Below are 57,671 nucleotides of genomic sequence, written 5' to 3' on the forward strand. Positions count from 1 at the left end.
GGTGCACGGCAAGACCTGTCGTCGCTGCGGCTCCTCCAGTCCGGAGCGGCCCACCTGCCCGACGCGGTGGCGGGCCGGATCGGGCCGGACCTGGGCTGCGACCTCCAGCAGGTGTACGGGATGTCGGAGGGCCTGCTCTGCCTCACCCGGCCGGACGACCCGGCCGAGGTCGTCCGGCACACCCAGGGACGGCCCGTCTCACCCGACGATGAACTGCTCGTCGTGGACCCTGCGGGCGAACCAGTGCCGCCCGGCGAACTCGGCACCCTGCTCACCCGCGGGCCTTACACGACCAGGGGCTACTACCGGGCGGACGAGCTGAACCAGCAGGCGTTCGTCGGTGACGGCTGGTACCGCACGGGAGACGTCGTCCGGCTGCGCCCGGACGGGAACCTGGTGGTCGAGGGCCGGGACAAGGACGTCGTCAACCGGGGCGGCGAGAAGATCGCCGCGGCGGAGGTCGAGATGTTCGCGCACCGGCTCGACGGCGTCCGCCAGGCCGCGGCGGTCGCGATGCCGGACCGCGACCTCGGCGAGCAGGTCTGCCTGTACCTCGTGCTCCGGCCGGGCAGGGCCGTGGAACTCGCGGACGTCCGCGCGGCGATGGAGCGCGCCGGCCTGGCGTCGTTCAAGCTGCCCGCCCGGCTGGTCGTGGTGGACGAACTGCCGGTGACCGCCGTCGGCAAGCCCGACAAGCGGGCGCTGCGGGCCGACCTGCGCCAGCGGTCGACGGCCTGACCGGCACCGCGCCCACAACAGGCTCCGAACAACACAGCCCCCGACAACACAGCCCGGACAACACAGCCCGAACAGCGCGGATGCCCTGTCCCCACGAAGGGACAGGGCATCCGGCGGACGCCTCGTCAGTCCCGGCCGCGCAGGCTGAACTGGTCGGCGTCCCGGCCACGGGGAAAGCGGGTCCGGAAGTCCAGCATCCCGACCCACGTCGGCTTGAGCGCGATGCGGACCATCTGCACGCCGGGGTGGTCGACCTCGGACAGCCGCGAACCGCCGAACTCCTGCCCGCCGTACCGGTAGTTCGCCGCCGCGAAGTCGCCGGTGACCCCCTCGATCTCGGTCATCTCCACTTTCCCGCGCAGCAGCAGGATCTCCGGCGGGAACGCGTTCCGGTCGATGGTGACCGCGACGTCCGGCCGCGCCTGGAGGTCCTTGATCTTGTACGCGCCCCGGAACGACGAGAAGACGAACTCGCTGCCGTTCCAGTTGAACATCACGGTGACGACCCGCGGCGTGCCGTCGCCCGCCACGTACGCCACGCGGGCCATTTCCTTGGAGTGCAGCAGGCGCTGGGCGACATCGGTGTCCAGCAGGCGGAGGTCGCCCTGGGGGATCGCTGTCATCTGACCGTCCTTCGACTGTGATGGCGGAACAGGTTCGACCGTGCCGCGACCCGGCACGGCCAGTTCGAGGTGCGTGTGGTCGCCGACCACCAACCGCTGGCGGGCCCGGCCCGCGGTCCGCCGGACGCGCGCGCCGACGACGGCGGACCGGCCGATCAGGGAGTCCCGGATGCCGGCGATCCCGGAGATGGCGGCCCCGTCGAGCACGATGGAGTCGTCGACGCCGGCGCCCCGCAGCACGCAGTCGCGGCCGACCGAGGCGTACGGCCCGAGCCGGGTGTTCTCCACCAGCGTCCGCGCGCCGACGATCGCCGGCCCTTCGATCCGCGAGCCCACCACGCGGGCGCCCGGCTCGATGACGACCTGGCCGACGACCTCGCTCGCGGCGTCCACCTCGCCCGCGATCCGGCGGCGCAGCCTGCCGAGCAGCTCGCGGTTGCACTCCAGGATGTCCTCGACGCGCCCGGCGTCCCGCCAGTACCCCTTGTACTCACTGGCCGTCACCGCTGCGCCGTGCGAGATCAGCCATTGCACGGCATCGGTGATCTCCAGCTCGCCGCGCTTGCCCGGAGTGATGGCGGCGACCGCCTCGTGGATGGCCTTGGTGAAGAAGTAGACCCCCATCATGGCCAGGTCGCTCGGCGGCCGTTCGGGCTTCTCGACCACCCGCCGGACGCCGTTCGCGCCGTCCAGCTCGACCACCCCGAACGCCCTGGGGTCGGCCACCCGCTGCACGACGAGCTGCGCGGCGGGCCGCCGGACGCGGAACTCCTCGGCCACTTCCGCGCAGCCGTCCGGCAGCAGGTTGTCGCCGAGGTACATCACGAAATCGTCGTCCCCGAGGAACGGCCGGGCCAGCCGGACACAATGCGCGAGACCGAGCGGCGCGTGCTGGCGCAGGTAGGTGATGGGCGTCCGGAACCGCGAGCCGTCGCCGATCGCCGCGGCGATCTCCGCCTCGTGGTCGCCCACCACGAGGCCTATCCCGGTCACCCCGAGCTTTCGGACGTCCTCGATCACGTATTCCAGCACCGGCTTGTTGGCGACCGGGACGAGCTGCTTGGGCGTCGAATACGTCAACGGCCGGAGCCGGGTTCCGATCCCGCCCGCCAGTATCAGGGCTTTCATGTGTCGAACCGCCTTCGATCCGCCGTGCCGGGCATTTGCCGAACCATCCGATTCGGTCGCGACCAGGTGGCTCCGGCGCGCGGTGTGCGCGCTTCTCACGCGTCCCATCGTGCGACCCGCCGCGCGCCGCCGGCATCCTTGAGAATGTTGTGATCCGGCTCCCGCCGGCCCCTCCGGCGGCCACTCGGGTGATTCGCCGCGAACGCTGTCCGTGACCTCAAGCCCACCCGAAGGGACCTGGCACGGGAACCTCCCGCGTGTATCATCCGCGCCCCGACCGACCCGCCGCCCGCGCGTACGCAAATAGTCGACCGGCCCGGCCAAGTCAATGACAGAGATTGCGTTGTCGGAGCAACATCCTCACGGTGCCACCTTCTCCGCAGCGGCTAGCTTCAAAAGGGTGCTGCTTTACCGGCAGCCCCGAGCACAAGTGCCGGACGGAGGTCGGGAATCGATGTGAACTGCCACTGATGCCGAGCACCACCGGAAAAACAGGGTCGACCCGGCAGGCGTCCACGTCCAACATGGGGGATTTACCAGCAATGAATCGACAAGCGGAAGAGAGCATCAAGCGCGTCATCGAGAACATCTACCGCAACATCGGTGAGCGCATCACGATCGACGACATGGCGCGGACCGCGAGCTTCAGCAAGTACCACTTCACGCGGGTGTTCAAGAACGCCACCGGCATCTCCCCCGGCAGGTTCCTCTCGGCGGTGCGGCTGGAGCAGGCGAAGAAGCTGCTGCTCACCACGTCGCTGTCGGTCACCGAGATCACCTACATCGTCGGCTACAACAGCGCGGGCACGTTCAGCGCGCGGTTCAAGAGCAGCGTCGGGCTGTCACCCACGGCTTACCGCGACACGGGCGGCTTCGCACCCGACATCCCCGACGACCTCCGGCGGTCCGGCCGGCGGACGGCGGTCATCCGCGGCGAGGTGCTCCCGGCCGGGGCCGACCCGGAGGCGGGGCCGGTGTTCATCGGCGTCTTCCCCGACACCCTCCCCCAGGGCACGCCGGCCAAGTGCGCGGTGCTGCGCCGGCCGGGGCCGTTCGAACTGGAGAACGTCCCGCAGGGCCGCTGGTACCTCCTCGCGCAGTGCGTCCAACCGGGCGACGAGGCCCGGATGGACGGCCGCCCGCCGACCGTGGCGGCGCTTGGTCCGATCGAGATCCGCTCCGGCGAGATGGCCAAGCCGATGACCCTGCGGCTCAGGTCGATGCAGGTGATGGACCCGCCGGTGTTGATCGCGCTGCTGGACGCCCGCCGGACCGCGCTGCGCCTGCTGGGGCGGTCCGACGCGCACGACGGGCCGGAGTGGCCGGCTCCGGTCCGTTCCGCGATCAGGCGGGGTGCCTATGGTGACGGCAGGCATTGGCCGGAAACGGGCTAGCCGGCTCGAAGCCGCCCGCGGACACCGCCGCCGTCCGCAGGCGGCGGATGTCCAGCAGCGCGAGCAGCACGGGAGGATCGAGGGTGCGCTTGGCCTGGAGCCGCAACTCCACGGGCGACACGCAACTGCCGGGGTGCACGGTCATGCTGCCGTGCGAGGCCACGAACAGCCCGGCGTCGGAAGGGCTGCGGATCACCTCGTTGCGATCCGCGGCCACGGAGTGCGCGAGCACGTACCAGGCGCCCGGCGGCACGTTCTCCAGCACGAACGGTCCGGGCCGTTCGAGCACGGCGCAGGTGGTCGGCCGCCCCTGCGGCACCCGGTCGCGGAACAACCCCACGAAGACGAGTCCGCACTCGCCGTCCGCGGGCGCGCTGACCCGGCCGCGGATCGTGGCGTACCGCAGGCCGGGCGGTCGAGGTCGGTCCGGCGGCACCTCGGCCAGGTAGCCGCCGAGCTGCCGGTACGCGCTGGGCGACATGCCGACGCTGTCGGTGAACCGGGAGCTGAACTTCCCGACGCTGGAGTAGCCGACCTGGTGACTGATCTCGGTGACCGTCAGGGACGTCGAGATGAGCAGCCGCTTGGCCTCCTCCAGCCGCATGGCCAGCAGGAACCGCCCCGGCGAGACGCCGGTGACGCGCTGGAAGACCCGCGTGAAGTGGAACTTGCTGAACGTCGCGATCCGGGCCATGTCATCGATGGTGATCTGGTCGCCGAGCCGCCCGCGCAGCGACTCGATGACCCTGATCACCGCTTGCTCGACATCGTCCCCCATCGAACCCTCCCCAGGTCTGCGCGCCCGGCGTCCCGGCGCCCGCGCGGCTCGCCGTCCGCGCGGGCGCCGGGACGCCCGCGAAGTGGAAACACCCGGTGCCGAGCACACCTTCGGCGAAGTTCTCACCGCTACCCGCACCCTCGCGGGTCCGACCCCGCCCGGCCGAATCGGCCCGCGGGTCGGACAAATCCCCAGTGCGAATCGTGCGGCATCCCCCAGGAATAACCGACACGTACTCAGAACAACCTCTCACCCGGATTTTTCCGAGCGCCACCGATAATTGTGCTCCGGCCCCGACGAGGCCAACGTACCACCGGCCACATCCAATGCGCAACGCGTGAAATGAGCATTTCCGGCGTACCTTCGGGGGTTCCCGCCGGGACCGTTCGGCAGGACGAAGCCGCAGGTAGGCGGATTGCGCGGAGTAGCCGCGCCGGTTAACCCGGCGGCACCCGGCACGCGTCCGCCGCCGCCTCCACCGCCCGCACCACCGCGTGCGCCTCCCGATCGGACAGGTGTGGATTGAGGGGTAGGCTGAGGACTTCCCCGGCGAGCCGTTCGGCCACCGGAAAAGCACCCGGCCGCCACCCCCGGTCCCGGAAAGCGGGCGAGCGGTGCGGCGGCACCGGGTAGTGGATCAGCGTGCCGATCCCGGCCTCCGCGAGGTGTCGCTGGAGCGCGTCCCGCAGCGGGTGGCGGACCACGTAGAGGTGCCAGACCGGCTCCGCCCACTCCGGCACGTGCGGCAGCACCAGGCCGGCCGCCTCGGCGAGCCCGGCGGTGTACGTCGCCGCCGACGCGCGCCGGCGGGCGTTCCACTCGTCCAGGTGGCGCAGCCGGACCCGGAGCTGGCCGGCCTGCAGCTCGTCCAGCCGGGAGTTGGTGCCCAGCACCTCGTGGTGGTACTTGACCCGCGACCCGTAGTTGCGCAGCAGCCGCACCTTCGCGGCGATCGCGGCGTCGTCGGTCGTGACCACGCCGGCGTTGCCCCAGGCGCCCAGGTTCTTCACCGGGTTCAGGCTGAACGCGGCGGCGGTGGACAGCCCGCCCGCCCGGCGGCCCTCGTACCGCGCCCCGTGCGCCTGCGCCGCGTCCTCGACCACCGGGAGCTGGTAACGGGCGGCGAGCTTGCCGATGGCGTCCATGTCGGCCGGCTGGCCGTACAGGTGGACGGGCACGATCGCCGCCGTGCGCGGGCCGATCGCCGCCTCCACGCCGGCCGGGTCGATGGTGGACGTGCGCTCGTCCGGCTCGACCGGCACCGGCCGCGCCCCGACCGCCACGACCGCCATCCAGGTGGCGATGAACGTGTTCGACGGGACGATCACCTCGTCACCCGGCCCCACGTCCAGCGACCGCAGGGTGAGCGTCAGCGCGTCCAGCCCGCTGCCCACCCCGACGCAGTGCCCGACGCCGCTGTACTCGGCGAACTCGGCCTCGAACCGCTCCAGCTCGGGCCCCAGGACGTACCACCCGGAGGCCGCCACCCGCTGGTAGGCGGCGTCGAGTTCGGCACGCAGCTCGGCGTAGCCGTGCCGCAGGTCCAAGAACGGCACCTTCACCAGTCATCACCCCGCGCCTCGCGTAGGAATCCGTCGTAATCACGGCAGTAGTCGTCCTCGTCGTAGCTGTGCGACGCGAGCACCAGGCAGATCGAGTCGGCGGAGAAGTTCCGCATCTCCCGCCAGACCATCGGGCCGAGGTAGAGCGCGCGGTCCGGCCCGGCGAGCCGGTACTCGGCCCGCCGCCTGCCGTCGTCCACCAGCACCTCGAACCGCCCGGCCAGCGCCACCACGAGCTGCTCCAGGCTCCGGTGCGCGTGCGCGCCCCGGGCCGCGCCCAACTGGTGGCCGTACATGAAATACACCCGTCGGACGACGAATCCGATCTCCTTGCCGGATTCGATCACGCCGAGGCTGCCCCGCAGGTCGGTGAATTGCGGCAGGACGACCATCCGGTAACCGCCCGCTGTCTTCGGCTTCATGGCGATCCAGGGACAGTCGGCATCTCGCCTCCTGCTCGGCTTACGACAACGATGAGAAAAACATCGTCAGCCGCGGGCCGATCCGACGCATCTCCCGGAATGCCCTGGCCGGCCGCCACAGGGGCGCATTCCGGGAGATGCCGGGCGGCTGCGCCGGGACCAATGCTGGCGACGACCTCCCGCGTCGGGCCGCGACGCGATCGGGAACGGAACGAGCGTCGGGTCGCGGCGGGATCAGGACCGGAACCGGCGTCGGAACGCGACGCCCGATCCGGGCCGGAACCGCCCCAGAAGAGAGGCAGTGGCATGAGGGTCCTGTTCGCTCCGCTGCCCAGCCGAAGCCACGCGTTTCCGCTGGTGCCGTTGGCCTGGGCGTTCCAGGCGGCCGGTCACGACGTGGTGTTCCTCGCCGGCGAGGAAGCCGTCGAAGTGCGCAACGCCGGGGTGGCCGTGGTCGACCCCATTCCCGGTTCCACGATGGCCCGACACCTGCCGGCCGCGTTGAAAGCCATGCCCGACCTGTTCGGCCCGGCGTCGCACCTGAGCGCGGCCGAACTCGTGGAGCGCCGGAAGGTGGTCGTGGGCATGTGGGACCACCACGTGGACGGCTTCGTGGCCGCCGCGGCACGGCTTGCGCCCGATCTGGTCGTGTGCGACGCCATGTTCAACGCCGGCCTGGTCGCCGCCGCCGTCGTGGGCGTGCCGGCCGTCGTCCACGGATCGGGCCCCAAGCGGTACACCCCCGAATTCCTGCGGGAGCACGCCCCGGCCGCGTTCGAGCGGCACCGGGTGGAGCTGCCCGAGGCGACCGCGCTGATCGACGTCGCCCCGGCCGGCCTGATGGAGAGCGGTCCGTCGACCTGGCGGATGCGGTTCATCCCGTACAACGGCGAGGCGGTGCTGCCGCCGTGGTCGCTGGAACCGCCGGCCAGGCCGAGGATCGCCGTCACGCTGGGCACGATGACGACCCGCACCGTGGGCACCGACCGGTTCTCCCGCGTCATCGAGGCCGCCCGCGAGGTGGACGCCGAGTTCGCGCTGACCGTGGACGAGGAGACCGCCGCCCGGATCGGGCCGCTGCCCGACAACATCCGGCCCACCGGCTGGATCGCGCTGAACCGGCTGCTGCGCACCTGCACGGCGGTCATCCACCACGGCGGCAGCGGCACCATGCTGACCGCCTGTGCCGCCGGGGTGCCGCAGCTCGTCATGCCGGTGGGCTTCGGCGGCGAGTTCGACGCGCGCGCCATCGCCGCGTACGGCTGCGGGCTGAACCGGCGGCCCGAGGATGTCGACGCCGACACGATCGCGACGCTGGCGTTCGACACCGGTCTGCAGGACGCGGCGCGCGAGCTGCGGCGGGAGGTCGAGCTGATGCCGACCCCGGCCGAACTCGTCGCCGACATCACCGAATTCGCCCGGTGAATCCGGGCGCCGACCAGGGAGGCGGCCCATGCCGAGAATAGTCGACAACGACGACGGCTCCACCAGTTTCATCCTCGACTCGACCGAGATCCGGGACTTCGTGGAGCGCCAGGCGCCGGAGTTCAAGAAGTTCGTGGAATTCGTGGAAGGACCGCGATTCCGGCAGGCCCGGCACTTCATCAAATCCGTCCTGCGCTGACCGGCGCGTGACCCGAAGGGGAGCACAGGTGCGTTCGACGACCGGGTCTCCGGGTGCCCAGAAGAGCCAGTCCCCCGCTATCCACGGTATCCGGGGACTGGCCGCGATGGCGCTGCTGACCGTGCACGTGGCGATGTTCTCGGGTCTGTTCGGGACGAAGGCGACCGGGGTGACGGTGCCGCCGAGCAATTTCCTCGGCGCGTTCTTCGTCAGCGGGCTCCCGTCGTTCATCGGGGTGTTCTTCGTGCTTCCCGCGCTGTTCCTGTACCTGCCGATCGCCAAAGCCGTGATTTCCGGCGACCGGCTGCCGCCACAGCGCAACCAGCTCATCCGCCGGCTGTGCCGGCTGCTGCCCGCGTACTACGCGATGTTCCTCGTGGTGCTGGTGGCGCTGCACCGGGAGGCCGTCGATGGCGTCTGGTACGTGCTCCGGCCGCTGCTCCTGCTCCAGGTCTACCTGCCGAGCCCGTTCCACCCGAACCTGCTGCCGGGCCTGGAGATCACCTGGACCGTGCCGACGATGGTCCAGTGGTACCTGGTGCTGCCGCTGATCGCGTGGGCGGTGCACCGGTTCGCCCGGCGCGGCGCCACGCCCGCCGCCCGCGCCCGCCGGCTGATGCTGCCGGTGCCGGTGCTGATCGCGGTCGGCATCGGCTGGCTGTTCTTCGTCAAGGCCCACGACTGGGACAACCGGATCGTGTTCTGGTGGCCGCAGGGCTTCGCGCCCGCGATCGGCGTCGGCATGGGGCTGGCCATCATGCTGGCCCTGGCGCGGGTGTCGCCCGCCGACACCCCCCGGCTGCTGCGGCTGGCGGCCACCCGCCCGCACCTGTGCTGGCTCGGCGCGGTGACCGTCTACCTGGTGAACTGCGCACGGCCGTTCAGCGTGATCGGGATGGACGCCATCTACTCGGTGGCGGGCCTCCTGGTGACGTATGTGATGGTGATGTCGTTCGGCCTGCTCGCGACGCTGCCGTTGGTGTCGCCGGGGGCGCGGCGGGTCAGGCTGGTCGACGCCGTGCTGACCAACGGGCCGGTGGTGCACCTCGGGCGCATCTCCTACGGCGTGTACCTGTGGCACTTCGCGGTGATGCACTTCTACCTCCAGCACGAAGCGATCTTCGACGGCGGCGTGCGGCCGATCCGCGAGCTGTACGGCAAGGCCGGTTTCGTGGAGCTGTGGACCGTCACGGCCGCCGGCACGGTCGCCATCGCCTCTATCAGCTACTACCTGCTGGAACGTCCGATCACGACGTGGTCCAACCGGCGTTTCCGAGATGACACAACGACTTCCCGCCGGCCTCAGGCCCCGATCGCACCCACCGTCGATATGTCCACAGTGGACTGGGACGTCGAGCGGGCGACTTCCGCGGTGGCGGGCGCCGTCGCGGACCGCGACACGATCCGGACGAACCTCACCGAGCTGGAACACAGCCCCGGCCGCCAGTTGCTCGCGCAGGCCGAACTGACCGGCCTCACCGGACGGCGCCGGCAAGCCGTGTCCACCGACCTGGTCGACCTGTGGGAGCTGTTCCGCGCCTACTCGGCGGTGGTGGACGAGGCGGCGCGCCTGCTCGCCGGCCGGCGGGACCTCGCCGCCCTCGCCGCCCTGCTCACCGGCCCGTCGGTGCTCGTCACCGCCGAACCGACCCCGCTGCACCGGCGGAAGATCACCGAAGACGGGCACACCCGGCTCACCGTGGCCGCGGCCGTGGAGCGGATGAACCGGCAGTTCCAGGAGACGGCGGAACTGGTGGCCATCGCCGAGACCGTCTGGCACGAGACGTCCGGCCGGCTCACCGACCTGCGCGCCGACCTGGCCCGCGCCAACGCCCACGCGCCCGGCGACGCCGCGCTGGCCGAGGCGCTCGCCGCCGCCGACGCCGACCTGCACCGCCTGGCGGGCACGGTCAGCACCGACCCGCTGGCGCTGTGGCGGCACGGCCGCGCCGACACCGCCGAGCTGGACCGGCTCCGGCAGACCGTCACCGCGCTGCTCGACCGCATCGCGACGCCCAACGGGGCGACCCCGAAATCCGACTGACCGACAGAGGAGACACCCGTGACGCTCCAGGTGAAACGCACCGGCGTGACCACGTTCCAGGGGCAGCCCGTCACGCTGCTCGGCGACCAGGTGGCGGCCGGCGACCCGGCGCCCGACTTCACCGTGCTGGCCAACGACTTCTCCCCCGTGACGCTCGCCGGCACCGGGTCCGGCGTGCGGATCTTCTCGGTGGTGCCGTCGCTGGAGACCGAGGTGTGCGACACGCAGACCCGCCGCTTCACCACCGAGGCCGCCGCGCTGGCCGGCGTCACGGTGTGGACGGTCTCCGCCGACCTGCCGTTCGCGCAGCGGCGGTGGTGCGGGGCGAGCGGCCTGGCCGACGTCAAGACCGTGTCCGACCACCACGACCTGTCCTTCGGCCGGGCCTACGGCGTCGCCGTGGCCGAACTCCGGCTGCTGGCCCGCGCGGTATTCGTGGTCGACGCCGCCGACCGGATCGCGCACGTCGAGTACGTGCCCGAAATCGTCCACCACCCCGACTACGCCGCCGCGCTCGACGCGGCGAAAAGGGCGGGCTCCTGACTTCGACCTCCTCGCGCGGAATCGGGCCGACCGCCGGCCGTGAGTGGCCAATGCGCGGCTGAGGTAGCATGCTGACGCGTGCGAAGCCACCACGGACGCGTAGCGCAGGTCTGAAAATGAGCAAGCCCGACCTCAACGATCTGTTGCGGGAACACGCGCCGAATGCGCTGGCCGCGCTGATGCGGCGGTACGACGACTTCGACGCCTGCGAAGACGCCGTGCAGGAGGCGTTGCTGGCAGCGGCCGTCCAATGGCCGGTGGAGAGCGTCCCGGACAACCCGACCGGCTGGCTGACCATGGTGGCGTCCCGGCGGTGGACCGACCTGTGGCGCAACGACGTCGCGCGCCGCCGCCGCGAGGAGGTCGCCGCCTCGCTGGCCGTGGTCGACCCCGAGCCGCCGCCGTCCGAGGACGACACGCTCACCCTGCTGTTCCTGTGCTGCCACCCGGCGCTGAACCGGTCGTCCCAGGTGGCGCTGACGCTGCGGGCGGTCGGCGGGCTCACCACGGCCGAAATCGCCCGCGCGCTGCTGGTCTCGGACACCACCGTGGGGCAGCGGATCAGCCGGGCCAAGCAGCGGATCAAGGCCAGCGGCGCGAAGTTCCGGATGCCCTCGCCCGAGGATCGGCCCGCGCGCCTCGCCGCCGTGATGGAGGTGCTGTACTTCATCTTCAACGAGGGCTACACGGCCAGCTCCGGCCCCGCGCTGAACCGGGTGGACCTCACCGCCGAAGCCATCCGGCTGACCCGCCAGCTACACGACCGGCTGCCCGCGGACGGCGAGGTCGCGGGGCTGCTCGCGCTGATGCTGCTCACCGACGCGCGCCGCCCCGCCCGGGTCGGCCCGGACGGCGCGCTGATCCCGCTGGCCGAACAGGACCGCGGCCGGTGGGACGGCGACGCCATCGCCGAGGGCGTCGCCCTGCTCACCAGGACGCTCGCCACGTCGTCCCTCGGGCCGTACCAGCTCCAGGCCGCGATCGCGGCCGTGCACGACGAGGCGCGCCGCGCCGAGGACACCGACTGGCGCGAGATCCTGGGGCTCTACAGCCTGCTCGACAACCTCGCGCCCGGCCCGATGGTGACGCTCAACCGCATCGTCGCCATCGCCATGGTCCACGGCCCACGCGTCGGCCTGGACCACCTGGACGCCGCCGTGGCCGATCCCGCGCTCGCCGGGCACTACCGCACGCACGCCGTGCGGGCGCACCTGCTCGACCTGCTCGGCGACGCCGAGGCCGCGCGCGAGCACTACGAGCTGGCCGCCCGCCAGACGCTCAGCATCCCCGAACAGGAGTACCTCTTCGCGCGGGCGGCCCGGATCGCGGGACCGGACACGACGTGACGCGTCAGGATCAGCCTTCGCCGGTCGGCCGGACGTCGACCAGGCCGCTCGCGGCCTCCGGGATCTTGCCCGCGATCTCCACCGCCCGGTCCATGTCCGCGCAGTCCACCAGGAAGATGCCCGCCAGGTGCTCCTTCGCCTCGGCGAACGGCCCGTCGGCGGTGGTCACCTTGCCGTCCTTCGCGGTGACGGTCTTGGCCTGCGACGGGTCGGCCAGCATCTCCGTCATCACCAGCTCACCGGACTTGGTCAGCTCGTCGTAGAACGCGGCGTACTGCTGCAGGCCCGCCTCGCGCTCCTCGTCGGTCATGCTCTCCCAGCTACTGAGGGCTTCCTGGTTGTGGTAGATCTGGATCAGGAACTTCACGCTGCCTCCACGTCGTGAGCGGGTTGCTCTCCCACCAGGATGTCGAAGCCGGATCGCCCGTTTCGACAGGGTCCGGGAAACTTCCACCCGATGAGGTGCCCGCACCCCTCTCCGGCCGAACCGCCGCCACCGACACCTCCCGATCGGCGGCAGGCGGCACGGCGGATTCTTCATCCCACGGCCGAGGCGCGTGGTCACGCAATACCAAAGATGCCGTGTGAATACCCCGCCGGAAGAATTCCGGTCGACAGGCGGTGGCGCGTTGCCGCGTCCCGCCGTTTCTTCAGGGAGGTATGGGTGACCACTGTCCAGACACCGCCTCGCGAAGGCCTCGAACAACGCGCGGCCGAACTCGTCCCGTTGCTCCGGAAGAACGCGCTGTGGTCGGAGGAGAACCGCCGGCTGCACCCGGAGACCGTCGAGGCGCTGGCCGACGCGGGGATCTTCCGGATGAGGATTCCCGCCCGCTACGGCGGCTACGAATGCGACACCCGCACGCTGACCCGCGTGGCCGCCGAGCTGGGGCGCGGTGACGCCTCCGTCGGGTGGACCGCCTCGGTCTGGTGGATCCCCGGCTGGATGGTCGGCATGTTCCCCGACGAGGTGCAGGACGAGGTCTACGCGACGCCCGACGTCCGGGTGTGCGGCACGCTGAGCCCCAGCGCCACGGCGGTCGCCACGGACGGCGGGTACGTCGTCAACGGCAAGTGGGGCTTCATCAGCGGCGCGCACCACAGCCACTGGCAGGAGATCCTGGCCGTCGCGCCGGGCCCGGACGGCGAGCCGGAGCCGATCATGGCCCTGGTCCCGATGTCCGACCTGCGGATGGTGGACGACTGGCACACGTCCGGGCTGCGCGGCTCGGGCAGCGTGAGCACCGTCGCCGAGGACCTCTTCGTGCCGCGGGAACGGGTGCTGACCATGGGCGCGATCATGACGCAGCAGTACGCCTCCGTGCTCAACGCCACCATCCCGATGTACCGGCTCCCGCTGATGCCGGTCACCGCCGCGTCCTCGGTCGGCAACGTCATCGGCATCGCCAAAGGCGCCCTGGAGGCCTTCTTGGAGCGCCTGCCCGGCCGGAAGATCACCTACACCGACTACACCAGCCAGCGCGACGCCCCGGTCACCCACCTCCAGGTCGCCGAGGCGGCGCTGAAGATCGACGAAGCGGAGTTCCACGGCCACCGGATCGCCGAGCTGGCGGACGCCAAGGCCGCCGCCGCCGCGCCGTGGACGACGGAGGAGCGTGCGCTCTCACGGGTCTCCATGGGCGTCGTGTGCAAGCGGGCGACGGAAGCGGTGGACATCCTCAACTCGGCGAGCGGCGGCACGTCGATCTACTCGCACGTGCCGATCCAGCGGATCACCCGCGACCTGCACGCCCTGACCCAGCACGCGCTGGCGACCCCGCACGTCTCGTTCGAGACCTACGGCCGGGTGCTGTGCGGCCTCGCGCCCAACACCACCTACTTCTGAGCGGGTTCGCCAGGGCGGGAAGGGTACCGATGCACGACTACCTGATCATTGGCGCGGGCTCGGCGGGGTGCGTGCTCGCGGCACGGCTGACCGAGGACCCGGACGTCACGGTGTGCCTGGTGGAGGCGGGTCCGGCCGACACGCACCCGAACATCCACACGCCGGCCGCGTTCGCCCGGCTGTTCCGGACCCGCCTGGACTGGGACTACGACACCCACGACGAGCCGTTCCTGAACCGCCGGCGGGTGTTCCTGCCGCGCGGCCGGGTGCTGGGCGGCAGCGGTTCGATGAACGCGATGGCCTACACCCGGGGCAACCCGCTCGACTACGACGAATGGGGACAGCCGGGCTGGGCCTACGACGAGCTGCTGCCCTACTTCCGGCGCTCCGAGGACAACGAGCGCGGGGCGTCCCGCTACCACGGCGTGGGCGGCCCGCTGTCGGTGTCCGACAACCGGTCCCGCAACCCCATGTCCCAGGCGTTCATCGCCGGGGCCGTGCAGGCGGGCTTCCCGGCCAACGACGACTTCAACGGCCCGGAGCAGGACGGTTTCGGCTTCTACCAGGTCACCCAGCGCGACGGCAGGCGGTGCAGCACGTCGACCGCGTTCCTGCGGCCGGCGCTGGACCGGCCCAACCTGACCGTGCTGACGAACGTCCAGGCGCACCGCGTGCTGATCGAGAACGGCCGCGCGGTCGGCGTCACGGGGCAGCGGCTGGACGAGGAGATCACCCTCCGGGCCGGCCGCGAGGTCGTGCTGGCCTGCGGCGTCTACAACACCCCGCAACTGCTGATGCTCTCCGGCGTCGGCCCGGCGGACACGTTGACGAAGCTCGGCATCCCCGTCGTGACCGACCACCCCCACGTCGGGCGGAACCTCCAGGATCACCCGATGGTGCCGATGATCTTCACGCACTCGCACCCGATCAGCCTGCTCGCGGCCGGCGATCCGGAGAACGTGCGGCAGTTCACCGAGGAGGGGCGGGGGATGCTGACCTCCAACGGACCGGAGGCGGGCGGCTTCGCGCGCAGCCGGGACGGCCTGCCCGCGCCCGACCTGTGCTTCTTCGCCGCGCCGGGGATGCTCGCCGACAGCGGTCTGGGCACTCCGACGCACCACGCGATCTCCTTCGGGGGCGCGGTGTTGACGACGCGGAGCAGCGGCAGCGTCACGCTCGCGTCGGCCGATCCGACGGCGAAGCCGAAGATCCTGCACAACTACTACGCCGACGAGTCCGATCTGGACGTCGCGGTGGCGGGTCTGCGGATCGGGCTGGAGATCGCGCGGCAGCCCGCGCTGAAGCCGTACGTGGAGGAGGTGTACCGGGCGCCCGACTCGGAGTCGGACGCGGACCTGCGGGCCTACGCCCGTGCCGACACGCAGTCCATCTTCCACCCGACGAGCACGTGCGCGATGGGCGCGGTGGTCGACGCGGACCTGCGGGTGCTCGGTGTGGACGGCCTGCGGGTGGTGGACGTCTCGGTCATGCCGAGCGTCGGCCGCGGCATCCCGAACGCCTCCGCGATCGTGATCGCCGAGAAGGCCGCGGACCTCCTGCGCGGCGTGCCGGCGCCGCTGCCGGACAACGCCGCGGCCGCGCCGCTGACGGACAAGGCCGTGCCCGCGGTGTGAGACCAGGACGTGAAAAAGACCGGTGCGGATTCGGCCGCACCGGTCTTTTCACATCCCACGATCACGCCAGGGTGTCGACCTTCCGCAGGTCTTCCTCGGCCCGCGACAGCATCTCCTTGCCCCGGATCAGGTCCGCGGCCTTCTCCGCGATGGCGATGGTGGCGGCGTTCGGGTTACCCCGCACCAAGGTCGGCATGACGGACGCGTCGACCACCCGCAGCGCGTCGACCCCGAGGACGCGCAGCTCGGCGTCCACCACCTCGCCCATCGCGCACGTCCCCGCCGGGTGGAAGATCGAGTGGGCGTAGAGCCGGATGAACTCGCGCAGGTCCCGGTCCGACTCGGACGCGGGCGGCTCGAACTGGGCCTCGTTGTACGGGGCCAGGGCCCGCTGCCGGGCGATCTCCAGGCCGATGCGGGTCGCCTCCACGGCGTCGTCCAGGTCGGACTCCTCCGCGAAGTAGTCGTGCTTGATCATCGGCTTGGCGGTCGGCTCGCTGGACACCAGGGTCACGCTGCCCCGGCTGCGCGGGGTCAGCATGGACGGGCCGAACGAGATCGCGTGCCGGTCCGGCGGTTGCAGGCCGCTGTCGGCGAACATCACCGGCGCGGCGAGGAACTCCACGTCCGGCGCGGACAGCCCCGCCTTGGTGCGCACGAAACCGCCGACCTCCGGTCCGTTCGCGGTCAACGGCCCGCGCCCCTCGGCGGCGTACCGCTCGACGTTCTCGGGCCGGTTCGCGGTGAGCAGGCTGACCGGCTGGGAGTGCGTGAACACCAGCGGCACCAGGGCGTGGTCCTGGAGGTTCCGGCCGACCCCCGGCTGGTCCAGCACGACGTCGATGCCGTGGGTGGCCAGCTCCTCCGCCGGCCCGATGCCGGACAGCAGCAGCAGTTGTGGCGAGTTGTACGCGCCGGCGCACAGGACCACCTCGCGTGCCGCGCGGATCGTCACGGGCTCCTCGAAGCGGGTTCCCGTGACGCCGGCCGCCCGCCCGTGCTCGACCAGCACCCGGTGGGCCTGGAAGTGCGTCTCGACGGTGAGGTTGGGCCGATCCAGTGCGGGGCCGAGGAAAGCGGTCGACGTGCTGCACCGCCTGCCGTCCCGCTGGGTCACCTGGAACGCGCCGAAGCCGTCCTGTTCCGCGCCGTTGAAGTCGTCGTTGCGCCGGTAACCCGCCTGCGTCGCCGCTTCGACGAACGCCGCGGTCGACGGGTTCTCCGAACGGCCCTCCGACACGGCGAGCGGTCCGCCCACGCCGTGGTGGGCGGACGCGCCGCGCTCGTTGTCCTCGGAGAGCTTGAAGTAGGGCAGCAGGTCGTCGTAGCCCCAGCCGGGCTGGCGCCACCCGTCGAAGTCGACCCGGTTGCCCCGGATGTAGACCATGGTGTTGATGGAGCCCGACCCGCCGAGCACCCGGCCACGCGGCAGGTAGACCCGACGGCGGCCGAGGTGCGGTTCCTCGTGGGTGGAGTAGTCCCAGTCCAGGTGCGTGCGGAACATCCGGAAGGCCCCGACGGGCAGGTGGATGGTGTCGGCGGTGTCCGGCGGGCCCGCCTCCAGCAGGCACACCGTGACGTCGGGGTCCTCGGACAATCGTGCGGCGAGCACGCAGCCCGCGGTTCCAGCGCCGATGATGACGTAGTCGTACACCAGCTCCTCCTTGTCGATGTGGCCGGTCGATGTGGGCCGTCATTACGGGCCGGTTCGGGCTCCGCGGGCAGGTGCGGCGGGTCAGCCGCGCATCGGGCTGGTCTGGTGCGAGGCGATCCGCCAGTCGCCGTCGCGCTTGACGATCACCCACATGCAGCGGAACGTGTCGGCGGGCTCGGGGGTGTCCGCGCCGTCCCGGACGATCCCGCCCTCGGTGATGGCGATCGCGACCGAGTCGTTCACGAGCGTCACCTCGCGCGGGACTTCGGCCAGCCGGGTGCCCCGGAACCCGCCGCGGAACGCCTCGGCGTGGTAGTCCCGGATCTCTCGCCGGTTCTTCAGCTCGATGTGGCCGGACAGCATGCTGCCGTTGTCGAGGAACACCCCGGCGAGGGCGTCCGGGTCGTTCTCCTCCCAGGCCGCCCGGAAGCGGAGCGCGGCGGTGAGCGCCGCGCCCTTCTCCCCGTTGGAGAACTCCCCGTAGTAGGTCGCCCACTTCTTGGCGCTCACGACGAGCGATTCGGCCTTCTCGGCCACGACGCCTCCCTGTCAGATCCTTTGTGGACGGTGCTGCCGACGCGACTCACCAGCGCAGGGTCGCGCCTTCACCGCGCGGGCTGTTCTGGTACCCGGCGAGCTTCCACTTGCCGTCCTGCTTGACGGCGACCCAGGTGGAGCGGACCGCCAGCTCGGGCGCGATCTCGGTCTCGCCGGGCGCGAGGATGCCGCCGTGCGTGCGCAGCAGGGCCACGTCGTCGGTGACGAACCGCACGTCGACCGGACGACCGGTCACGCCGGTGCCCTTGAACGGGCCCGCGTACGCGGCGGACATGAACGAGCGGATCTCGTCCTGCCCCTGCTTGTAGACGTCACCGGGCAGGATCAGGATCCCGTCGTCGGTGAACACGTCCGCGACGCCGGCGGCGTCGTTGCGGGCCCAGGCCGCCACCAGTTCCAGCGGCACGCTCAACGCTTCTTTCTCTTTCGCACTGGTGAACTCGCCGTAGTAGGCGTCCAGTTGCGAAGCGGTCGTGGTCATGCCAGGACTCCCTTTTCGTCCGTTGCCGTGATCGGTTCCCGTTCGTCCGCCGGGGTCTCCCGCGGGCGCAGTTCGTCGGCGACGTGCCCGCCGAGGGCCGCCACGGTGGGCTTGCTCCAGAGGATGTTCGGCGGCAGGTCGAGGCCGTAGCGGCGTTGCAGCCGCACCCGGAGCGCCACGGTCATCACCGAGTCGACGCCGAGTTCCACCAGGGGGCGCTTGAGTTCGACGTCGGACGCCGCCAGGTTCAGCTCCGCCGCGACCTGTTCGCGGATGTCGGCGGTCACCAGCTCCTGCTGCTCGGCCTCGCTCAAGCCCGCCCAGTCGAGCGCGAAACCGGTCGCGCCCTCCTCCTCGACGGCGTTCAGCTCCCGGTACATCGGCACCCTCGGCGCGCCGGCGGGCAGCGGGCGCACCCGCATGATCGCCTTGTAGGGACCGGCGAAGCGGTCGGCGAACGACCACGCCCGGAACGCCTCGGAGAACGAGATCGCGTCCAGGCCGCGGGAGTTGGCCTCCAGCATGGTGCCCGCGATGGTCTCCGACATGCCCATGCCGCGCCACGCCGTCCACGCGAGGCTCACCGTGTCCGTGCGCCCGCCCGCCTGCCGGTGCGCGGCCAGCACGTCCAGGAACGAGTTGGCCGCCGCGTAACTGGTCTGGCCGGTCAGCCGCGCGAACTGGCCGCACGACGAGAAGAACACGAAGAAGTCCAGCGAGCCGGGCGGGAACAGGCGGTGCAGCACCATCGCGCCGGCCACCTTCGGCCACAGCACCTCGTGCAGACCGTCCCGGTCCACCTTGTCCACCATGGCGTCCCGCACCACGCCGGCGGCGTGGATGATGCCGCGCACGGCGGGCAGCCCGTGGGTCGACGGCGCGACCGCCCTGGCGAGCGCGTCGGCGTCGCCGGTGTCGAGCGCCAGCACGCGGACCGTCGCGCCGCGCGCCTCCAACGCCAGCACGCCCTCGATCTGCCGCCGGGTCCGGGTGTCCCGCACCGCGTCCCACTCGGCGCGCGGCGGCAGGCCGCGCCGACCGGCCAGCAGCAGCCGGCGGGCGCCGCGGTCCACCAGCCACTGGCTCACCGCGAGGCCGAGCGCGCCCAGCCCACCGGTGATCAGGTAGCTGCCGGCCGGGTCGCACCGCAGCGTCGTCCCGTCCTCCGGTCGCTCGATCGGGCTCAGCCTCGGCACGGCGGCCTGCCGTCCGGTAAGCGAGATGACGTCCTCGACGCCCGCGGCGTGCCGCAGAAGCGGGAGCAGCGCCTGGCCGGTGCCGTCCCCGAACCGGTCGACGTCCACGACGCCGCCCCACAGCTCGGGGTGCTCGCCCGCGATGATCCGCGAGGTGCCCCACAGCGCGGCGTGGGCCAGCGAAGCCTCGTCCTCGGCGGTCCGCACGCCCTGCGTGAGGCACCACAGCCGGAGGCCGTCGTCCCGCACGTGCGTCAGGCGCTGGACGGTGCGGACCAGCGTCCACGCCGCGCTCTCGGCCGCCTGCTCCGCGGGCTCGCCAGGCCCGGCCGGCTCGGGCGCGACCAGCACCGCGTCGACCCCGGCCAGCGACTCCGGTCGCAGGTCCTCCGGCGACAGCAGGCGTTCGCTCGCCAGCCCCAGGCCGGTGAACTGCTCGTGCAGCCGGCCCGCGACGCTTCCGTCGCCGACGACGACCAGCCGCCGCACGGAGCGGTCGCCGTCCGACACCGGGAACGGGTGCCAGACCGTCTCGTGCACCAGGTCCCGGGCCGCCGCGACGGCTCCCGGCTCGTCCTGCAACGACGCGAACCGCAGTCCGCGCACCTCGCACACGACCCGTCCGGTCTCGTCCGAGACCGTCACGTCCACGGTGTCCTCGGGCGACTGGGGCGACCGCCGCGAGTGCACGGCGATCCTGGCCGGCGGCTCACCGCGGAACACGACCGAGCCGATGTGGGTGGACATCCACAGGCGGCGGGCGTCCTCCGGGGTCACCACGACGGCGCTGATGGTGAGCGCGCCGTCGATCACGTGCGCCCAGCTCGCGGCGTGCCGCGCGGGTGCCGGCTCGATCGTCATCACGGCGAGCTGCTCGCGCTCGTTGCGCCTCAGTTCTTCGATGTCCCACGGGAACGCGTAGCCGCCGACGCCCTGCCGGCGGAACATGCCGTCCACGGCGGACCAGTCCATCAGCTCCGCGCACCGCTCGCGGACGGCCGCGATGTCGGTGTGCCGCTCGGTCGGCTCCAGGGTCCGGTCGACGGTCGCCCCGCAGTGGGTCAGCCACTCCTGGTCCTCGTCGCCGGCCGGGCCGTCCGCGATCCGGGTGGACAGGTGCACCGTGTTCCCGGAGTGCACGATCTGCACCACGCGCGGCGGGGTGACGGCGACCGGGGTGCGCAGGAAGAGGTCGTGCAGACCGGGCTGGTCGCCGTTGCGCGCGGCGGCGGCCACGAACGTGTTGATCAGCACGGCGGCCGGGGTGATCTCGACGCCGACCACCTCGTGGCTCAGCGGGTAGGGGCGGCAGGACAGGTCCAGGCGGGTCTGCCACACCTGCCGGGCGGGCGCGCCGCTCACCGTCAGGTAGCCGCCGAGCAACGTGTGCCGGTCTGGGTCGTGGCCGCCGCCGAACCCGGCGTCGGCCGCGTGCTCGGGGAAGATCCAGTACGGCCGGTGCTGCCAGGCCGCCGCGGGCAGGTCGGCCAGCGAGCCGCCCGCGTGCTGCCGCGGCCAGTCGACCGCCGCGCCGCCGCAGTACAGCTTGCCGAGGCTGCCCAGGAGGGTCGCCACCTCGTCGGAGTCCCGGCGGGTGCTCGGGACGGCCGTGCCGTCCTCCACGCCCAGGTGCTCGAAGGCCTCCATGATGGAGTGGATCACCACGGGGTGTGGCGACAGCTCCACGAACAGCCGGTGGCCGTCCGCGACGGCCGCTTCCACCGCCTGCGCGAACCGGACGGGCTGCCGGAGGTTGGTCGTCCAGTAGTCGGTGTCCCTCGGCGCGGTCGTCCGGGGGTCGGCCAATGCCGTGCTGTACAAGGGGATCTGCGGCGCGCGGGGGTCCAGTTCGGCCGCTGCGGCGGCGACGTCGGCCGTCACGTCGTCCACGTGATGGCTGTGGAACGCGATGTTCGTGTCGACCCGCCGGACGTCGATGCCGTCCGCCCGCCACTGCTCCGCGAGGCGTTCGACGGCCTCCCGGTCGCCGGACACGACGGTGGAGCCGGGGCTCGCCGCGATGGCGGGCACGACACCCGGGTCACCGGCCAGCCGGTCCGCGCAGTCCTGCCAGGGCAGGCCGACCATCGCCATGGCGCCCGGCCCTTCCGCGCGTCGCAACGCCTTCGCCCGGCGGCACGCGAACCGGGCGGCCTGCCGGACGTCGAGGCTGCCCGCGACGACCGCCGCGGCGATCTCGCCGACCGAGTGCCCGATGACCGCGCCCGGCGTGACGCCGCGCCGCCGCCACACCGCCGCCAGACCCACCTGCATGGCGAACGTCATCGCCTGGATCTGCGCCGCGGTCCACGGTCCGCCCTCGGCGATCGCCTCGCGCGGCGTCCAGCCGAGTTCCGCGCGGAACACGTCCGCCAGCGAGTCGATCGCCTCCGCGAACGCGGGATCTTCGCGCAGCAGTTGCCGACCCATGCCGGGCCACTGCGCGCCGTGGCCGGAGAACACCCACACGACCTCGGACGCCTGCCCGGACGCCGCGCGGCCGTCGACCACACCGGGCACGCGCCGTTCCTCGGCCAGCGCGGACAGCCCGGCGGCCAGTTCGGCGGTCGTGGCTGCGGTGATCGCGGCCCGCTGCGCGAGGTGCGAACGGCGTCGGGCGAGCGTGTGCCCGACGGAGGCCAGTGGGACGTCCGGGTGGTCGCGCAGCCACTCCGCCGTCTTGCCCGCCAACGCCCGCAAACCGGGCTCGGACATGGCCGACAGCGGGAACACCGCGGCGTCCGACACCTCGTCGTCCACCGTCGAGGCGAGGTCGGCGGGTGCTTCCTGGAGGACCAGGTGCGCGATCGTGCCGCCGACGCCGTAGCTGGAGACACCGGCGCGGCGCGGGGTTCCGTTCGAGCGCCACGGCGACCGCTCCCCCACCAGGCGCAGGCCGGAGGTCTCCCAGTCGACGCCGGGGTGCGGTTCGGAGTGCAGGCTGGGCGGGATCTCGCCGTGCCACAGCGCGAGCACCGCCTTGATCACCCCGGCGATGCCCGAACCGCCCTCCACGTGGCCGATGTTCGGTTTCAGCGAGCCGATCAGGCACGGCTCGCCCGGCGGGCGTCCCGCGCCGAACACCTTGGCCAGCGCCTGCGCCTCTTCCCGGTCGCCGACCGGCGTGCCGGTGCCGTGCGCCTCGACGTAGCCGACCGTCCGGGGCTCGATGCCGGCGCGGTCGTAGACCTGCCGGAGCATGTGCTCCTGGGCTTCGCTGTTGGGCGCCATCATGCCGTCGGACCGGCCGTCCTGGAACACGCCGCTGCCGACGACGAGCGCGAGGACCGGATCGCCGTCCCGGCGGGCGTCGGCCAGCTTCTTGAGCACGACCACGCCCGCGCCCTCGCCCCGCCCGTAGCCGTCGGCGGCCTTGTCGAACGCCTTGCTCCGGCCGTCCGGGGAAGTCGCGCCGGCCGCGTCCAGCGCGACGAACAACGCCGGGGTGGCCATGATGTTGACGCCGCCGACGATGGCGACCGGCGTCTCGCCGAGCCGGATGCTCTGGCACGCCAGGTGCAGCGCGGTCAGCGAGCCGGCGCACGCCGTGTCGACGGCCATGCTCGGGCCGCGCAGGTCCAGGAAGTACGAGATCCGGTTGGCGATGCCGTAGTAGGTGGTCCCGTTGACCGCGTACGCGCCGGTCAGCGGGATGTCCTCCAGCAGGCGGCGGCCGTAGTCGTTGGAGTTCGCGGCGGCGAACACGGCGGCTTCCGTGCCGCGCAGCGCCAGCGGCGGGACACCGGCGCGCACCAGGGCCTCCCACGCCAGTTCCAGCAGGATGCGCTGCTGGGGGTCCAGGAAGTCCGCCTCACGCGGGGAGATGCCGAAGAAGTCGGCGTCGAACCCCTCGATGTCGTCCAGGAAAGACCCCAGCCGGGTCGTGTTCCGCATGATCGCGGTCGCCTGCGGGCTGCTCGCCGCATACGGTTCCCAACGCCGGTCGGGCATGTCGCGCACCGAACTGCCGCCGTTCACCAGGAACGACCACAACCGGTCCGGCGAGTCGAGGTCGGGAGAAAACCGACAGCTCATCCCGATTACCGCAACCGCGTCGGCGATTTCGATATCCTGACTCAAGTCGAGCCCCTTCCTCCACAGCGCCGGGACCTCGCGGTGTGCCACTGCTCGGGCTGCCGCCGTCGTGTTTCGTCCGTCATCGGCCGCACACATCGTGGCCGGCGGCGGAACTGCGCGTCATCTCGTGGAGTGCGGTCCGCCGGAAAGCGGGCGGCGCCGGTCCCGCAATCACGGAGAAGCACCTCACGGGCGATACCGGTGACGCTGTCCGGGTGGGGTGCGATCCGGCGGTTTCGGCGGCAGAGGTGAGGGTTTGACAATGACCGTGACACCGGCTTCGAGCGGTTCACTGGAATATGGTGCCGAAGACTCGACCGAGGTGATCAGGACACTGCTCGCGGTGACCGCCGCCCGCGAGGGCGACGTGTCGGGCGCGATCGACGACCTGGGCATGGCGCGCACCGCGCGGGTCGCGCTCGGCGAGATCCTGTTCCGGGCCGACCTGGACGACCTCGGCGGCTCGTACGACGAAGCCAACGTGACCCTGGTGCTCACCCACGGCCGGCGGGAGCTGCCGGTCACCATCGCGGTGGGCCCCGACGGCGTCGCCGTGCACGAGCACGTCCGGCAGGCGAAGACCTCCGACGGCGTGCCGTCCCCGGTGGTGACCCAGGACCTGGGCGAGGTGTGCCTGGCGTTGTTCGGGCCCGCCGAGCTGGTCACCGCGACCACCCGGACGATCCGCTGGCCGGGACCGGAGTTCGTCTGCCCGTCACCCCGGCGGCCGAGCCTGCCGACGGTCTTCTTCGCCGTGGTGCAGCGCCTGGTCCAGGTGCTCGACCGGCAGGAGCCGGCGCACCTCGCGGAGCTGGCCGTCCGGTACGGCACCGACAAGTGGGGCGCGATGCACCAGTACCCCCAGCCCTACGAGCGGCACCTCGCGCCGCTCCGCCACCACCGGCTGTCCGTGCTGGAGATCGGCGTCGGCGGCTTCCTCGACCCGTCCCGCGCGGGCGCGTCGCTGCGCATGTGGAAGCGCTACTTCCCGCGCGCCCTGGTCTACGGCGTGGACATCCTGGACAAGCGGGCGGCGGACGCGCCCCGCCTGACCACCATCCGCGCGGACCAGTCCGACGTCGCGAAGATGACCGAGGTGGCCGAGCGGTTCGGGCCGTTCGACGTGGTGGTGGACGACGGCAGCCACATCAGCGACCACATCATCACCACGTTCCGGACGCTGTTCCCGCACGTGCGCGCGGACGGGCTCTACATCGTCGAAGACCTCCAGGCGTGCTACTGGCCCGAGGGCTTCCAGGGCAGCGACGCGGACCTCAACGACCCGGCCTACACGGTGGGCTTCCTGAAGACCCTGCTGGACGGCCTGCACCACCAGGACTTCCTGCGCCCCGACGCGCGGCAGCCGCAGCCGACGGACGCGCACATCAGCTCCGTGCACGTGTACCGGAACCTGGCGGTGATCGAGAAGGGCCCGAACACCGAGGACAGCCCGGTGGCCGACCTGTTCCGGGCGCGGCGGAACGGCCGGAAGTGACGGTCAGCCGTGCTCGGCGAGCGATTCGAGCACGGCAGCCGTTTCCATCGGCGTGGGCAGCCCGGCGATCTCCTCCGCCACCGCCGCAGCGCCTGCGCCGAACGTCAGGTCGTCCAAGACCCGCCCGCAGTACTCGGCCACCCGCTCCGGCGTCGCCTCGTCCGGGAGCAGCACCAGCCCCGCGCCGGACCGCCCGATCGCGGCGGCGTTCTCGAACTGGTCGTCCACCTTCGGCAGCACGACCTGCGGGCAGCCGGCGGCCAGCGCGGTCAGCGAGCTGCCGTTGCCGCCGTGGTGGACCAGCAGCCGGCAGCCGCCCAGCGTCTCGAACAGCGGCACGCGGCCGGCGTGGCGGACCTGCGGCGGCAGCGCGGGCAGCCGGGCGGCGAGGTCGTCGTCCACCGCCAGCACCAGTTCGTGCCCCAACCCGGCCAGGCTCTCGACCACGTCCAGCACCAGCCCCGGCGCCGCGAGGTGCGGCACGACGGTGCCCAGCGTCAGGCAGATCCGGGTGCCGACCGCCGGTTCGAGCATCCAGTCCGCCACCCGCGCGATCCCGTTGTACGGCACGTGCCGCAGGGACAGGTGGCCGGCGGCGTGCGGCAGTCGCAGGCTCGGCGGCCAGAGGTTGACCACGGCGGCGGGCTTCGGCAGCTCGGCGAGCCCCAGCCGGCGCAGGCCGTCCCGGAGGTCGTCCTCCACCTCGGCCCGGTACTCGCCCAGCTCCGGGACGCCCCAGTGCAGCTCGACGTGCGGGACGCCGTGCACCGCCGCCGCGATCGGCCCGGCGAGTTCGGCCCGTTCGGCGACCACGACGTCCGGCCGCCAGGACCGCACGACGCGGAGGGTGCCCGCCAGGCTGTTCGACACCATCCGCGCGAACGACCCGCTGCTGGCGTAACGCGTGTCCGCGAGTCCGGGGGCCGACAGCTCGTGCAGCCCGATCCCCGGGCCGTTGGCCGTGGCCGGCAGGCCGGCGTGCGCCACGGTGGTGACGAAGTTGTCCGGCGCCGCCACCAGCACCTCGTGGCCCATCGACCGCCACGCGGCGGCCAGCGGCACCATCGGGTAGAAGTGTCCGTGTAGCGGCGACGTCGTGAACAATGCCCGCATGACCGGCTCCGATGCGCTGAAGTATTAGTCGGCTCCGGGCCGGGGACAACCGCGCCGGCGGCGCACGATGAATACTCCGGCCCGACCCGGTCGCGCATTGACATCAGCCACCCTACCGGTCCGGGGAATTTCCGGTATTGCGCCAGGGCGCATTTACGGAGATGCGTCCCGCGCCGCCACCGCCGGACCATGGGTGGCACGCTGAGCGACGGAGGCGCAATACGATGAGGATCCTGGTGACCGGCGGCGCGGGTTTCATCGGTTCGGAGTTCGTGCGAGCCACGTTGGGCGGGCGGCTGCCGGACTCGGCGGGCAGCCGGGTCACGGTCCTGGACAAACTGACCTATTCCGGGAATCGGGCCAATCTCGCGCCGGTCGCGGACCTGCCGTCCTTCACCTTCATACGCGGCGACACCTGTGACGCCGCCCTGGTGGACGAGGTGGTCGCCGGGCACGACGCGATCGTGCACTTCGCCGCCGAGACGCACGTCGACCGGTCCATCGTCTCGTCCGGGGAATTCGTCACGACCAACATCCTGGGCACCCAGGTGCTGCTGGCGGCGGCGCTGCGGCACGGCGTCCGGCGCTTCGTCCACGTGTCCACCGACGAGGTGTACGGGTCGATCGACGAGGGCTCGTGGACCGAGGACACGGCGCTCGCGCCCAACGTCCCGTACGCGGCCACGAAGGCGGGCTCGGACCTGCTCGCGCTGTCCTACCACCACACCTTCGGCCTCGACGTCGTGGTCACCAGGTGCACCAACAACTACGGCCACTACCAGTTCCCGGAGAAGCTGATCCCGCTGTTCGTGACGAACCTGCTGGACGGGCGGCGGCTGCCGCTCTACGGCGACGGCGGCAACCGGCGGGACTGGCTGCACGTGTCCGACCACTGCCGGGCCATCCAACTGGTCCTCAAGGCGGGCCGGGCGGGCGAGGTCTACCACATCGGTGGCGGCACGGAGTTGGACAACACCGAGCTGACCGGACGGCTGCTGGCCGCGTTCCGCGCCGGCTGGCACGTGGTCGACCACGTGCCGGACCGGCAGGGCCACGACCGGCGGTACTCGCTGGACATCTCGAAGATCGAACGCGAGCTGGGCTACGCGCCGCGGATCGGGTTCGACGAGGGACTGGCCGCGACCATCGACTGGTACCGGAGCCACCGCGACTGGTGGGAGCCGCTGCTGACCCGTGCCGCGATCCCGTCGCCCGCCGGCGTCCCGGCCGCGGCGGAACCGAACTCGACGCCGACAGCATAGGGGTACTGATGCAGGACATTGAACGGGTCGACCGGTGCCGGGTGTGCGGCCGGGACGACTGGCTCGACATCATCTCCTTCGGGTCGGCGCCGCTGGCGAACGGCCTGCTCGACCCGGCGGCGGACGACGCCGACGAGCAGGCGTACCCGCTGGACGTCGCGCTGTGCCGGGAGTGCGGGCTGATGTCCTTGCGCCACATCGTGAACCCGGAGAAGCTGTTCCGCTACTTCGTCTGGGTGTCGTCGGACTCCGCGCTGATGACCCGGCACCGGCAGCGCGTGTTCGGCTGGTGCGCCGAGAAGTCCGGCATGGCGGCGGGCGACCTGGTGGTCGAGATGGGCAGCAACGTCGGCACCCAGCTCGCGCTGTTCCAGGAACGCGGCCTGCGCACCGTGGGTGTGGACCCGGCACGCAACCTCGCGCGGATCGCGAACGACCGGGGCGTCGAGACCGTCGCCGACTTCTTCGGCCCGGAGGTCACCGCGTCGATCCGGGAGACGCACGGCGCGGCGAAGCTCGTCATGGGACACCAGTGCTTCGCGCACATCGACGACGTGCACAACGTGCTGGACGGCGTCGACCGGGTGCTCGCGCCGGACGGCACGCTGGTCATCGAGGTGCCGTACGTGCTGGACCTGTTGGACGAGAACCAGTTCGACACGATCTACCACGAGCACCTGTCGTACTACTCGCTGACCACGTTGAGCCGGCTTTTCGCCTCGCACGGCCTGCCGGTGGTGGACGTGGAGCGGGCCGACGTGCACGGCGGCTCGATCGTCGTGTTCGCGGCCCGGGAGGGCAGCGGGCGGCGGCCTTCGGCGAGGGTCGCGGACCTGCTCGCCCTGGAGGAGCGGCGCGGCCTCACCACCGCGCGCCCGTACCTGGAGTTCGCCGACCGGACCCGGCGGACCATCGACGCGATCGGCGACGTGGTCCGCGGGCTGGCGGCCGAGGGCAAGCGGATCGCGGGCTACGGCGCGCCGTCCAAGGGCAGCACGCTCCTCCAGATGTGCGGGCTGACCCCGGCGGAAGTCCAGTTCTGCAGCGACACCACGTCGTTCAAGCAGGGCAAGCTGCTGCCGGGCAGCCGCATCCCGATCCGGTCGCCCGAGCAGGCCCGCGCGCAGGCGCCGGACTACTACCTGCTGCTGGCGTGGAACTACGCCGAGGAGATCATCGCCAAGGAACAGGCTTTCCTGGACGCCGGCGGCCGGTTCATCGTGCCGATCCCCCAGCCGCGCATCGTGGACAGCGCGCTCACGGCGTCCGCCTGAACCGGGCCCACGTAGTCGCCGGCCGGGCCGATCCGCTTCGCTGAGCGGATCGGCCCGGCCGTTTTGTTGGATCGGATCGATTCGGCAAGCGGTCCGGCTACCTCAATGAACGGACCGGCCCGGCCGGTTCCTGGCCAGCCACCACACTTTCGCGACCAGGCGGGGACGCCACAGCGCGCGGATCGGGTCGATCAGGCCGGTGACCCGCATCAGCGCCCGCGTGACCTCCGGGTCCTTGGTCGCGGCGTACTGGACCCGGCTCAGGTAGGCGTTGTGCACCCGCACCCGCAGCGGACGGGAGCCCACGACACCGGGGAAGTCCAAGTCACCGCTGGAAGACAGCCGCCAAGGCCCGGACACCGCGCGGGCGAACGCCGCGCGCGGGTCGAGAGTGTCGGGGTCCGGGTTGCCGCGCAGCAGCGACCGCAGCGCCATCGCCTGCGTCGCCGCGACCGTCATGCCCTGGCCGTACACGGGATTGAGGCAGCTCACCGCGTCGCCCAGCACCACCAGGCGCTTCGGGAATCGCGCCAACCGCTCGTAGTGCCGCCACACCGCCGACGGGAACTTGAACGACACCGCATCCGTGACGGGATCGGCGTCCCGCACGGCGTCGTGGATGTCCGGCACCGGCAACGAGCGGGTGTAGGCCAGGAACCCGTCCGCGTCGGTGGGAGGGTGGTCGCCGACCATCCCGGTCAGCGACAGCAGGCAGTGGCCCGACGCGGCCTGACCGAAGAACGCGCCACGCGGGTGCGCGGGCGACGCGATGGTGTTGATGGCCATCGGGCCGTCGAAAGTCTCCGGCGACCGGCGGAACATCCTGGTGGTGTAGGCAAGGCGGATCTTCACCCGCTCCTCTTCGGGCCGTTCGTACCCCAGCTCGGCCAGCCACACGGGCAGGCGCGAGCCACGCCCGGACGCGTCCACGACGAGATCGGCGTCGAGAGGTTCGGTCGCGCCCACAACGGCATCGGCGTCACGCCGCTGTTCCGGCGCATCCACCACTCTTGGGCGCAGCCGCACGCCGATGACCGTGCGTCGATCCGAGGTCGTGAGCGGTCCGAGGACTTCCGTGCAGTCCCGGTAGACGACGTTCGGCAACGCCGCCACCCGCGCCCGCAGCAGCCCTTCCAGCAGTGGGCGGTTGCCGGCGATGGACAGCAGGCCGGTGTCGGCGGGACGGGTGCGCCGGCCGTGGAAATACCAGTGCATCGCACCGAAATCCCGCACCGACAGGCCCGCCGCCCGCGCTTCCTCCAGCAGACCGGGAAACAGCTCCGACATGACGAGATAGCCGCGCGCGTGCAGACCGTGCGCGTGCACGGCATGGGACGCGCCGACACGCGGCTTGTCCACTCCCACCACTTTGTCCCGGTCCACGACCACGACTTCGCGGTAGGACTCGGCAAGCACTCGCGCCGCGAGCGTCCCGGCGATGCTGCCACCGATCACGACCGCGCGATCACCGACGAAATCCTGCGTTGTCCGCACCTTCCGGTCCCCCATCGCACGCGTCTACCGGGCGACACCGACGAACAGACCGCGCCCGAAGAACCCGCCCTCCAGGTATTCCACGGAAAGCCCCGCCCTGGTGAACGCCTTTTCGTAGCCGGCTCGGTCGAACAGGGTCATCTGGAAGTTCTCCACGAAGTGCTCGATGCCGTTCCCCGGGTCGGCCACGGCGTACAACACGTCCACCCGCGAGGTGTCGCCGACCCGCCGCGAATGCGAGACCCGCGCGATGGCCCGGTCGCCGACGCGCACGGCGTCGGTCGCGACATAACCGTCCAGGAACGTGTCGGCGAACCACCACGGCTCGACCACGACGACCCCGCCGGGCGTGAGGTGGTGGGCGAAACTCCGCAGCGTGGCGTCGAGTTCGTCCTGGTCCCGCACGTGGCCGATGGAGCTGAACAGGCAGATGACCGCGTCGAACCGGCTCGCCAGCCGGAAATCACGCATGTCGTCCTGGTGCAGGACGAGTTCGGGGAACGCCTCCTCGGCGACCGCGAGCATGTCCTTCGACAGGTCGATGCCCTCCACCCGGTCCAGCAGCTCGCTGAAGACGCTGAGGTGGTTCCCCGGCCCGCAGGCCACGTCGAGCAGTGACGTCACGTCCGTCTTCCGCTGCCGGAGCAACGCCAACAGGTCGCGGACCTCGGCCCGGTAATCCCGGCCGCGGGCGTGCTCGTAGAACTGGACATAGATCTCCGCGAACTCTTTCGAGTACGTCACAGTCGCTCCCGTCCGCCGGTGCGTGGCCAACGCCCGATGCTCACACCCCGGCGCGGCGGGCAGCATCCTTGAAATTGCCCGCCGACCTCGGGAATCGCAATCCGGGAGACGTCCGGGCCGGTGACGTGGCGATCCGGCGGCTGCACAATCGGGGAGATGCGGCCGGCCGGCGGACCGGGGGAAATTGATCCCTGCCCCCGACCCAGCGACGACAAGGATCGGCCAGTGGTCACCAGCTCGAATCCCTCGGACGGTGTTTCCGCCCCGCGCCTGAACGACCTCCCGGCGCTGACCGGCATGCGGTACATCGCCGCGCTGCTCGTCTTCATCACGCACCTGGCCGTGCCGTTCATGAGCTTCGACCCGGCCGCGGTGCCACCCGTGCCGCCGTTCCGCGACGAGGGCGTCATGAACGGCGTGTACATCTTCATCACCGGCACCGGCATGGCGATGCCGTTCTTCTTCATGCTGAGCGGGTTCGTGCTCACCTGGTCGGCCGGCCGCAAGCTGCGGGCGCGGGGGTTCTGGCGCCGGCGCCTGGTCCGGATCTTCCCCAACCACGCCGTCACGTGGGTCCTGACGATGGTCCTGTACGCGGCGGTGTTCACGCCGGCGGCGGGCCTGACGCACCTGTTCCTGGTGAACACGTGGAGCACGAACCCGAGCTACTGGCTCGGGGCGAACTCCCAGGCGTGGTCGCTGTGCGCCGAGCTGTTGTTCTACCTGTTCTTCCCGCTGCTGCTGGTCTGGGTGCGGAGGATCGCGGACGACCGGCTGTGGTGGTGGGCCGGGGCGATGGTCGCCGGGATGCTCGCGGTGTGCCTGGTGGCCGTCTACCTGATGCCCGAGGGGTCGCTGCTCCAGTTCTGGTTCGTGTACTTCTTCCCGCCGTCCCGGCTGTTCGAGTCGGTGCTGGGCATGCTCATCGCACGCATCGTGCAGAGCGGGCGGTGGCCGAAGATCGGCTTCACCCCGGTGGTGGCCCTGCTGGTGGTCACCTACCTCGGCATGGTCTTCACCCCGATGCCGTACAACCTGACGCTGGTCCCGGCGATCCCGCTGGCACTGCTGATCGGCACCTTCGCGGCGGCGAACGTGCGGGGCAGGCGGACCGTGATGGGAACCAAGCCGATGGTGTGGCTGGGCAACCTGAGCTACGGCTTCTACATGATCCAGGGCGTGGTGCTGTACTGGCTGCGGCCCCGGATACTCGGGACGCAGCAGTTCGACGTGCCGACCGGGATCGCGCTGTTCGTCGGCTTCATCGCGCTGAACACCTTCCTCGGCTGGGTGCTGATGAAGACCGTGGAGCAGCCGATGATGCGCCGCTGGAGCCGGTCCCGAAAGGCGCCCGCGAGGATTCCCGACAACGGCCACTCCGCCGGCGGTCCGCAGCCCACCGAGCGCGGCAGCAGCCAGCCCGCCGACCGCCCGACCGCTGCCCGCGTGGACCAGCCGGCGAAGGATCTCGGCGCGCCCTGACCCATCGGTTCCCGTTCAGCACAAGGAGATCCCGTGCGCATCCTGTTCACGCCGCTCGGCGTGCACACCCACGCCCTCAGCATGGTCCCCTTCGCCTGGGCGTGCCGGGCGGCCGGGCACCAGGTCCGGTTCGCCGCGCAGCCCCGCGCCGCCGACACCCTCGTCCGCGCCGGCCTGTCCGTGGCGGTCGTCGGGCAGTCCTACGACTTCCAGCACAACGTCCTGCGCTTCATGCGATCCCTGACGGGGCAGGGCGACCAAGCCGACGACCCCGCGCCGTACGGGCCGTGGACCGAGTCCGCCGAAGTCATCGCGCCGGAACTGATCCGGTTCGCCCGGGACTGGCGGCCGGACCTGGTGGTCACCGACCCGATGTTCTACGCCGGCCCGCTCGTCGCCGAAGTGCTCGGCGTGCCGCTGCTGCGCCTGCTCTGGGGGCCGGACTGGATCATGCCCGGCTGCGGCATGGGCGGCTTCGCCGAGGACGGGGGGCAACCCGCGCCGTGGCCGGACGAACTCGTGGCGCTGTACGAGTCGCACGGCGCGCGGACGGCGGTGGACTTCGCGGCGGCCACGCTCGACCCGTTCCCGCCGAGCCTGCAACTGCCCGGCCTGGCGAACCGGGTCACCATGCGATCGGTGCCTTACAACGGTTCCGACGTCCTGCCCGACTGGACGGCCGAACCGCCCGCACGGCCCCGGATCTGCCTCACCTGGGGCACGTCGACCAGCCTGTACCTCGGCGAGCAGCACTTCCTGCTGCCCCAGTTGCTGTCCTACCTGGACGGGCTGGACGTGGAGGTCGTCCTGGCGATCACGAAGGCCGACCGCGCACGGATGGGCGACCTCCCACCGCACGTGCGGGTCGCCGAGAACCTCCCGCTCGACCTGTTCCTGCCGTCCTGCGCGGTGATCGTGAACCAAGGCGGGTCCGCCGTCATCGCCTCCGCCGCGACCCACGCCGTGCCGCAGGTCGTGATCCCGCTCTTCGCCGACCAGCCGACCAACTCACGACTCCTGGCGGCGACCGGCGCGGGCATCCAGCTCGACGTGTCCACAATGGACGGCGAGCAGGTGCGCACGGCGGTCACCGCCGCGATCCACGACGATGAGCCACGCGCAGCGGCCCGCCGTCTGCAAGCGGAGATCAACTCGCTCCCGACCCCCGCCGAGACCGCCGACAGCCTGGACGAGATCATCGCCAAGGGCAGCCGGTAGGGGTCAGCGCCGGGCCAGCGACCCGATCTCATCGAGGAGTTCGGCCTGGCGCAGACTCTCGTCATCGAAAGCCGTCCCGTTCCGCACCGCGGCGACGAAAGCCGCGACCGAGTTGGCGACCTGGTCATCGGGCGGCAGCGGAATGCGTTCCCCACCGCAGTGCACGATCGGCACGAGGTCGGCGGGCGGGCTGTAGGCGCGGTCGACCGTGATGCTTCCCTCGGTGCCACGCAGTTCGTACGACGACTCGTAGGCGTGGTCCAGTCCGAACGTAAGCTGCGCCACCACTCCGGACTGGGTGCGCAGCAACGCCGCGCCCAGCGTGTCGACCGGTGTTCCGCTGAGCACGGCTCCGCACACGGTCAGCTTCCCAGCGAGAAAGTACTGGGCCGTCCGGACCGGGTACAGCGCGATGTCCCAGAGCGCCCCTCCGCCGAGACGCGGGTTGTAGCGGATGTCGTCCTCGGGCAGGCGCGGGATCGTGTAGGTCGCGTGGATCGAGCGCAGCTCACCGATCCGTCCTTCCGCCAGCAGCCGGCGCACGGCCCGCTGCTGACCGTGGTGGACGAACATGACGTTCTCCACCAACGCGAGTCCGGAACGCCGGGCCAGCTCGACCAACGCCCTCGTGTGGCCCAGATCCGTGGTCAGCGGCTTCTCCGCCAGCACGTGTTTGCCCGCCCGCAACGCGGCTTCGACCCACTCACCGTGCAGCGCGGCGGGAACCGGCGCGTACACGGCGTCGATGTCCTCGCGTTCCACCAGGCCCGCGTAGCCGAGGACCGGCAGGCACTCGAACTCGCGCGCCACCGCCTTCGCCTTGTCCGCGTCCCGACTGGCCACCGCGACCACCTCCACGTCCGGTGACGCCACCATGGCGGGCAGCATCCTGCGGCGGGCGATGGCCGCGCACCCCAACACCCCGATGCGGATCCTCACCGGCACCCGTCCCTTCCTCGACGTGACGCCTGACCACTCTCACGCCGCCGGGTGGACGCCGCCACTCCCCCCGTGCCGAACCGCGATCGCATTCGGAGAGATGCCCGACCATGATCGACGTGCCGATGATGGACGCCTCGTGGCCGTGCGGAAGGGGCGTCGGAGATGTGCGGAATCGTCGGCTGGCTGGACTTCGGGCGCGACCTGGTCGGCGAAGCCCCGGTCGTCCGGGCCATGACGGACACCATGGCGTGCCGGGGCCCCGACGACGAGGGGACGTGGGCCGACACGCACATCGCGCTGGGCCACCGCCGCCTCGCGGTGATCGACCTCGCGGGCGGCCGGCAGCCCATGGCCGCCGACGAGGACGGCCGCACGCTCGCCGTCCTGAGCTACAGCGGCGAGATCTACAACTTCCGGGAGCTGCGCGCCGAGCTGGAGTCACGGGGCCACCGGTTCCGGACCCGGAGTGACACGGAAGTCGTGCTGCGCTCCTACCTGGAGTGGGGCGAGGACGTCGTCCACCGGCTGAACGGCATGTACGCGTTCGCGCTCTGGGACGCCGTGCGCGGTGAGCTGCTGCTGGTCCGCGACCGGCTGGGCATCAAGCCGCTGTACTACTACCCGCTGCCGGACGGCGTGCTGTTCGGGTCCGAGCCGAAGGCGATCCTGGCCAACCCGCTCGCCGAGGGCGTGGTCGACGCGGACGGCCTCCGCGAGCTGATGGCCATGGTGAAGACGCCGGGGCACGCCGTCCTGCGCGGCATGACCGAGCTGCGTCCCGGCCACCTCCTGCGCATCGGCCGGGACGGCCTGTCCACCCGCCGGTACTGGGCGCTGGAGGCCCGTGAGCACACCGACGACCTGGACACCACCGTGCGCACGGTCCGGGAGCTGCTGGACGACATCGTGACACGGCAACTGGTCTCCGACGTGCCGCTGTGCGCGCTGCTGTCGGGCGGGCTGGACTCCAGCGCCATCACCGCGCTCGCCGCGCGGTCGCAGCCGATCCGCTCGTTCACGGTCGACTTCGCCGGCTACGCCGAGAACTTCCAGCCGAACCTCGTCGCGGGCACCACGGACCTGCCCTTCGCGCACGACCTGGCGGCGCACGCCGGCACCGACCACACCGACATCGTGCTCGACATCGCGGAACTGGCCGCGCCCGACGCCCGGACGGCCGTGCAGCGGGCGCGGGACATCCCGAACGAGGCCGGCGATTTCGACACATCGCTGTACCTGCTGTTCCAGGCGATCCGCGAGCACTCGACGGTGGCGCTGTCCGGCGAGGGCTCGGACGAGGTCTTCGGCGGCTACAAGTGGTCGTTCGACCCGGCGGCGGTGGCGGCGGACACGTTCCCGTGGCTGACGTTCCTGTCCCAGGCGGACGCCGTGTCCCGGCTGTTCGACCCCGAACTGGTCGCCCACCTCGATCTGCCGTCCTACCGGGCGCAGCGGTACCGCGAGGCGCTGGCGGAGGTCCCGCGACTGGCCGGCGAGACCGGCTCGCAGCGGCGGATGCGGGAGATCGACCACCTGCACCTGACGCGCCACCTCCAGACGCTGCTGGACCGCAAGGACCGGCTGAGCATGGCCGTGGGCCTGGAAGTGCGCGTGCCGTTCTGCGACCACCGGCTGGTGGAGTACGTGTTCAACGTGCCGTGGTCGATGAAGGTGTTCGACGGCCACGAGAAGAGCCTGCTGCGCGCGGCGGTGCGGGACGTCCTGCCGCGCTCGATCGCGGAACGCCGGAAGTCGATCTACCCGTCGACCCTGGACCCGGCGTACGAGCAGGCGGTGCGCGACGAGCTGAGGTCGGTGCTCGACCAGGGCGACGCCCCCGTCCGGCCGCTGCTGGACGTGGCCGCGACCAGGCGGTGGCTGGACACCCCGATCGGCACGATGTCCAACCCGTGGTTCCGGATGAGCCTGGAAGCGGCGATCCAGCTCAACGCGTGGCTGACGCGCTACGACCTGAAGCCGGCCCTCTGAACAGCCGTGAGCCGCCGCGCTGGGGGTCAGGACGCGGCGGCTCACGGGCGGCCTGATCGTGGTCAGGCCGCAGGTTGGCGTTCCACTCCCGGACCTCCTTCGCCGCCGGGGCCCGTCACCTGCACCTTTTCCAGCAGGAGCAGGGCCAGCACGCCGCTCAGCGCGAACAAGCCCGCCGCGATCTGGAACGCCATCGTGTAGCCGTCGGTGGCCGCCACGTTCACCGGCACACCGGCGCCGATCTCGTTGTTCGCGTGCCGCAGCGCGAACGTCACCAGGAACGCCAGGCCCAGCGCGGTGCCGACCTGCGCCATGGTGTCCTGCACCCCGGACCCGAGGCTGGAGTCCTGCTCGGTGACCTCGTGCAGCGCCGCGCCGAGGATGGCAGGCATCCCGAAGCCGGTGAACAGACCCAGCAGGAACGTGCCGGGCAGCACCCCGCCGATGAAGGTGCTGTCCACCTCCAAGCCGCTCAGCAGCAGCAACCCCGCCGCCGAGCCGAAGAAGCTGACCGTCATCACGGTGCGCGCGCCCAGCTTCGTGATCAGACCGGAGCCGAGCCCGATGCCGAGCACCATCGCCACACCGCTCGGCACACCGGCCAACCCGCCCTGCAACGGCGTGTAGCCCAACACCTGCTGGAGGAACAGGCTCATCAGGAACACCTGAGAGTAGAAGCCCGCGCCGAAGAAGACGCTGACGACGTTCGCCGTCACGCGGGTCCGGTTGGCGAAGAAGCTCAGCGGGATCAGCGGCGCGGTGGACCGCGACTCGACGAAGACCATGACAGCGAGCAGCACCACACCGCCCAGCAGCGGCCCCAACACCGACCACGAGCCCCAGGCGTGCTCGGCGGCCTGGAGCAGGCCGTAGACGATCGCCACGAGGCCGGCCGTGCCGATCAGCGCACCGGCGAAGTGCGGCCGGCTGCCGTCCCGGACCATCTTGCTCTCGGCCACCAACCGCACCACCATGACCAGCCCGAGCACGGCGATCGGCAGGTTGATGAAGAAGATCCAACGCCACGACGCCAGGTCGACCAGCGCCCCGGAGATGACCACCCCACCGATGCCCGCGAGGCTGGTCAGCCCACCCCAGATGCCGTACGCCTTGGCCCGCTCACCGGGATCGCGGAAGAGCAGCGTGATCAGGCCGAGCGACGCGGGCGCGGCCAACGCCTCACCGACACCCTGCACGAACCGTCCGATCACCATCATCTCGGCGTTGAACGCCGCACCGCACACCGCCGAGGCGAGCGCGAAGAGAGCGACGCCGACCATGAACATCCGCCGCCGACCGTAGATGTCGGCAATCCGCCCACCGAGCAACAGCAGCCCACCGGCCATGATGACGTACCCGTTGACGACCCAGGCGAGCCCGGCCGGGGAGAACCCCAACTCCTGCTGGATGCGGGGCAACGCGACGTTCACCACGGTGACGTCGAGAACGAGCATGAAGTGGATCAGCCCCAACACGAGCAAGGCACGCCACCGCCGTGGATCCGGCTCAAGCTGCTCCCCGCCCACGTCCTGCCGCTGCGGTGTGGCGTCGGGTTCCATGGAAATCCCTCTCCGCGCCGAGCGCCCCCGTTGGGCACCGTCCGTAGAGGTGTCGAAGCCGGTCCGACGATTTCGACAGCCGAACACCGCCTCTCGGAGAGACGTTCACCCGAACGGACGACTCGCTGCGGGCCGGCGGACCGGAACCGCCAAGAACGCCAAGAACGCCAAGAACGCCAAGAACGCCAAGAACGCCAAGAACGCCAAGAACGCCAAGAACGCCAAGAACGCCAAGAACGCCAAGAAGGATGGTCCCCCGTTTTTGCTTTCGCCTTCTACGCAGCTTGACGGCAGAAGAGCGACCACAACGCCACCGCCGGCCACACAAAGCAGGTCTTGGACACAGCCGGGAACACTACGAAGCAGCACCACATCGCCGAAAAAGCCTGGAAGCCGCCGGGGACGGCCGCAGACGCAACACGCCGCCCGCAACCGTCCCCGGGGTCACCACAAGCCGCGCACCAAGCCCGCACCAAGCCCCGCACTAAGCAGGCACAACGTCCGCAACCACACACACCACGTTGTCCGGACCGCCATTGGAGTTGGCCAACTCCACCAGCCGAAGCGTGACCTCATCGGGATCGAGAGCCGACCCCAGCACCTCCCGCAGCTCACCCTCCGGCACAACGGTGTGCAACCCATCCGAGCACAACAGGTACCGGTCCCCAGGCAGGGCATCGTGCAGAGCCAGATCCGGCTCCGCATCCTTCCCGTGCAACGCCCGCACCAGCATCGACCGCTGAGGATGACTCAACGCCTCCTCCTCCGACAGCCGACCCTCGGCGATGAGCGACTGCACCACCGTGTGGTCGTGGGTGATCCGGAACAACCCACCACCCCGATACAGGTACACCCGCGCATCACCGACATGCACCAGACCCAACCGCGACCCGGACAACACAAGAGCCGTCAACGTAGTCCCGCTACAAGCGGAGTCGCCGTGCACAGACAGGTAATCGCCAACCGCCACTCCAGCCCGGTGCACAGCATCCGCCAGGGTGTTGAGCAGCTCACCCGCCGGAATCACCGTGTCCAACGGGGCCAAGGTCTGGATCGCCATCGAGCTGGCAGGCTCGCCACAAGCGCCGAACCCATCGGCCACAGCCAGCAGCCGTTCGCCCGCATAACCGTGGTCCTGGTTCGAGTCGCGCACAAGTCCTCGATCAGTGCGCAACGCGTAACGAAGTGCGACAGACATGGTGGTGTCCCTCCCGGAGAGCTGTTCCACGAGGAAGGCGGCAAGGTTCCGGCGAGCGGCCGTATCGGCTTCGACCTGCGCCCAGTAGGCGCGGACCTCCGCAGCGGCATCCGCCGAGGCGAGTTCGCAAACCTGCCGGATACGGGCCAACGGCATCCCGAGCCGACGCAGCCACGCCACGAGACGCGCCCGGTCGAGCTGGTCCGGCGAGTACCGCCGGTAACCAGACACCGGATCGACCCGGGCCGGCGTCAGCAGACCCAGCTCGTCGTAGAGCCGGAGCGCCTTCGGCGACAGGCGGGCAGCCCGCGCGAACTCCCCGATGGTGACCAGCTCCACTACCCCACCCCTCCCTCGGTCGGGCCCGATGGCCCGGAACCACCGTGCGGCTTCCCCAAGGGTGAAGGTCAACTCACGACATCGAAGACAGCCAGGCACGGGCACCCGCGACCAGAGCCGCCACACCCACCTCCAAGGTCGGGCTGATGACCGGCGCGAACAGCGGCGAGTGGTTGGCGGGCAGCCCGCCGACCACCTCGCGCACCTCCTCCACCGTCGCCGCGTGGGCGAACGCGCCGGGATCGGCCCCGCCGAGCAGCCAGTACACCAGCGGCACGCCGGCCGCCGTCGCGAACACCCCCACGTCCTCACTGCCGGTGACCGGGCCGGGGTCGACCACCCGCTGGTCCGTCACCACGCCGGCCAGCCCCACCCGGGTCCGCGCGACCGCCTCGGCATCGTTGACCACAGCCGGATAGCTCGACAGCACAACGATCTCCGGCGCACGCGTGGCACCCGACGCAGCCGCTTCCGCGCGCACGACCCGCTCCACGGCCGCCAACACCCGCGCACGCACGGCCGGGCGGTAGCTGCGCACGCTGAGCAACAACTCGGCGTCGTCCGGGATGATGTTGGCCACCGTCCCGGACCGGATCGCGCCTACCGTGACCACGGCCGTGTCACCGCCCGCGACCTCCCGCGACACGATCGTCTGCAACCGCAGCACGGTCGCCGCCGCCATGACCACCGGGTCCACCGAAGCCTCCGGCCGCGACCCGTGCCCTCCCTCGCCGTACAACGTCACCCGAACGGTGTCCGACGCGGCGAACGCCGGACCGGCCCGCAGCCCGAGGAACCCGGCCGGGATCGGCGCGACGTGCTGGCCCAGCACCACATCCGGCTTGCCGAACCGGTCGAACAGCCCGTCGTCGATCATCGCCTGGGCCCCGCCGCCGACCTCTTCGGCAGGCTGGAACACCGCGACGACCGTGCCCTGCCACGTGTCACGCCCCGCCGCCAGTTCCCGCACGGCCCCGACCAGGCACGTCACGTGCACGTCGTGCCCACAGACGTGTGCGACCGGCACCGCCTGCCCGTCCCGGTCCACGACGGCCGTGCTGGCATACGGCAGCCCGGTGCGCTCGGCGACCGGCAACGCGTCCATGTCGGCCCGCAACAACACCGTGGGCCCGTCACCGTTCCGCAACACCCCCACGACGCCCGTCCCACCGACGCCCTCGGTGGTCTCGAACCCGGCGGCACGCAACTCGCGCGCGGCGACGGCCGCCGTGCGGGTCTCGGCGAACCCCAGTTCGGGGTGCTGGTGCAGGTCGCGGTACAGATCGGCGAGGGTCACGACGATCACTATCAGCGTCCGGGCCGTCGGCGGCAACACGGGACTGCCGCAGCGATCCCGGCCTAGCCACGACCGGCAGGCGCCTCGTCCGGGCTCCACGGCCCGGTGATCGGCCCCGGCCGCACCGGAGGCTCCTGGACCAAAGCCGTGGTCGGTACCGTGTTGTGGTGCAACCGGAACACGTCGAACCGGTTGTAGTGGCCGATGATGTCGTGCATCTGCTTCGGCTGGATGCACCGCGCCAGGTCGATCTCGGCGTACACGATGCCCTCGGCGTCGATCAGCGGTTCGGTGACGGGGTTGCCGTCGGGGCCGAAGATCCCGGACAACGCGCTGTGCGGGCGGCGCATTCGGCGGGCGGTGTCCTCGTCGCCGTGGGCCGCGATGTCGATCATCTCGTCGGTGATGGTGGAGCAGGCGACGATGGAGAACAGCTTGCCCTCGAACGCGTGTGCGGCGGTGCGGATCGCGATGGCCTGGGCCATGTCGTAGTCCGCGGGGGCGACGGGCAGCGCGATGTAGTTGGCGGCGTGGACGAGTTCGCCTTGGGCGAGCAGCGCGAATCGGGCCAGGGTGTTGGTGTTCTCGCCACACGCGAGGACGCCGAGCGGGCCGACCGGGGTCTGGTGCACGACGACCGTGCTGCCGTCGCCGGGTGTCCAGGTCAGCTTCTCCGCCCACGTCGGCATGAGTTTGCGGTGCAGGCCGAGCACCGCGCCGTCCGGGCCGATGGTCAGGACGCTGTTGTAGAGCACGCCGAGGCTGTGCCGGCCGCGTTCGTTGACGCCGATGACGACGGTCGTCCTCGTGGCCGCCGCCGCCGCGCGCAGGGTGTCGACGTGCGGGCCCGGCACGTCGACGGACGCCCGGTACAGGCGCTCGTACAGCGGTGAGGCGGCGACCGGGCTCATCGTCCAGTTCCAGTACGGGTAGCCGGGGACGAAGACCTCGGGGAACACCACCAGTTCCGCGCCCCGGCCGGCGGCCTCGTGGATGATCGACACGGCCTTGGCGACCGTCGCGGCGGGATCCAGGTAGACCGGCGCGGCCTGCACGGCGGCGGCGGTGAAGCGGGGGAAGTCTTCCACGGGTTCTCCTACCGTCCGGGACGCCAACGTTGGTGCACCGGCTCGGTTTCGGCGGACCGGAGCGTGAGCATGGGACGGGCACGGCCGCCGACCGGCGGTTTCGCGCTGCCGGCGGCGTACATCGAGGGCCAGTGCGCCCCTGGCCCGGTGTAGCCGAGGTCGGCCGCCGCGTGCAGGGTCCACGCCGGGTCGTACAGGTGTGCCCGGCCGATGGCGATCAGATCGGCGCGGCCCGCGAGCAGGATGGAGTTCGCGTCGTCGTAGGTCGAGATGCCGCCGACGGCGATCGTCGGAACGCCTGTCGCGGCACGGATGCGGTCCGCGAACGGGGTCTGGTAGCTGCGCCCGTAGGCCGGTCGTTCGTGCGGGACGACCTCGCCGCTGGACACGTCGATCGCGTCCACGCCGTGCGAGGCGAACGCGGCGGCGATGCGCACCGCGTCGTCCACCGTCGTGCCGCCAGGCGCCCAGTCCACGGCGGAAATCCTGGCCAGCAAAGGCTTCTGCGCCGGCCACACCGCCCGCACGGCATCGACGACCGCGAGCGGGAACCTCAACCGCCCGTCGAGTCCCCCGCCGTAACGGTCGGTGCGCTGGTTGGTGAGCGGCGACAGGAACGTCGACAGCAGATACCCGTGGCCTGCCTGGATCTCCAGCACGTCGAACCCGGCGTCGTCAGCCCGGACCGCCGCTGCCGCGAACCGCTCGGCGATGGCGTGCAACTCGGCTTCGGCGAGTGCCCGCAGGTCGGCGACGCCCGGACCACCCTTGCGGCCGGAGTGGTTGAGCTGCACGCCGACAGCGGCCCCGCTGTGCTCGTGCACCGCGTCCGTGATCCGCCGCCATGCGCCGGTCTGCTCGTCGGTGTACAGACCGGCGCAAGCGGGTGTCGCCCGAGCGTCCGCGCTGACGGCGGTCATCCCGGCGAGCACCAAACCCGCCCCGCCCAGCGCTTTCCCGACCAGGTGCAGGAGTTCGGCATCCCCCGGGACACCGTTCTCCGCGCGGTCGATGGCGATCGGCGCGGCGACCGCCCGGTTGCGGAGCACCAGACCGCGCAAGGCGAACGGCTGGAACAGGGGCGGGGCGGGCTCGTCCCGCCGAAGCGGCTGCCGGGCGTCGAACCACCGGTCCAGGGCGGCGATGTACTCGGGGTCGCGCAGCCGGAGGTTGTCGTAGGTGACGCGCCTGCTGCGGGTCAGCAGGTTGAACGCGAACTGCTCGGGCTCCTGGCCGACCGCGTGCTCGATGGTCTCGAACCACTCCAGGCTCGCCTGCGCGGCCCGTTGGGTGGACTCCACGACGGGCCTGCGTTCGGCCTCGTAACGGTCCAGCGCGGTGTCCAGGTCGGGCGCGGTCCGGAGGGCGGCGGCCAGCGCCAGCGAGTCCTCCATGGCCAGCTTGGTGCCGGAGCCGATGGAGAAGTGCGCGGTGTGCGCGGCGTCGCCGAGCAGCACGATGTTGCCGTGTCGCCACGTCGCGTTGCGCACGGTCGTGAACCGGACCCACTTGGAGTTGTTGGTCAGCAACGAACTCCCGTCGAGGAAGTCGCCCAGCAGCTCGGCGCACCGGGCCACGCTGTCCTCGTCGCTGCGCCCCGGCGGGAGGTCGCGCGCGGCCAGGTCGGCGAACCCCGCCGCGCGCCAGGTGCGTTCGGTCAGCTCCACGATGAACGTGCTGCGCTCGGCGCTGAACGGGTAGGCGTGCACCTGGACGGGGCCGAAGTCCGTCTCCCGCACGGTGAACGTGAACGCTTCGAGCACCCGGTCGGTCGCCAGCCACATGTACCGGCACTCGCGCTCGTCCAGCGACGGCTGGAAGACGTCCGCGTGCTTCGCGCGGGTGGCCGAGTTGACGCCGTCCGCCGCCACCACCAGGTCGTAGTCGCGGGCCAGCGCGTCGGCGGCCGGCGCGAGGGCGGAGAACCGCAGGTCCACGCCCAGGTCCCGGCAACGCCGCTGGAGGAGGCCGAGCAGCCGGGTGCGCTCGATCGCCGCGAACCCGTGCCCGCCGGAGGTCTGGACGGCGCCCCGGTAGTGGATGTCGATGTCGCTCCAGCGCGCGAACTCGGCCTCCATCGCGGCGGCGATCACCGGGTCGGCGCCGGCGATGCCGTCCAGGGTCTCGTCGGAGAACACCACGCCGAACCCGAAGGTGTCGTCGGCGGCGTTGCGCTCCCAGACGGTGACCTCCCGCTGGGGGTCGAGCTGCTTGGCCAGTGCCGCGAAGTACAGCCCGCCGGGGCCGCCGCCGACGACCGCGATCCTCATCGGCCCACCACTTCGACCACGCCGGCCAGGGCGGAACGGACCTCGGGCGGCCACGGCGTGGCGGCGGGCGCGTCCGGCTCCACGTGCGCGATGACCATGGTGCCGTCGGCGGCCACGCCCGACTCGCCGTGCACCGTGAACTCGTACCGCAACGAAGTCCGGCCGAGCCGCACGATCCGCAGCCGGGTGCGCACGGTCTCGCCGAACCACAGCCGGGAGCGGTAGTTCACCTCGTGCCGCACCCTCGGCGTGCGGCCGAAGAGCCCGGCCAGCCCGTGGCCGCGCAGCAGCTCCGCCTCGGCCTGTTCCACCCAGCGCAGGATCGCGGAGTGGTGCTGGTGGCCCGCCGCGTCGGTGTCGTGCCACTCGACCAGGCGCTGGATCGTCACTTCGCCGCCGGCAGTGGCCTCCGGTGTCGCCATCGCTGCTCCTCCAGGACTCTTGACACCGGGAACGGTATTGCGGAATGTTGACGTGCGTCAAGACAACGAGATATCGCGCAGAGCGGCTGAGGAGCTGCCATGACGACGTACAGCGATGACGTGCTTGGCCGGGCCCGGGTGACCGACAACGCGGACCTGCACGCCTACTACGACAAGCTGGCGCGCCTCGACGCCGGCGCGCTGTGGACCATCGCGAACAAGATCGAACCGTGGTTCCCGCAGCCGGAGTCGGTACCGGTCAAGTGGAGCTACCAGGAGCTGCGCCCGCTGGTCCTGGAGGCGCTGCGGCTGGTCAGCGGCGACGACGCGGGCCGCCGCGTGGTCGCGCTGTACAACCCGCGGCGGCGGGACATCGCGGCGACCGTCGGCCTGCTCTACAGCGGCCTGCAGATCATGGGTCCGGGCGAGTCGATGACCGCGCACCGGCACCAGGCCGCCGCCCTGCGGTTCGTCATCGAGGGCACCGGCGCGTGGACGATCGTGGACGGCCAGAAGCTCAAGGTGGGGCCGCGCGACTTCGCCATCACGCCCAACTGGACGTGGCACGAGCACGGCAACGAGGGCGAGGACGGGCCGGTGATCTGGCAGGACGGCCTGGACATCCCGCTGGTCAACGCGCTGGACGCCGGGTTCTACGAGGTGCACCCGGACGTCTACCAGAAGCAGGAGGGGATCACGAACTCCTCGCTGCACGTCTACGGCGCCGGCCAGTTGCGGCCGTTCGGCGACACCTGGCACAAGAACCACTCGCCGCTGCTCGCCTACCCGTGGGAGCCGACCTACGAGGCCTTGCTGAACGCGGCCAAGGCGACCGACGGATCGCCGTTCGACGGCGTCATCATGGAGTACAGCAACCCGCTGACCGGCGGCTCGGTGATGCCGACGATGAGCGCCCACATGCAGTTGCTGCGGCCGGGTGAGGCGACCCTCGCGCACCGGCAGGTCGGCTCCAAGATCTACACCGCGGCCAAGGGCAGCGGGCACTCGGTGGTCGCGGGCAGGCGCATCGACTGGACCGAGGGCGACATCTTCTGCGTCCCGTCGTGGGCCTGGCACGAGCACGCCAACGCGAGCCGCTCCGACGACGCGTGCCTGTTCTCGTTCAACGACTTCCCGGTGATGCGCGCGCTCGGCTTCTTCCGCGAGGAGGCCTACCCGCACCACGACGGCCACCAGCTTGTCGCCTGAGCACCCATCCCAGAACGGAAACCCATGCTGCTGGTCACCTTCTCCACCGCCGACGGCCGCCCCCGCCTCGGCGTGCAACGGGAAACCGACATCGTCGACGTCGCCGCCCTCTCCCCCGACGCTCCAACCACGCTGTGGGACGTCGTGAACGGCTCGGTGGACACCGTCGCGGCGCTGCTCGCGGGGCCGATCCCGGACACGGCGCTGCACCCGGTCGACGGCGTGCGGCTGCACGCGCCCCTGCGGCCGGGCAAGATCGTCGGCGTCGGGCTCAACTACACCGAGCACGTCGCGGAGTCGGCACGGGCGCTGGACACCGCCAACGACCTGCCCCAGCAGCCGGTGCTGTTCTGCAAGCCGTCCACCGCCGTCATCGGTCCCGACGAGCCGATCGAGCACAACGCCGCGCTGACCTCGCAGCTCGACTGGGAGTGCGAACTCGCCGTGGTGATCGGCCGGACCGCGAAGCGGGTGCCGCCCGAGCGCGCCTTGGACTACGTCTTCGGCTACAGCGTCGTCAACGACATCAGCGCGCGGGACCAGCGCCGGGCCGGTTTGTGGTTCTACTCCAAGGGACAGGACACGTACGCGCCGTTCGGGCCGGCGATCCGCACCGCCGACGAGATCCCCGACCCGCACGCGCTCGACCTCTCCCTGCGGGTGAACGGCGAGGTGAAGCAGAAGTCCAACACCCGGTACATGCTGTTCCGCATCCCCGAGCTGATCGCGGACATCAGCGCCGGCTTCACCCTGGAACCCGGCGACGTGATCGCGACCGGCACGCCGTCCGGCGTCGGCGCGGGTCTGTCGCCGCAGCAGTGGCTGTGGCCCGGTGACGTGGTGGAGGCGACCGTGCAGCACGTGGGCACCCTGCGCAACCCGGTGGTGGACGCGCGATGACGTACCGGATCGGCCAGATCGTGCCCAGCTCCAACGTGACCATGGAGACCGAGATCCCGGCGATCTTCCGGGCCCGGGAGACCGTCGCGCCCGAGCGGTTCTCCTTCCACTCCAGCCGGATGCGCATGAAGCAGGTGCGCCCGGAAGAACTCGCCGCCATGGACGCCGACTCCGGCCGGTGCGCCGCCGAGCTGTCCGACGCGCGGGTCGACGTGCTCGGCTACGCCTGCCTGGTGGCCATCATGAGCCTGGGCCGGGGCTACCACCGCACGTCGGAGCGGAACCTGGCCGAGGTCACGGCCGACAACGGCGCGCCCGCGCCCGTGGTCACCAGCGCCGGGGCCCTGGTGAACGCCCTGCACATCCTCGGCGCGCGCACGATCACCGTGGTCTGCCCGTACCTCCGGCCGCTGACCGAGACCGTCGTCGGCTACCTCCGCGACGAGGGCGTCGACGTCGCCGACTACACCGCCCTGGAAATCCCCGACAACCTCGCGGTGGCGGCGCACGACCCGAAGAAGCTCGTGCCGATCGCCGCCGCGCTCGACCACCGCGACGCCGACGTGATCGTACTCTCGGCGTGCGTCCAACTGCCCTCCCTGGACGTGATCGAGGTGGTGGAGGCCGAACTGGGCAAACCCGTCGTCTCCGCGTCGATCGCGACCGCGCACCAGCTCATGCGCGCGCTCGACCTGCCCGCCGTCGCGCCCGGCGCCGGCACGCTGCTGGCCGGAGGCTACGCCGAGACGCCGTTCGCCGAGCATTGACAGTCCACTGAGGACACCCAGCGTCCGACACTCCGGGAAGGAGTGCAGCCGATGCCCCCGTCACGATCCGCCCACGTCGACACGTTCTGCCGAGACCACCTCCCGCCGCCGGAGCAGCAGCCCGAGTTCGTGTTCGACCTGCCCGAACTGCACTACCCCGAACGCCTCAACTGCGCCGAACAGCTCCTGGAGAACGTGATCCGCCGGTTCGGCCCCGACCGGCCGTGCCTGCGCACCGCAACCGAAACCTGGACCTACGGCGACCTCGCCCGGCGCAGCAACCGGATCGCCCGCGTGCTCACGGAGGACTTCGGCGTGCGGCCGGGCAACCGGGTGATGCTGCGCGGCCCCAACAACCCGTGGACGGTGGCCGCGTGGATGGCCGTCGTGAAAGCGGGCGCCGTCGCGGTGACCGTGATGCCGCTGTTGCGCGCCAAGGAGATCACGGAGTTGGTCGAGATCACCAGGCCGAGCCTGATCATCACCGACCACCGGTTCGCGGACGACATCCCGGCGGGCGGCCCGCCCACGCTCGGCTGCGGTTCGGACGACCCGGCCGACCTGACCACGCTCGTCCAGTCCAAAGAGGACAGCTTCGAGTGCGTGGACACCGCCGCCGACGACGTGGTGCTGCTGGCCCCGACCTCCGGCACCACGGGCCGGCCCAAGGCCACCATGCACTACCACCGCGATGTGCTGGCCTGCGCCGACACGTTCGCCAGGCACGTGCTGAAACCCGAGCCCGACGACGTGTTCACCGGCACGCCGCCGATCGGGTTCACGTTCGGCTTGGGCGGACTGGTGGTGTTCCCGCTGCGGTTCGGCGCGTCCACGCTCCTGCTCGAACGCGCCACGCCCGTCGAACTCGCCGACGCGATCGCCGACCACGGCGTGACCGTGCTGTTCACCGCGCCGACCGCGTACAAGGCGATGCTCGCGTCCGGAAAGGCCTCCGCGCTGAGAGGACTGCGCCGCTGCGTGTCCGCCGGCGAGCACCTGCCCGCGTCCACGTGGGAGCACTTCCACCGGGCGACCGGCCTGCGCATCATCAACGGCATCGGCGGCACGGAACTGCTGCACATCTTCATCTCCGCGGCCGACGACGACATCCGGCCCGGCGCGACCGGCAAGGTGGTGCCGGGCTTCCGGGCCGCCGTCCTCGACGACGACGGCGCCGCGGTGCCGGACGGGGTGCCCGGCAGGCTCGCGGTGAAGGGACCGACCGGCTGCCGGTACCTGGCCGACGAACGCCAGCGCCACTACGTGCGGCACGGCTGGAACATGACCGGCGACACCTACATCCGGGACTCCGCCGGCTACTTCTGGTTCCAGGCACGGGATGACGACATGATCATCTCGTCGGGCTACAACATCGCCGGTCCCGAAGTGGAAGCGGCGCTGCTCGACCACGTCGACGTCGCGGAGACGGCCGTGGTCGGCGCGCCGGACCACGAACGCGGGGCGGTCGTGTGCGCGTTCGTCGTCCTGCGGCCCGGTGTACCCGGCGATCCCGCGAAAGCCGCCGAACTCCAGGCGTTCGTGAAGGCCGTGATCGCGCCCTACAAATACCCTCGCCGCATCGAGTTCGTGGCCGGCCTGCCGAAGACGCCGAGCGGCAAGATCCAGCGCTACAAGCTCCGTGAGCTGGTGGGAAAGCAGGACAGTCGGTCCGGCGACGCACTGATACCGTGACGCCGTGACGACTGGATCGGGCGAGGTCGGGTTCGCCGACGGCGAGATCTTCACCAAGGCGGCCCAGCCCCGGCAGTTCATCGTGACGCTGTACGGCCTGTTCTCGCGCGGCCACGGCGGATGGCTGTCCGTCGCGTCGGTGGTGAGCCTGCTGCGGGAACTCGACATCGACGAGCCGGCGGTGCGTTCGTCCATCTCCCGGCTGAAGCGGCGGGACGTCCTGCAGGCCGAACGCCGTGCCGGCACCGCGGGCTACGCGCTCTCACCGGCGGGCCTGGCGATCCTCCAGGAAGGCGACCACCGCATCTTCCGGCGGAAGCGGGCGACGTTGGCCGACGGCTGGCTGCTCGCCGTGTTCTCGGTGCCGGAGGCGGAGCGCCACAAGCGACACCTGCTGCGCTCCCAGCTCAGCAGGCTCGGTTTCGGCACCGCCGCGCCCGGCGTCTGGATCGCGCCCGCCCACCTGCACGAGCCGACCGCCGACATCCTGCGCAGCCAGGACCTGCACGGCTACGCCGACCTCTTCCGCGCCGACCACCTGGCGTTCGGCGACCTGGCCGCGAAGGTCCACCAGTGGTGGGACCTGGACCAGTTGGAGGGGCTGTACTCGGCGTTCCTCACCGAGCACGGCCCCGCCCTGGACCGCCGCCACCGCCGGCGGGTGGTGGACGAGCGCGCGGCCTTCGCCGACTACGTCCGCCTGCTCACCGACTGGCGGCGCCTGCCCTACCTCGACCCGGGCCTGCCGGAGGAACTGCTGCCGCCGGACTGGATCGGCATCCGCGCCGCCGACCTGTTCTTCACCCTCCAGGACCGACTGGAAGACGCCGCCCGCGCCTACGGCACCCGCGTGATCGGGGCTTGAGGTCACTCCGGTTCGGCACTCGCGGTCGGCTCGGCACTCGCGGTCGGCTCGGTGCTCGCGATCGGCTCGGCAGTGGCGGTCGGCTCGGCAGTGGCGGTCGGCTCGGCAGTGGCGGTCGGCTCGGCAGTGGCGGCGGGCTCGGCGGACTCCGGTTTTGGGGCCGGTGGCGGGAAGTCCTCCACCCCGAGAAGACGGACCGCACGCGGCACGACGACGGCCCCGGCCAGGATCATCCCGCCCGCCACGACACACGCCACCGCCCAGTTCGCCCCGTCGTACAGCACCCCGGCCACCAGGCTCCCGACCAGGCCGCCGACGAGCGCCGCGGACTCGTAGATCCCCATCCCGCGCCCGACCTGCCCACCCGACGCCTCGGCGATCACCGCCTGCTGGATCGGCATCACCGCCGCCCACGCCAGACCGCTGAGCACCCACAACGCCGCGATCACGTACGGGCTGGGCGCCCACGCCAGGCTCACCGCGAACGCACAGCTCGCCAGTGAAGCCACCATCAGCACCCGCGAACGACCGAAGCGCACCACGTACCGGTGCAGGTACTCGGCGGCGACGCTCATCGCGATCGCACCGGGCAGGAACACGTACGCGACCTGCGCGACCTCCAGCCCGAACCCCCGCTGCAAGTGCAGCAGCAGCAACAACGCCACCGCGGCCTCCGCCGCCATCGTCATCGCCACCGCGAACAGCATCGGCCGCAACCGCCGCCCGACGGACACGATCCCGGCCGCCGCCAGACCCTCGTCGGCCCGCGCGGCACGCCGCGGCGCGGTCAGCAGCAGCCCCGCGGCGATCAGGCACGCCGCGGCGCAGCCCCAGAACAGACCGCCGAACCCGATCACGCCGAGCAGCGACATCCCGGCCACGAACGCGACCCACGACCCGGTCTCCTGCGACGTCAGCAGCCGCGGGAAGACCGCCGAGTCCTCGGCCAGCCGCTCACTGATGATCGCCCGCACGGCGACCCACAGCAGCGCGCCGCCCGCGCCACCCACCGCAGCCGCCCCATAAGCGATGAAAACGTTACCCGCCAACGCATACCCGGCACACGACACCGCGTACAGCACCGCACCGACCGCCGCGACGTACCGGCGTTCGCACCGGTCGGCCAGCACCCCGGCGATCGGCCGGACGATCACCGACAACGCCATCTCGACGGCCATCAGCACGCCGACCTCGGTCGCACTGAGCCCGATCGTGACACCCGCCCACAGCGGCAGGATGAAATCGATCAGCTCGGTGGGCCCGTTGGTCAGCGTGGCCGCCCACAACGTCTGCCGCTCCCTGCGACGCACGTCCCCCACTGCCGCCCCCTCAAAACCCCGAACAACGTTCGACCTACTCCGAACGGTATACTGAGTTTTGCCATGAACGCAAAGAACCAGGCTCTGGAACTGCTGTGGAACGGCGGCCGACGACCGGCCCGGGGCCCGCAGCGGGGGCTCACGATGGACCGCATCGTGGCCGCCGCGATCGAGGTCGCCGAAGCGGAAGGGCTCGCCGCCCTCTCCATGCGCCGCGTGGCCACCCGGCTCGGCGTCGGGACCGCGTCGCTCTACACCTACCTGCCCGGCAAGACCGAGCTGGAAGCGCTGATGCTGGACGCGGTCAGCATCGACGACACCCTGCCCAACGACCGGCCGGGCGACTGGCGGGCGAAGCTGGAGGCCTGGGCCCGAGCCGACTGGATCGGCTTCCGCCGGCACCCGTGGGTGCTGCAACTCGTGGCCACGAGCACCGCGCCCGGTCCGAACATGCTGCGCTGGCTCGACTCGGCGCTCGGCGTCCTGGCCGACACCGGACTGACCGAGGCCGAGAAGATGGCGGTGATCGAGTCGATCGACGCCTACGTCCGAGGGCTGGCCCGGCTCCAGATCGACGCCGACGCCAACGCCGAGGACCCGGGCGAGGCCCGTGAGCGCGACGAGGCCCTGGGCAGGCTGGTCGACTTCACCCGCTACCCGGCCCTGCTCCGAGCCCTGCGCGCCGGGGTGGCCCCGTGGACCGGCGACCAGTTCGAATTCGGCCTGCAACGCATCCTGGACGGCATCGAATCCCTGATCACCGCCCGCGCCGCCAAGCCTTGACGAAGACCGGAACCCTCGTCCGAGCCGTGCCGAAGACCGGACGGGCGGGGCTCAGGGGGTGAGCGCCGCGCGGACCTTGCCGATCACCGCGTCCTCGTCCTCGCCCACCCGACCGTCGGCCGACGCCACCTTCTCGCACATCCCCACCACGGCGGCGGCGAAGGCGGACGCGTCCGCGGGCGAGCGTTCGGACAGGATGGACATCGACGCGCGCAGGGCGGCCAGCACGCCGTCCTCCACGTCGGCCAGCGAGCCCGAAGGCAGCTCCGGCGCGCCGGCGTCGATCACCGAGCGCACCTCCGGCGGCAGGGTGGCCATCGCCTCGACACCGGCGTGGCTCTCCTGGTCGAGCGCCCCCTCCTCCGCGACCGACACCAGGACCATCGCGCCGTAGACCGCGGTGCGCAAGGTCCGGCTCTCCTCGTCCGTATAGCCCCTCATGTCGACAACCTTAAGGCGACCGGCCACCTGCCGAGGCGAAGGTCGGGAACAATGCGGCTATGACGGATGTGGCATGGGTAACAAGGGGGCACGCCGTGGAGTTCAGTCATACAGCCGTTTCACGCCCGTCGAGGAGGCCGGGACCGGGCTCGCGGACGTCCATCGTGGTGGCCGGCCGGCAGAAGGGCCTCGCATGATCCGCATTCCCGGCCTCGCCGTCACCGATCACCGGTTCACGGTGCCGATCGACCACGCCGAACCGTCGGCGGGCAGTCTGACCGTGTTCGCGCGGGAGGTGGTGGACCCCACCAGGGTGGGCGACCGGTTGCCGTGGCTGCTGTTCCTGCAGGGCGGCCCGGGAGGGAAGGCCCCTCGTCCGCTGGACGCCCGGGGCTGGCTGCGCCGCGCCGTCCGGACCCACCGGGTGCTCCTGCTGGACCAGCGCGGGACCGGGCGCAGCACCCCGGTGACGACCCGGACCGCCGCCTCCCTGGGGTCGGGGCTGGCGTCGTACTTAACGCACTTCCGCGCGGACTCCATCGTCGCCGACGCGGAGTCGATCCGGCGGAGCCTGTGCGGCGACGAGCCGTGGGAGACCTTGGGGCAGAGCTACGGCGGGTTCCTCACGCTGTCCTACCTTTCCCTTGCACCACAAGGCCTCCGTTCCTGCTACATCGCCGGTGGCCTGCCGGGCTTGGAGGCCACGGCGGACGACGTGTACGCCCGGACCTACCCGCGCGTGCGGGCCAAGGTGGCGGCCTACTACCGCCGCTACCCCGATGACGCCGACCGGGTGCGGCGGATCGCGGACCTGCTCGAATCGAGCCCGGTGACGCTGCCCGACGGCGATCGGCTGACCGTCGAGCGGTTCCGCGCGGTGGGGTTCGTGCTCGGGGTGGGCGACGGGCCCGAGCGCGTGCACTGGTTGCTGGAACGGGCTTTCGACGGCGACGAGTTGTCGGAGGCGTTCCTGTACGAGGTGATGGCCTGGACCTCGTACGCCGACCGGCCGCTGTTCGCCGTCCTGCACGAGTCCATCTACGGCCAGGACCGCAAACCCACCGGGTGGGCGGCCGAACGCGCGCTGGCCGGCTTCCCCGAGTTCGCGCCGGACGCCGACCCCCTGCTGTTCACCGGCGAGATGATCTACCCGTCGATGTTCGAGGACATCCGCACGCTGCGGCCGTTCGCCGAAGCCGCCCACCGGTTGGCCGACTGGACCGCGTGGACCCCGCTCTACGACCTGGACCGCCTGGCGCGCAACGAGGTCCCCATCGCGGCGATCGTCTACCACGACGACATGTACGTCGACACGGGCCTTTCGCTCGACACGGCCGAACGGGTCGGCGGACTGCGGACCTGGGTGACCAACGAGTGGGAGCACGACGGCGTCGGCGCTTCCGGTGAGCGGGTCCTGGACCGGCTCATCGACCTGGCCAACGGGCACGTCTGAGACACCGCGGCCACCGGGGAACGTCCCCGGTGGCCGCGGTGTGCCTCAGCCGGTGGTCGTGCCCCGGCGGTGGTAGTAGCCGCCCTGGTACCACGCCGCCGCCCGGGGACTGCTTGCACCCGAGCGCGGAGATGGCGCAACGCCTTCAAAGGCAACCCGCATGTCGAGCGCGGTGTTCCGCCCACGCGAGGGCAAGCTCGCCGAACGCCTGCCGACCATCGCGAACCTGGCCCGCGCCGCCTACTGGTGCCGCGCGCGCGACCACACGACCCATTTCGACTTCCTGCGAGCGAGGCAGACCAACCTCACGGTCGGTCATGGCGCACCTCGTACGGGAGCTTATCCGCGCTAGCTCGATGAAGGGATTACGAAGGTGCCGACGGCCACCTTCCGTGGTCTGTCCGATGCGCCAGGACACCCCTTGTGGGTGGACTATGCCATCGGGAGCGGTAACTGTCGAAATACGAGTTGCGACCCGGAACGGGTAGGTTAGGCTCGATTCGCAGGAGATCGCAGAAAAACTGCACAGGCCATCGAAAGGGGACTGCGAAGTGTTCAGGAAGATCCTTGCAAGTGCCGCTTCCGTCATGGTTGCCGCCAGCGCGGTGACCGCACTCGGAACATCCGCCAATGCCGATCCGGCGTACCTCCGGATCATCTCAGTGGACGACTCGTCCAAGGTGATCGCGGACGCCGGAAACCGCCGGGTAGAACTCCAGGTATGGAACGGAGACCTCAACCAGAAGTGGGAGCGGATCAACCGGAAGGGCGAGTACTACCAATACCGGAACGCCCGGTCCGGAGGTTGTCTCGCCGTTCCCAACAGCAGCACGAAGGATATCGACCTGATCACCTACAAGTGCGAGGTGACGTTCGACGACCAGTTCTGGAAGAGGATCCAGGCCTCGAAGGGACGGGAACTCGAAAACCTCTCGACACGGAAGTGCGTCGCGTACCGCAACCTCGTGGCGGGTTCTGCCATCAAACAGCAGGAGTGCGGGGACGATTCCAACGAAGAGTGGTACTTCGACGCGCTGTAGTCGCGGTGTCCGCCGAGGACCGCACCTGACAAGCGAACGACGGTCGGCCATCCCACGGGTGGCCGACCGTCGTCACTCATTGCGTCATGCCTTGCACTCGTTGAAGAGGATGATGGTCTTCCCCTTCTTCTCCTCGGCCTTTCCACACGTGTAAGCAGCCCCGTCGATACCGTCGAGCCCGACCTCGATCTCCTCCTGTGCGGCGCGTTCCTCCTCCGTCTTGCACAACACGCCGATCGGTCCCTTCGCCTCCGCCGGATCGATATCCGCGGCCTTCAGGATGCGCTGCACCTCGGGCACTTTCGCACTGGTCAGCCCCGCGCACGAGTACGTCTGGCCGGCGGACTGACGGACGGGCGCGTCGGCCGCGGCGACGCCACCACCGATCACCATGCTGATCGCGAACAGCGCGACGCACGCCTTACGCTTCATGATCGACACAACTCCCACTCGTCTCCTGAATCGGGTTCGGCACACACCTGGCGGTGTATTACCCACGCTCGCACGCGCTATACCGAATTCGCCGGACAACCCCACGAAAGAGCGATCGGACCACTCCGGATCATCACACCAAAGAGTGCGCGCCACCAATTCATCGACCTACCGCGACCGCGATTGAGCCGTTCAGGGATCACTGATGGATGAAGACGACGGATACCGCTACTCCGCATTCCGGGCGAGCCGGCCGGTGAAGGCCGCCGGTCAGCCGGCCGCGAGCAGCTCCGCCACCGTGACGAACCGGTACCCGCGCTCACGCAGCCGGTCGATGACCGGCCCGAGCGCTTCCCTGGTCCGCGCCCGGCCCGGGTACATGCCGTGCAGCAGCACGATGGAGCCGGGCCGGACCTGGTCGACGGTGTCCGCGACGATGGTGTCGGCGTCGGCGTCCGGGTTCGCGGAGTCCGGCTCGACGTCCCACATGATCGTCTTGCGGTGGTGCTCGTCCAGGTAGCGCGGGAGCGCGAACAGCTTCTTCCCGTTGGGTGGCCGGAAGGTGATCTCGCCGGCGTAGCCGGTCTCCCGGATCACGGCGTCGGTCCGGTCGACTTCGCTCGCGACCCGGTCCGGTGTCACGAACACCATCCGCTCGTGCGAGTACGAGTGGTTGCCGATCTCGTGCCCCGCGGCGGCGATCGCCTCGCCCAGGTCCGGGTGCGCCGCCAGCTCGCGGCCGGTCAGGTAGAACGTGCCGCGGACCTGCCTCCGCGCCAGGACCTCCAGCAGGGGCCGCGTGCCGGCCGGGTCTGGCCCGTCGTCGAACGTGAGCGCGACGACCTTGTCCTCCGTCTCGACCCTGCTGGTGAGGCCCCCGAAGAGCTGGAACGTGCGCGCGTTGGCCAACACCGACACCCCGACGCCGCCCAGCGGCACCACCACCAGGACCACGAGGACGACCACCGTCCACCGACGGGCTCGGGGACTGGCAGGCAGGAGGCTCATGGCGCAATCCTTGCCGATCACGATCCGTGGTCGTGATCGAACCGCCCTCCCGCTCCGCTGCGCGCGCCGGCCACCCCATCACCCCGGCACAGGCGGGTTGGCACGTTCGGCAGATTCAACCCTATCGTTGAACTCTATATTGAGACCCGACCGGTGAAAGGCATCGGAAGTCCCTGGTGAAGCCTGAAAACCTGCGTCCGATCGACTTGGCCCGCGAGGCGGGCGTCTCCACCCAACAGGTCCGCAACTACGAGGCGGCCGGCGTGCTGCCCGCGACGCGACGGACGGACGCCGGCTACCGCGCCTACGGCCCGGAGCACCTGGGCGCCCTGCTCGCGTTCCGCGCGTTGGCGCCGGGCTTCGGCACGGAAGCCGCGACCGCCGTCATGCGCGCCCTCCACCGGGGCGACCGGCACCAGGCGCTCCGGCTGATCGACGCCGGCCACGCCGCCCTGCACGAGCAACGGCTGGCCACCGACGCGGCGAGCGACGCCCTGGAGGCCCTGGCGGGTCGGGAGCCGGACCCGCCCTCGGCGCCGCCCCTCCTGGTCGGCGAACTCGCCGCGCGGCTGGGCGTGCGCACGTCGACCCTGCGCGTGTGGGAGGCCGCCGGCCTGCTCACCCCGGACCGGGAGCGGGGCACGAAGTACCGCCGTTACGGTCCCGCCCAGGTCAGGGACGCCCGCATCATCGCGATGCTCCGCCAGGGCCGGTACCCGTTCGACCGGATCAGGCCGGTGCTGGACGGTCTGCGGCGCACCGGCGGCGTCGAGGCGCTGCGGGCGGCCATCGCGGAGCGGCGGGCCGCGTACGACCGCCTGGCGTGGGCGATGCTGCACGGCGCATCCGTGCTGCACGATTACCTGAAAGGGTGAATCTCGCCGGAACGAACCCACGACCACCACCGCAGCCGTTACCGTTTCGTTAC

At 71.2% G+C, this 57,671-nt stretch carries 48 protein-coding genes (1 of these 48 running past the window's edge); 25 read left to right on the forward strand and 23 right to left on the reverse strand.

Translation table 11 applies throughout. The features are described 5' to 3' along the window. Positions 1–738, forward strand: partial view of a (2,3-dihydroxybenzoyl)adenylate synthase gene (locus tag ACQPZF_RS22280; RefSeq protein WP_433259938.1) — the final stretch only. Its footprint begins 1,011 nt before the window's first position; only the last 738 of its 1,749 coding nucleotides appear in the window; the start codon falls outside the window, past its left edge; it ends in the stop codon at positions 736–738. Between the two features lie 125 nt (positions 739–863). Here ACQPZF_RS22280 and ACQPZF_RS22285 read toward each other — a convergent pair whose 3' ends face one another. Then, a complete protein-coding gene (locus ACQPZF_RS22285; RefSeq protein WP_433259939.1) occupies positions 864–2,489 on the reverse strand; it encodes a glucose-1-phosphate thymidylyltransferase in 1,626 nt (541 codons plus the stop codon). 542 nt (positions 2,490–3,031) lie between these two features. Here ACQPZF_RS22285 and ACQPZF_RS22290 point away from each other — a divergent pair. After that, on the forward strand, positions 3,032–3,883 hold the full coding sequence (locus ACQPZF_RS22290) for a helix-turn-helix domain-containing protein (RefSeq protein WP_433259940.1): 852 nt from the start codon (positions 3,032–3,034) through the stop codon (positions 3,881–3,883). On the opposite strand, the gene ACQPZF_RS22295 is transcribed toward ACQPZF_RS22290, so the two are convergent. From ACQPZF_RS22295 to ACQPZF_RS22305, 3 genes are all read right to left on the reverse strand, one after another. Continuing rightward, complete coding sequence (locus ACQPZF_RS22295; RefSeq protein ID WP_433259941.1) at positions 3,834–4,661, reverse strand: helix-turn-helix transcriptional regulator; 828 nt, start codon at positions 4,659–4,661, stop codon at positions 3,834–3,836. The genes ACQPZF_RS22290 and ACQPZF_RS22295 overlap by 50 nt on opposite strands. Before the next feature lie 437 nt (positions 4,662–5,098). Then, complete coding sequence (locus ACQPZF_RS22300; RefSeq protein ID WP_433259942.1) at positions 5,099–6,223, reverse strand: DegT/DnrJ/EryC1/StrS family aminotransferase; 1,125 nt, start codon at positions 6,221–6,223, stop codon at positions 5,099–5,101. After that, positions 6,220–6,645 (reverse strand): sugar 3,4-ketoisomerase, encoded by a 426-nt coding sequence (locus ACQPZF_RS22305; RefSeq protein ID WP_433259943.1) that lies wholly within the window; start codon positions 6,643–6,645, stop codon positions 6,220–6,222. The genes ACQPZF_RS22300 and ACQPZF_RS22305 overlap by 4 nt, the downstream gene beginning before the upstream one ends. A gap of 306 nt (positions 6,646–6,951) precedes the next feature. Here ACQPZF_RS22305 and ACQPZF_RS22310 point away from each other — a divergent pair, with 306 nt between their 5' ends. The 5 genes from ACQPZF_RS22310 (at position 6,952) to ACQPZF_RS22330 (ending at position 12,202) form a co-directional block, all read left to right on the forward strand. Next, the gene (locus ACQPZF_RS22310) at positions 6,952–8,070 is read left to right on the forward strand and encodes a nucleotide disphospho-sugar-binding domain-containing protein (protein WP_433259944.1); all 1,119 of its coding nucleotides are present in this window, start codon (positions 6,952–6,954) and stop codon (positions 8,068–8,070) included. 28 nt (positions 8,071–8,098) lie between these two features. Continuing rightward, complete coding sequence (locus ACQPZF_RS22315) at positions 8,099–8,269, forward strand: hypothetical protein (RefSeq protein ID WP_433259945.1); 171 nt, start codon at positions 8,099–8,101, stop codon at positions 8,267–8,269. A 28-nt stretch (positions 8,270–8,297) separates the two neighbouring features. Next, positions 8,298–10,313 carry an acyltransferase family protein gene (locus tag ACQPZF_RS22320; protein ID WP_433259946.1) on the forward strand — a complete coding sequence of 672 codons (2,016 nt, stop codon included), beginning with the start codon at positions 8,298–8,300 and terminating at the stop codon, positions 10,311–10,313. A gap of 18 nt (positions 10,314–10,331) precedes the next feature. Further along, a complete protein-coding gene (gene tpx / locus ACQPZF_RS22325; protein WP_433259947.1) occupies positions 10,332–10,856 on the forward strand; it encodes a thiol peroxidase in 525 nt (174 codons plus the stop codon). Between the two features lie 116 nt (positions 10,857–10,972). Continuing rightward, a complete protein-coding gene (locus ACQPZF_RS22330) occupies positions 10,973–12,202 on the forward strand; it encodes an RNA polymerase sigma factor (RefSeq protein WP_433259948.1) in 1,230 nt (409 codons plus the stop codon). A gap of 10 nt (positions 12,203–12,212) precedes the next feature. Here the strand turns inward: ACQPZF_RS22330 and ACQPZF_RS22335 are convergent, their stop codons facing one another. Then, entirely contained in the window at positions 12,213–12,569 is a 357-nt protein-coding gene (locus ACQPZF_RS22335; RefSeq protein ID WP_433259949.1) for a YciI family protein, read from the reverse strand. 297 nt (positions 12,570–12,866) lie between these two features. Here ACQPZF_RS22335 and ACQPZF_RS22340 point away from each other — a divergent pair, with 297 nt between their 5' ends. Then, positions 12,867–14,048 (forward strand): acyl-CoA dehydrogenase family protein, encoded by a 1,182-nt coding sequence (locus ACQPZF_RS22340; RefSeq protein WP_433259950.1) that lies wholly within the window; start codon positions 12,867–12,869, stop codon positions 14,046–14,048. 29 nt (positions 14,049–14,077) lie between these two features. Then, a complete protein-coding gene (locus ACQPZF_RS22345; RefSeq protein ID WP_433259951.1) occupies positions 14,078–15,682 on the forward strand; it encodes a GMC family oxidoreductase in 1,605 nt (534 codons plus the stop codon). A gap of 61 nt (positions 15,683–15,743) precedes the next feature. Here the strand turns inward: ACQPZF_RS22345 and ACQPZF_RS22350 are convergent, their stop codons facing one another. From ACQPZF_RS22350 to ACQPZF_RS22365, 4 genes are all read right to left on the reverse strand, one after another. Continuing rightward, a complete protein-coding gene (locus ACQPZF_RS22350; RefSeq protein WP_433259952.1) occupies positions 15,744–17,336 on the reverse strand; it encodes a GMC family oxidoreductase in 1,593 nt (530 codons plus the stop codon). Positions 17,337–17,417: 81 nt separating this feature from the next. Beyond that, positions 17,418–17,873, reverse strand: a complete 456-nt coding sequence (locus ACQPZF_RS22355; RefSeq protein WP_433259953.1) for an SgcJ/EcaC family oxidoreductase — start codon at positions 17,871–17,873, stop codon at positions 17,418–17,420. A 46-nt stretch (positions 17,874–17,919) separates the two neighbouring features. Then, positions 17,920–18,375 carry an SgcJ/EcaC family oxidoreductase gene (locus ACQPZF_RS22360; RefSeq protein WP_433259954.1) on the reverse strand — a complete coding sequence of 152 codons (456 nt, stop codon included), beginning with the start codon at positions 18,373–18,375 and terminating at the stop codon, positions 17,920–17,922. Continuing rightward, positions 18,372–23,696: a type I polyketide synthase gene (locus ACQPZF_RS22365; RefSeq protein WP_433259955.1), complete on the reverse strand. Its 5,325-nt coding sequence runs from the start codon at positions 23,694–23,696 to the stop codon at positions 18,372–18,374. The genes ACQPZF_RS22360 and ACQPZF_RS22365 overlap by 4 nt, the downstream gene beginning before the upstream one ends. A gap of 274 nt (positions 23,697–23,970) precedes the next feature. Here ACQPZF_RS22365 and ACQPZF_RS22370 point away from each other — a divergent pair, with 274 nt between their 5' ends. Next, positions 23,971–25,143: a hypothetical protein gene (locus ACQPZF_RS22370; protein ID WP_433259956.1), complete on the forward strand. Its 1,173-nt coding sequence runs from the start codon at positions 23,971–23,973 to the stop codon at positions 25,141–25,143. 3 nt (positions 25,144–25,146) lie between these two features. On the opposite strand, the gene ACQPZF_RS22375 is transcribed toward ACQPZF_RS22370, so the two are convergent. After that, on the reverse strand, positions 25,147–26,256 hold the full coding sequence (locus ACQPZF_RS22375) for a glycosyltransferase (protein ID WP_433259957.1): 1,110 nt from the start codon (positions 26,254–26,256) through the stop codon (positions 25,147–25,149). 224 nt (positions 26,257–26,480) lie between these two features. Between ACQPZF_RS22375 and rfbB the strand changes: the two genes are divergently transcribed. Both rfbB and ACQPZF_RS22385 read left to right on the forward strand, forming a co-directional pair. Then, complete coding sequence (gene rfbB / locus ACQPZF_RS22380; protein ID WP_433259958.1) at positions 26,481–27,518, forward strand: dTDP-glucose 4,6-dehydratase; 1,038 nt, start codon at positions 26,481–26,483, stop codon at positions 27,516–27,518. Positions 27,519–27,526: 8 nt separating this feature from the next. Next, positions 27,527–28,792 (forward strand): class I SAM-dependent methyltransferase, encoded by a 1,266-nt coding sequence (locus ACQPZF_RS22385; protein ID WP_433259959.1) that lies wholly within the window; start codon positions 27,527–27,529, stop codon positions 28,790–28,792. A gap of 102 nt (positions 28,793–28,894) precedes the next feature. Here the strand turns inward: ACQPZF_RS22385 and ACQPZF_RS22390 are convergent, their stop codons facing one another. Beyond that, positions 28,895–30,286, reverse strand: coding sequence for an FAD-dependent oxidoreductase (locus tag ACQPZF_RS22390; protein ID WP_433259960.1), 1,392 nt, complete (start codon positions 30,284–30,286; stop codon positions 28,895–28,897). Between the two features lie 24 nt (positions 30,287–30,310). Then, complete coding sequence (locus tag ACQPZF_RS22395; protein ID WP_433259961.1) at positions 30,311–31,030, reverse strand: class I SAM-dependent methyltransferase; 720 nt, start codon at positions 31,028–31,030, stop codon at positions 30,311–30,313. A 225-nt stretch (positions 31,031–31,255) separates the two neighbouring features. Between ACQPZF_RS22395 and ACQPZF_RS22400 the strand changes: the two genes are divergently transcribed. Next, positions 31,256–32,512, forward strand: a complete 1,257-nt coding sequence (locus ACQPZF_RS22400; protein WP_433259962.1) for an acyltransferase family protein — start codon at positions 31,256–31,258, stop codon at positions 32,510–32,512. 33 nt (positions 32,513–32,545) lie between these two features. Beyond that, entirely contained in the window at positions 32,546–33,730 is a 1,185-nt protein-coding gene (locus tag ACQPZF_RS22405; RefSeq protein WP_433259963.1) for a nucleotide disphospho-sugar-binding domain-containing protein, read from the forward strand. Positions 33,731–33,733: 3 nt separating this feature from the next. Here the strand turns inward: ACQPZF_RS22405 and ACQPZF_RS22410 are convergent, their stop codons facing one another. Continuing rightward, positions 33,734–34,669, reverse strand: a complete 936-nt coding sequence (locus tag ACQPZF_RS22410) for a Gfo/Idh/MocA family protein (RefSeq protein WP_433259964.1) — start codon at positions 34,667–34,669, stop codon at positions 33,734–33,736. Positions 34,670–34,834: 165 nt separating this feature from the next. Here ACQPZF_RS22410 and asnB point away from each other — a divergent pair, with 165 nt between their 5' ends. Continuing rightward, complete coding sequence (gene asnB / locus ACQPZF_RS22415; RefSeq protein ID WP_433259965.1) at positions 34,835–36,661, forward strand: asparagine synthase (glutamine-hydrolyzing); 1,827 nt, start codon at positions 34,835–34,837, stop codon at positions 36,659–36,661. Positions 36,662–36,723: 62 nt separating this feature from the next. On the opposite strand, the gene ACQPZF_RS22420 is transcribed toward asnB, so the two are convergent. The 6 genes from ACQPZF_RS22420 to ACQPZF_RS22445 form a co-directional block, all read right to left on the reverse strand. Next, the gene (locus tag ACQPZF_RS22420; RefSeq protein ID WP_433259966.1) at positions 36,724–38,220 is read right to left on the reverse strand and encodes an MFS transporter; all 1,497 of its coding nucleotides are present in this window, start codon (positions 38,218–38,220) and stop codon (positions 36,724–36,726) included. A gap of 484 nt (positions 38,221–38,704) precedes the next feature. Further along, on the reverse strand, positions 38,705–39,757 hold the full coding sequence (locus ACQPZF_RS22425) for a MerR family transcriptional regulator (RefSeq protein ID WP_433259967.1): 1,053 nt from the start codon (positions 39,755–39,757) through the stop codon (positions 38,705–38,707). A 73-nt stretch (positions 39,758–39,830) separates the two neighbouring features. Continuing rightward, entirely contained in the window at positions 39,831–41,054 is a 1,224-nt protein-coding gene (locus ACQPZF_RS22430) for an amidohydrolase (RefSeq protein WP_433259968.1), read from the reverse strand. 62 nt (positions 41,055–41,116) lie between these two features. Beyond that, positions 41,117–42,142: a carbon-nitrogen hydrolase family protein gene (locus ACQPZF_RS22435; RefSeq protein ID WP_433259969.1), complete on the reverse strand. Its 1,026-nt coding sequence runs from the start codon at positions 42,140–42,142 to the stop codon at positions 41,117–41,119. An 8-nt stretch (positions 42,143–42,150) separates the two neighbouring features. Beyond that, entirely contained in the window at positions 42,151–44,412 is a 2,262-nt protein-coding gene (locus tag ACQPZF_RS22440; RefSeq protein ID WP_433259970.1) for an FAD-dependent monooxygenase, read from the reverse strand. Beyond that, positions 44,409–44,834 (reverse strand): acyl-CoA thioesterase, encoded by a 426-nt coding sequence (locus ACQPZF_RS22445; protein ID WP_433259971.1) that lies wholly within the window; start codon positions 44,832–44,834, stop codon positions 44,409–44,411. Before ACQPZF_RS22445 ends, ACQPZF_RS22440 begins: the two co-directional genes overlap by 4 nt. 99 nt (positions 44,835–44,933) lie before the next feature. Between ACQPZF_RS22445 and ACQPZF_RS22450 the strand changes: the two genes are divergently transcribed. The 5 genes from ACQPZF_RS22450 to ACQPZF_RS22470 are packed head-to-tail and all read left to right on the forward strand — an operon-like array spanning position 44,934 to position 50,267. Then, on the forward strand, positions 44,934–46,043 hold the full coding sequence (locus ACQPZF_RS22450) for a cupin domain-containing protein (protein WP_433259972.1): 1,110 nt from the start codon (positions 44,934–44,936) through the stop codon (positions 46,041–46,043). Positions 46,044–46,067: 24 nt separating this feature from the next. Beyond that, positions 46,068–46,943, forward strand: a complete 876-nt coding sequence (locus tag ACQPZF_RS22455) for a fumarylacetoacetate hydrolase family protein (protein ID WP_433259973.1) — start codon at positions 46,068–46,070, stop codon at positions 46,941–46,943. Further along, entirely contained in the window at positions 46,940–47,710 is a 771-nt protein-coding gene (locus ACQPZF_RS22460) for a maleate cis-trans isomerase family protein (protein WP_433259974.1), read from the forward strand. Before ACQPZF_RS22455 ends, ACQPZF_RS22460 begins: the two co-directional genes overlap by 4 nt. Positions 47,711–47,761: 51 nt before the next feature. Beyond that, positions 47,762–49,402 carry an AMP-binding protein gene (locus tag ACQPZF_RS22465; RefSeq protein WP_433259975.1) on the forward strand — a complete coding sequence of 547 codons (1,641 nt, stop codon included), beginning with the start codon at positions 47,762–47,764 and terminating at the stop codon, positions 49,400–49,402. 4 nt (positions 49,403–49,406) lie between these two features. Next, positions 49,407–50,267, forward strand: a complete 861-nt coding sequence (locus tag ACQPZF_RS22470; RefSeq protein WP_433259976.1) for a PaaX family transcriptional regulator — start codon at positions 49,407–49,409, stop codon at positions 50,265–50,267. 2 nt (positions 50,268–50,269) lie between these two features. Here ACQPZF_RS22470 and ACQPZF_RS22475 read toward each other — a convergent pair whose 3' ends face one another. Then, complete coding sequence (locus ACQPZF_RS22475) at positions 50,270–51,586, reverse strand: MFS transporter (RefSeq protein WP_433259977.1); 1,317 nt, start codon at positions 51,584–51,586, stop codon at positions 50,270–50,272. 63 nt (positions 51,587–51,649) lie between these two features. Here ACQPZF_RS22475 and ACQPZF_RS22480 point away from each other — a divergent pair, with 63 nt between their 5' ends. Continuing rightward, positions 51,650–52,369, forward strand: coding sequence for a TetR/AcrR family transcriptional regulator C-terminal domain-containing protein (locus ACQPZF_RS22480; protein ID WP_433259978.1), 720 nt, complete (start codon positions 51,650–51,652; stop codon positions 52,367–52,369). A 51-nt stretch (positions 52,370–52,420) separates the two neighbouring features. Here ACQPZF_RS22480 and ACQPZF_RS22485 read toward each other — a convergent pair whose 3' ends face one another. Further along, positions 52,421–52,810: a hypothetical protein gene (locus ACQPZF_RS22485; RefSeq protein ID WP_433259979.1), complete on the reverse strand. Its 390-nt coding sequence runs from the start codon at positions 52,808–52,810 to the stop codon at positions 52,421–52,423. Positions 52,811–53,003: 193 nt separating this feature from the next. Between ACQPZF_RS22485 and ACQPZF_RS22490 the strand changes: the two genes are divergently transcribed. The 3 genes from ACQPZF_RS22490 (at position 53,004) to ACQPZF_RS22500 (ending at position 55,303) form a co-directional block, all read left to right on the forward strand. Beyond that, the gene (locus tag ACQPZF_RS22490) at positions 53,004–54,263 is read left to right on the forward strand and encodes an alpha/beta fold hydrolase (RefSeq protein ID WP_433259980.1); all 1,260 of its coding nucleotides are present in this window, start codon (positions 53,004–53,006) and stop codon (positions 54,261–54,263) included. Positions 54,264–54,423: 160 nt separating this feature from the next. After that, positions 54,424–54,615 carry a hypothetical protein gene (locus ACQPZF_RS22495; RefSeq protein WP_433259981.1) on the forward strand — a complete coding sequence of 64 codons (192 nt, stop codon included), beginning with the start codon at positions 54,424–54,426 and terminating at the stop codon, positions 54,613–54,615. A gap of 199 nt (positions 54,616–54,814) precedes the next feature. Then, complete coding sequence (locus ACQPZF_RS22500; RefSeq protein ID WP_433259982.1) at positions 54,815–55,303, forward strand: RICIN domain-containing protein; 489 nt, start codon at positions 54,815–54,817, stop codon at positions 55,301–55,303. An 84-nt stretch (positions 55,304–55,387) separates the two neighbouring features. On the opposite strand, the gene ACQPZF_RS22505 is transcribed toward ACQPZF_RS22500, so the two are convergent. Then, positions 55,388–55,744, reverse strand: coding sequence for a hypothetical protein (locus ACQPZF_RS22505; RefSeq protein WP_433259983.1), 357 nt, complete (start codon positions 55,742–55,744; stop codon positions 55,388–55,390). Positions 55,745–56,005: 261 nt separating this feature from the next. Continuing rightward, positions 56,006–56,743, reverse strand: coding sequence for a polysaccharide deacetylase family protein (locus tag ACQPZF_RS22510; protein WP_433259984.1), 738 nt, complete (start codon positions 56,741–56,743; stop codon positions 56,006–56,008). A gap of 176 nt (positions 56,744–56,919) precedes the next feature. On the opposite strand from ACQPZF_RS22510, the gene ACQPZF_RS22515 reads away from it, so the two are divergent. Next, positions 56,920–57,618, forward strand: coding sequence for a MerR family transcriptional regulator (locus tag ACQPZF_RS22515; protein ID WP_433259985.1), 699 nt, complete (start codon positions 56,920–56,922; stop codon positions 57,616–57,618). The last annotated feature ends 53 nt before the right edge of the window (positions 57,619–57,671 follow it).

Origin of the sequence: Actinosynnema sp. CS-041913 (assembly GCF_050942485.1) — a bacterium.
Classification (GTDB): Bacteria; Actinomycetota; Actinomycetes; order Mycobacteriales; family Pseudonocardiaceae; genus Actinosynnema.

Coding starts and splice junctions, on each gene's coding strand:
- ACQPZF_RS22285 (WP_433259939.1), bottom strand. CDS start 2,489: ATGAAAGCCCTGATACTGGCGGGCGGGATCGGAACCCGGCTCCGGCCG.
- ACQPZF_RS22290 (WP_433259940.1), top strand. CDS start 3,032: ATGAATCGACAAGCGGAAGAGAGCATCAAGCGCGTCATCGAGAACATC.
- ACQPZF_RS22295 (WP_433259941.1), bottom strand. CDS start 4,661: ATGGGGGACGATGTCGAGCAAGCGGTGATCAGGGTCATCGAGTCGCTG.
- ACQPZF_RS22305 (WP_433259943.1), bottom strand. CDS start 6,645: ATGAAGCCGAAGACAGCGGGCGGTTACCGGATGGTCGTCCTGCCGCAA.
- ACQPZF_RS22310 (WP_433259944.1), top strand. CDS start 6,952: ATGAGGGTCCTGTTCGCTCCGCTGCCCAGCCGAAGCCACGCGTTTCCG.
- ACQPZF_RS22315 (WP_433259945.1), top strand. CDS start 8,099: ATGCCGAGAATAGTCGACAACGACGACGGCTCCACCAGTTTCATCCTC.
- ACQPZF_RS22330 (WP_433259948.1), top strand. CDS start 10,973: ATGAGCAAGCCCGACCTCAACGATCTGTTGCGGGAACACGCGCCGAAT.
- ACQPZF_RS22345 (WP_433259951.1), top strand. CDS start 14,078: ATGCACGACTACCTGATCATTGGCGCGGGCTCGGCGGGGTGCGTGCTC.
- ACQPZF_RS22360 (WP_433259954.1), bottom strand. CDS start 18,375: ATGACCACGACCGCTTCGCAACTGGACGCCTACTACGGCGAGTTCACC.
- ACQPZF_RS22375 (WP_433259957.1), bottom strand. CDS start 26,256: ATGCGGGCATTGTTCACGACGTCGCCGCTACACGGACACTTCTACCCG.
- rfbB (WP_433259958.1), top strand. CDS start 26,481: ATGAGGATCCTGGTGACCGGCGGCGCGGGTTTCATCGGTTCGGAGTTC.
- ACQPZF_RS22385 (WP_433259959.1), top strand. CDS start 27,527: ATGCAGGACATTGAACGGGTCGACCGGTGCCGGGTGTGCGGCCGGGAC.
- asnB (WP_433259965.1), top strand. CDS start 34,835: ATGTGCGGAATCGTCGGCTGGCTGGACTTCGGGCGCGACCTGGTCGGC.
- ACQPZF_RS22420 (WP_433259966.1), bottom strand. CDS start 38,220: ATGGAACCCGACGCCACACCGCAGCGGCAGGACGTGGGCGGGGAGCAG.
- ACQPZF_RS22440 (WP_433259970.1), bottom strand. CDS start 44,412: ATGAGGATCGCGGTCGTCGGCGGCGGCCCCGGCGGGCTGTACTTCGCG.
- ACQPZF_RS22445 (WP_433259971.1), bottom strand. CDS start 44,834: ATGGCGACACCGGAGGCCACTGCCGGCGGCGAAGTGACGATCCAGCGC.
- ACQPZF_RS22450 (WP_433259972.1), top strand. CDS start 44,934: ATGACGACGTACAGCGATGACGTGCTTGGCCGGGCCCGGGTGACCGAC.
- ACQPZF_RS22455 (WP_433259973.1), top strand. CDS start 46,068: ATGCTGCTGGTCACCTTCTCCACCGCCGACGGCCGCCCCCGCCTCGGC.
- ACQPZF_RS22460 (WP_433259974.1), top strand. CDS start 46,940: ATGACGTACCGGATCGGCCAGATCGTGCCCAGCTCCAACGTGACCATG.
- ACQPZF_RS22465 (WP_433259975.1), top strand. CDS start 47,762: ATGCCCCCGTCACGATCCGCCCACGTCGACACGTTCTGCCGAGACCAC.
- ACQPZF_RS22480 (WP_433259978.1), top strand. CDS start 51,650: ATGAACGCAAAGAACCAGGCTCTGGAACTGCTGTGGAACGGCGGCCGA.
- ACQPZF_RS22485 (WP_433259979.1), bottom strand. CDS start 52,810: ATGAGGGGCTATACGGACGAGGAGAGCCGGACCTTGCGCACCGCGGTC.
- ACQPZF_RS22490 (WP_433259980.1), top strand. CDS start 53,004: ATGATCCGCATTCCCGGCCTCGCCGTCACCGATCACCGGTTCACGGTG.
- ACQPZF_RS22495 (WP_433259981.1), top strand. CDS start 54,424: ATGTCGAGCGCGGTGTTCCGCCCACGCGAGGGCAAGCTCGCCGAACGC.
- ACQPZF_RS22510 (WP_433259984.1), bottom strand. CDS start 56,743: ATGAGCCTCCTGCCTGCCAGTCCCCGAGCCCGTCGGTGGACGGTGGTC.